General features: G+C 67.5%; 30 protein-coding genes and 8 pseudogenes. 14 read left to right on the plus strand and 24 right to left on the minus strand.

Annotation, left to right across the window (positions count from 1 at the left end; genetic code table 11):
• From FJV41_RS17290 to FJV41_RS17315, 6 genes are all read right to left on the minus strand, one after another.
• Positions 1 to 1,288, minus strand: a 1,288-nt coding sequence (locus FJV41_RS17290; RefSeq protein ID WP_141643602.1) for a caspase family protein, incomplete at its 3' end; no start/stop codon positions are given.
• 95 nt (positions 1,289 to 1,383) lie between these two features.
• On the minus strand, positions 1,384 to 2,307 hold the full coding sequence (locus FJV41_RS17295; protein ID WP_141643603.1) for a hypothetical protein: 924 nt from the start codon (positions 2,305 to 2,307) through the stop codon (positions 1,384 to 1,386).
• Complete coding sequence (locus tag FJV41_RS17300; RefSeq protein ID WP_141643604.1) at positions 2,307 to 5,033, minus strand: TonB-dependent receptor; 2,727 nt, start codon at positions 5,031 to 5,033, stop codon at positions 2,307 to 2,309. Before FJV41_RS17300 ends, FJV41_RS17295 begins: the two co-directional genes overlap by 1 nt.
• Before the next feature lie 164 nt (positions 5,034 to 5,197).
• On the minus strand, positions 5,198 to 5,986 hold the full coding sequence (locus FJV41_RS17305) for an energy transducer TonB (RefSeq protein ID WP_141643605.1): 789 nt from the start codon (positions 5,984 to 5,986) through the stop codon (positions 5,198 to 5,200).
• Positions 5,987 to 5,996: 10 nt separating this feature from the next.
• Positions 5,997 to 6,422, minus strand: a complete 426-nt coding sequence (locus tag FJV41_RS17310; RefSeq protein ID WP_141643606.1) for an ExbD/TolR family protein — start codon at positions 6,420 to 6,422, stop codon at positions 5,997 to 5,999.
• A 2-nt stretch (positions 6,423 to 6,424) separates the two neighbouring features.
• Positions 6,425 to 7,099: a MotA/TolQ/ExbB proton channel family protein gene (locus FJV41_RS17315; RefSeq protein ID WP_141643607.1), complete on the minus strand. Its 675-nt coding sequence runs from the start codon at positions 7,097 to 7,099 to the stop codon at positions 6,425 to 6,427.
• Positions 7,100 to 7,249: 150 nt separating this feature from the next.
• On the opposite strand from FJV41_RS17315, the gene FJV41_RS17320 reads away from it, so the two are divergent.
• The 3 genes from FJV41_RS17320 to FJV41_RS52285 all read left to right on the plus strand — a co-directional run bounded on the left by FJV41_RS17320 (position 7,250) and on the right by FJV41_RS52285 (position 9,570).
• A complete protein-coding gene (locus FJV41_RS17320; RefSeq protein ID WP_141643608.1) occupies positions 7,250 to 8,059 on the plus strand; it encodes an SDR family oxidoreductase in 810 nt (269 codons plus the stop codon).
• Between the two features lie 132 nt (positions 8,060 to 8,191).
• Positions 8,192 to 9,241 carry an esterase/lipase family protein gene (locus FJV41_RS17325; RefSeq protein ID WP_246137252.1) on the plus strand — a complete coding sequence of 350 codons (1,050 nt, stop codon included), beginning with the start codon at positions 8,192 to 8,194 and terminating at the stop codon, positions 9,239 to 9,241.
• Positions 9,238 to 9,570, plus strand: coding sequence for a hypothetical protein (locus FJV41_RS52285; RefSeq protein WP_174457333.1), 333 nt, complete (start codon positions 9,238 to 9,240; stop codon positions 9,568 to 9,570). Before FJV41_RS17325 ends, FJV41_RS52285 begins: the two co-directional genes overlap by 4 nt.
• A gap of 1,253 nt (positions 9,571 to 10,823) precedes the next feature.
• Here the strand turns inward: FJV41_RS52285 and FJV41_RS17340 are convergent.
• Positions 10,824 to 11,946, minus strand: a pseudogene (locus tag FJV41_RS17340) (IS256 family transposase).
• Positions 11,947 to 12,741: 795 nt separating this feature from the next.
• Here FJV41_RS17340 and FJV41_RS17345 point away from each other — a divergent pair.
• The 3 genes from FJV41_RS17345 to FJV41_RS56895 all read left to right on the plus strand — a co-directional run bounded on the left by FJV41_RS17345 (position 12,742) and on the right by FJV41_RS56895 (position 17,080).
• On the plus strand, positions 12,742 to 15,762 hold the full coding sequence (locus FJV41_RS17345) for an AAA family ATPase (protein ID WP_181790711.1): 3,021 nt from the start codon (positions 12,742 to 12,744) through the stop codon (positions 15,760 to 15,762).
• Positions 15,759 to 16,631: a hypothetical protein gene (locus FJV41_RS17350; RefSeq protein ID WP_141643611.1), complete on the plus strand. Its 873-nt coding sequence runs from the start codon at positions 15,759 to 15,761 to the stop codon at positions 16,629 to 16,631. Before FJV41_RS17345 ends, FJV41_RS17350 begins: the two co-directional genes overlap by 4 nt.
• A 299-nt stretch (positions 16,632 to 16,930) precedes the next feature.
• The gene (locus tag FJV41_RS56895; RefSeq protein WP_181790713.1) at positions 16,931 to 17,080 is read left to right on the plus strand and encodes a hypothetical protein; all 150 of its coding nucleotides are present in this window, start codon (positions 16,931 to 16,933) and stop codon (positions 17,078 to 17,080) included.
• A 6-nt stretch (positions 17,081 to 17,086) separates the two neighbouring features.
• Here FJV41_RS56895 and FJV41_RS17355 read toward each other — a convergent pair.
• Positions 17,087 to 17,479, minus strand: a pseudogene (locus FJV41_RS17355) (integrase core domain-containing protein); the annotation flags it as partial.
• Between the two features lie 169 nt (positions 17,480 to 17,648).
• Positions 17,649 to 17,795 (minus strand): annotated as a pseudogene (locus FJV41_RS54950) (transposase); the annotation flags it as partial.
• Positions 17,796 to 18,100: 305 nt separating this feature from the next.
• On the opposite strand from FJV41_RS54950, the gene FJV41_RS17365 reads away from it, so the two are divergent.
• Positions 18,101 to 24,460 carry a P-loop NTPase family protein gene (locus tag FJV41_RS17365; RefSeq protein WP_220137869.1) on the plus strand — a complete coding sequence of 2,120 codons (6,360 nt, stop codon included), beginning with the start codon at positions 18,101 to 18,103 and terminating at the stop codon, positions 24,458 to 24,460.
• A 655-nt stretch (positions 24,461 to 25,115) separates the two neighbouring features.
• Here the strand turns inward: FJV41_RS17365 and FJV41_RS17370 are convergent.
• The gene (locus tag FJV41_RS17370) at positions 25,116 to 26,291 is read right to left on the minus strand and encodes an IS256 family transposase (RefSeq protein ID WP_141643614.1); all 1,176 of its coding nucleotides are present in this window, start codon (positions 26,289 to 26,291) and stop codon (positions 25,116 to 25,118) included.
• Positions 26,292 to 26,700: 409 nt separating this feature from the next.
• On the opposite strand from FJV41_RS17370, the pseudogene FJV41_RS54850 reads away from it, so the two are divergent.
• From FJV41_RS54850 to istB, 4 pseudogenes are all read left to right on the plus strand, one after another.
• Positions 26,701 to 27,948 (plus strand): annotated as a pseudogene (locus tag FJV41_RS54850) (helix-turn-helix domain-containing protein); the annotation flags it as partial.
• 88 nt (positions 27,949 to 28,036) lie between these two features.
• Positions 28,037 to 28,528 (plus strand): annotated as a pseudogene (locus FJV41_RS53720) (IS630 family transposase); the annotation flags it as partial.
• 141 nt (positions 28,529 to 28,669) lie between these two features.
• Positions 28,670 to 29,503, plus strand: a pseudogene (locus FJV41_RS53725) (Mu transposase domain-containing protein); the annotation flags it as partial.
• A gap of 47 nt (positions 29,504 to 29,550) precedes the next feature.
• Positions 29,551 to 30,257 (plus strand): annotated as a pseudogene (gene istB, locus FJV41_RS17385) (IS21-like element helper ATPase IstB).
• Between the two features lie 320 nt (positions 30,258 to 30,577).
• Here istB and FJV41_RS54600 read toward each other — a convergent pair.
• The 6 genes from FJV41_RS54600 to FJV41_RS17415 all read right to left on the minus strand — a co-directional run bounded on the left by FJV41_RS54600 (position 30,578) and on the right by FJV41_RS17415 (position 41,624).
• Positions 30,578 to 30,712, minus strand: coding sequence for a hypothetical protein (locus FJV41_RS54600; RefSeq protein WP_256433547.1), 135 nt, complete (start codon positions 30,710 to 30,712; stop codon positions 30,578 to 30,580).
• Between the two features lie 288 nt (positions 30,713 to 31,000).
• Positions 31,001 to 32,095, minus strand: coding sequence for an alpha/beta hydrolase (locus FJV41_RS17395; RefSeq protein WP_246137253.1), 1,095 nt, complete (start codon positions 32,093 to 32,095; stop codon positions 31,001 to 31,003).
• A 142-nt stretch (positions 32,096 to 32,237) separates the two neighbouring features.
• A complete protein-coding gene (locus FJV41_RS17400; protein WP_141643618.1) occupies positions 32,238 to 34,841 on the minus strand; it encodes a coiled-coil domain-containing protein in 2,604 nt (867 codons plus the stop codon).
• Positions 34,842 to 34,885: 44 nt separating this feature from the next.
• Positions 34,886 to 35,920, minus strand: a complete 1,035-nt coding sequence (locus tag FJV41_RS17405) for a trypsin-like peptidase domain-containing protein (RefSeq protein ID WP_141643619.1) — start codon at positions 35,918 to 35,920, stop codon at positions 34,886 to 34,888.
• Between the two features lie 200 nt (positions 35,921 to 36,120).
• Positions 36,121 to 38,550, minus strand: a complete 2,430-nt coding sequence (locus FJV41_RS17410) for an alpha-2-macroglobulin family protein (protein ID WP_181790718.1) — start codon at positions 38,548 to 38,550, stop codon at positions 36,121 to 36,123.
• Positions 38,547 to 41,624 carry an MG2 domain-containing protein gene (locus FJV41_RS17415; protein WP_181790720.1) on the minus strand — a complete coding sequence of 1,026 codons (3,078 nt, stop codon included), beginning with the start codon at positions 41,622 to 41,624 and terminating at the stop codon, positions 38,547 to 38,549. Before FJV41_RS17415 ends, FJV41_RS17410 begins: the two co-directional genes overlap by 4 nt.
• A 99-nt stretch (positions 41,625 to 41,723) precedes the next feature.
• Here FJV41_RS17415 and FJV41_RS17420 point away from each other — a divergent pair, with 99 nt between their 5' ends.
• Entirely contained in the window at positions 41,724 to 42,923 is a 1,200-nt protein-coding gene (locus FJV41_RS17420; RefSeq protein ID WP_141643622.1) for a hypothetical protein, read from the plus strand.
• A gap of 10 nt (positions 42,924 to 42,933) precedes the next feature.
• Here FJV41_RS17420 and FJV41_RS17425 read toward each other — a convergent pair whose 3' ends face one another.
• Together FJV41_RS17425 and FJV41_RS17430 are read right to left on the minus strand one after the other, a co-directional pair.
• Positions 42,934 to 43,212 (minus strand): hypothetical protein, encoded by a 279-nt coding sequence (locus tag FJV41_RS17425; protein ID WP_141643623.1) that lies wholly within the window; start codon positions 43,210 to 43,212, stop codon positions 42,934 to 42,936.
• A gap of 100 nt (positions 43,213 to 43,312) precedes the next feature.
• Positions 43,313 to 43,507 (minus strand): hypothetical protein, encoded by a 195-nt coding sequence (locus FJV41_RS17430; protein ID WP_141643624.1) that lies wholly within the window; start codon positions 43,505 to 43,507, stop codon positions 43,313 to 43,315.
• A 242-nt stretch (positions 43,508 to 43,749) separates the two neighbouring features.
• Between FJV41_RS17430 and FJV41_RS17435 the strand changes: the two genes are divergently transcribed.
• Positions 43,750 to 43,959 carry a hypothetical protein gene (locus tag FJV41_RS17435; protein ID WP_141643625.1) on the plus strand — a complete coding sequence of 70 codons (210 nt, stop codon included), beginning with the start codon at positions 43,750 to 43,752 and terminating at the stop codon, positions 43,957 to 43,959.
• Positions 43,960 to 44,013: 54 nt separating this feature from the next.
• On the opposite strand, the gene FJV41_RS17440 is transcribed toward FJV41_RS17435, so the two are convergent.
• The 4 genes from FJV41_RS17440 to FJV41_RS17455 all read right to left on the minus strand — a co-directional run bounded on the left by FJV41_RS17440 (position 44,014) and on the right by FJV41_RS17455 (position 46,891).
• Positions 44,014 to 44,406, minus strand: a complete 393-nt coding sequence (locus FJV41_RS17440; protein WP_141643626.1) for a hypothetical protein — start codon at positions 44,404 to 44,406, stop codon at positions 44,014 to 44,016.
• A 181-nt stretch (positions 44,407 to 44,587) separates the two neighbouring features.
• A complete protein-coding gene (locus FJV41_RS17445; RefSeq protein ID WP_141643627.1) occupies positions 44,588 to 45,259 on the minus strand; it encodes a hypothetical protein in 672 nt (223 codons plus the stop codon).
• 100 nt (positions 45,260 to 45,359) lie between these two features.
• Entirely contained in the window at positions 45,360 to 46,160 is an 801-nt protein-coding gene (locus FJV41_RS17450) for a nucleotidyltransferase family protein (RefSeq protein ID WP_246137254.1), read from the minus strand.
• A gap of 140 nt (positions 46,161 to 46,300) precedes the next feature.
• A complete protein-coding gene (locus tag FJV41_RS17455; RefSeq protein WP_246137255.1) occupies positions 46,301 to 46,891 on the minus strand; it encodes a head protein in 591 nt (196 codons plus the stop codon).
• 461 nt (positions 46,892 to 47,352) lie between these two features.
• Here FJV41_RS17455 and FJV41_RS52300 point away from each other — a divergent pair, with 461 nt between their 5' ends.
• The gene (locus tag FJV41_RS52300; protein WP_181790722.1) at positions 47,353 to 47,493 is read left to right on the plus strand and encodes a hypothetical protein; all 141 of its coding nucleotides are present in this window, start codon (positions 47,353 to 47,355) and stop codon (positions 47,491 to 47,493) included.
• A gap of 41 nt (positions 47,494 to 47,534) precedes the next feature.
• Here FJV41_RS52300 and FJV41_RS17465 read toward each other — a convergent pair whose 3' ends face one another.
• Both FJV41_RS17465 and FJV41_RS52305 read right to left on the minus strand, forming a co-directional pair.
• A complete protein-coding gene (locus FJV41_RS17465; RefSeq protein ID WP_141643630.1) occupies positions 47,535 to 48,440 on the minus strand; it encodes an AEC family transporter in 906 nt (301 codons plus the stop codon).
• Positions 48,437 to 48,720: pseudogene (locus tag FJV41_RS52305) on the minus strand (hypothetical protein); the annotation flags it as partial. The pseudogene FJV41_RS52305 and the gene FJV41_RS17465, both read right to left, overlap by 4 nt.

Below are 48,720 nucleotides of genomic sequence, written 5' to 3' on the forward strand. Positions count from 1 at the left end.
CGCCCACCCCTCGGAGCTGGAACGAGCGAACCGCCAGCCCGCCCAGCGCCACGTTGTTGAGGCCACCACCGCCCCACAACGCACTCGTGGACAGCGGCGGCACCAGCGACAGGTTGATGGGAACAGAGGGCATGTCCTCCAGCGTCCCCTCGTGCGCGAGCGGCACGTCCGACGACACAGTGCCTCCGCGCGCCGCCGTGCGTGTCAGCGTCACCGGAACGAAGTCGCCGACGCGCAACTCCGCGTCACCCTTCGTCCCCACCAGCAACTCCGCCTCGAAGCGCTGCGAGGGGCGCTCCAACGTGACGTGGTAGCGCCCGGCCTCCAGGCCCAGCGAGAGCCGTCGCCCCGAGGGCTTCTGCAGCTCCGCCACCAGTTGGTTGCCCCAGTCGCGAACGAAGAGGCGGCCCTGCACGTCCTCCGCCACCCGCAGACGCGCATTGGAGCCCCGCAGGTCCGTCATCACCAGGTCGCCACTGCCCGCCAGTTGGATGTCATAGGCCGCGTGCTGCGGGCCACCCTGCGAGCGCTCCGTGCGAGCCAGCGTCTCGTGGAAGGCGAACTGATACGCCTCGTGCAGCGTGACTCGTCCATCTCCCGTGGTGTCCGCCGCGCCGCGAAGGCCCGTGACGAGGAAGTGCGTGAAGAAGGACGCGCCGATGGCATCCGACTCCTGCGCCACCTCATCCGCGGAGCTGGAAGCCAGATACGCATGGCCTCGCACCTGCGCGGACATGTCCGTGAGGAATGACGGACGCCGCAGTCCGCCTTTGAAGCGGGTGAGCGCACCGGAGCCGCACGAGTCGAGGATGGCGATGCGCACGTCCACCGGCACCAGGCCCATCAGCTTGCGCAGGTCGCCGTAGGTGACGCGCTCGCCGCGCGGCAACAGGCCATCCGCGTCCGAGTGGCCCGAGTAGTACACCACCAGCTCGCGCCGCACGCCGGGCACGGCCGCGCCCTCCACCAGCGTCTTGAGCCGCTCCAGCGCCGACAGGAGCGCGTCCCGGTCCGCCTCCAGCAACAGCACCCGGTCCGCGGTGGCCACGCCGCCCAGCTCTTCCAGGACGCGCGACATGGCCAGCGCGTCGGAGCCCGCATAGCGCAAGCGCTCGCGCCCGGGCCCGCCTTCACTGGAGCCGACGACGAGCGCGAAGCGGCGCAGCGCCGCGTCAGGCGCCTCCTCGAGAGGAGCGGCCCGAGAGCCCACGCCCCACGCCACCAGCACCCACGCGGCCAGCACGCTGGCCACGCGTCCCCACCCGCGCGCTGTGCTCCGTCTCATCATCCGCTTCCCACCCCGCTCCAGCCCCGGCCCGGCCTCGCGTGAGCACCGGGGGCATACCTCGGATGGCCGCCCCCTTGCGAGCCATCCTCACGACGCTAAGGCGACCAGCGGGCCTTGCGGATGAGCCAGGTGCTGCCTCCTCGCCCGTCCCGCGCCACGGCCCAGAAGGTGACCTCCTGAGCGACGCCGTCCTTCTCAGGAGGCTCCCACTCCACGCGGTGCCGCCCAGGCTCGCCGTTGAAGTCGGCGCCGCCCGTCTCCTCGTCCGGGATTTCTCCCAGCGACACATGCCAGCTGATGGACCAGGCCTCCTTGAGCGACACGGACTCCTGCCGGAACCCGGGCACCACATAGGCCTCCTCCAGGGCGGACACGTCCTCGGCCGTAATCACGAACGGCCCCTGTCCCGTCAACTCGGGCAGCGCCTCCTCCGCCCACGGCTGACCCTCCAGGCGAAGCCCTTGCAGCTCCGGCTGCTGGTTGGGCGCCATGCCGGGCACGAGCGGGCAGGAGAACACCATCAGCTTCTGCGCGTAGATGGCCTCGCTCCCCGCGCTGAGGTTCAGCACCAGCGGCATGCGCAGCCCACCGAAGCCCTCGTAGGGGTCCGCCTGCCGCACCTTGTCCAGCAGCAGCGTGCCGTCCGGCAGCGTGCTCGCACCGGGCCGGATGGGCACCACCAGTTCGCCCGCCGTCGTGGTGCCCTGCGCCAGTTGCACGCGCAGAGCGGTGTTCTCGCAGAGGAAGTCCTCCGGGTCCGCGCAGGCCCACAAGGTGTAGGAGAGGGCGCGCCCCTCGCCCGCGGGGTCCACCACCAGCGCGCGGTAGGACACCTCCTCGGTGAGGACCTCCAGGGCCTCCGCGGTGAGTTCGCACGTCGGAGCCATCAGCTCCGGGCGCTCCACGGCGATGCCCAGCACGCGCAGGTCATGTACGATGGACGGCCGGTCATCGGGGTCGACACAGGCGACGGCGCCGAGCGTGAGCAGCAGCGCCCCATACTTGAGCCAGGTATTCATCAGAAGCTTCCTTTCACGCCCAGCACGGGGAGGATGGGGATGCCCGGTATCTCCACCTCGTCGCGAAACCGGTAGTCATTGAAGACGAACTCGACGTTCTCCGCGTTGTAGAGGTTCTGCACGTCGAGGTAGAGCGCGAGCGTCCAGTTGTCGAAGCGCCAGCCCTTCTCCACCCGGACGTCGAGCTGATGGAACGTGGAGGTCCGCGCCGAGAGCGAGCGGCCATAGGTGGGCTCGTAGCTGTTCGAGTCCGAGTTGTAGACGTCATGCGGATGCACCAGCGGCGTCGTCGGTCGACCGGTGGTGAGGCGGAAGCGTCCACCCAGCTCCCAGCCATTGCCCAGCACGTAGTTGGCCACCAGCGTGAGGATGTGCGTCTGGTCCCAGATGCTCAGACCGTAGGTGACCTCGCTGATGCCCGGAGGACCGTCGTCGCCGAAGGCACCGTCGACCCGGGGCTTGGCGCCCGCGCGACCGTCCTCCGCGTGGCTGAGCGTATACGACAGCCAGCCGTACCACTTGTCCGTCGCGGCGGCGCGGTCCTTCTTCACCATCAACTCCACGCCATAGGCCTTGCCGATGCCCGCGTTGACGAAGCGGTCCTGCGTGAAGCTCCCCTCGTCGGTGGCGCGGACATCACCCGGCGCCACCACGTTCTCGAAGCGGCGGTTGAAGAAGCCGGTGACGTCCACGTTCCACACGTCCCCCAGCTTCTGCTCCACGCCGAGGCTCGACTGGAACGCGCGCTGGTAGCCCAGCAGCGGATTGCCGTAGGGGGAGAAGATGAACTGGAAGGTGTCCGCCGGCTGGCTGTAGAGGCCGAGCGAGCCCTTGAGCGAGGTCCGCTCGGTGGCCGCGTAGCGGACCCACAGCCGAGGGTCCAGGAGCAGGTTGCGCGTGCCACCCACCTTCTGGAGGTTGCCACGCACGCCCGGCGTCACGGTGAGCGGGCCCCACTTGAAGTCCGCCTCGGCGAAGAGCGCGCCGTCGAAGCCGTTGATGGTGAGCTTCTCGTGGATGAGCTCCGCGACGGGGTCATTGCCCGGGAAGGGCACGTACTCGGTGCCCTCCGGAGACGGGGCCTGCACGTCCACCTTCACGTGCTCGAAGTAGACATCCAGACCGGTGCGCAGGGTGAGCGTATCGGACAGCTCCAGCGACACCACCTCGCGCGCGCCCAGCGAGTAGATGGAGTCGTTTTCGATGTACTGGCCAAAGCTGATGTCGAAGAAGTCCAGGCCCACGTACGGCGTGAAGACGGTGGTGAGCGGACCCTTGCGGTACGTCCAGTCGCCCTTCACACGGTGGAAGACGGTGTGCGTGTCCAGGGAGATGTCACGGTTCTCCTCTTCACCACCGGACACCAGGCGCAGCTTGTCGTCGCTGCCGAAGGCCATGATGTAGCCGGTGCTGCGCGCGGCCCCAGGCTCCGGCGTGGAGCCGCGCGGCGCGCCGAAGTCCACGCGCAGTTGGTAGTCCCAGTACACAGGGACGATGGAGAGCGTACTGCCCTCGTCGTCCGGCAACACCGCGGGCAGCAGCGTGTCGATGTACGAGCGCCGCGCGGAGGCCGCCACGCTGATGCCCTCGGTGATGGGCGCCTCCACGAAGAAGCCCGCGTCGAGCAGGTCCACCTTCACGGAGCCATGCACCGTGTCCGCGGCGCCCTTGCGCGTGGCCACGTCCACGACACCACCCACCGCGCGGCCGTACTGGCTGCCGTAGCCGCCGGGGAAGAAGTCGAGCGAGTCGATGAACTCGGCGTTGACCACCGACGGTCCGCCGAGCAGGTGGAACAGGTTGGGGATGCGCACGCCGTCCATCAGCGTCGCCGTCTGGCCCGGGTTGGAGCCGCGCACCAGCAAGTCGCCCGAGATGAAGGGCGCGCGCGCCACGCCCGGCAGCGTCTGGAGGACGCGGATGGGGTCACCAAACGTCCCTGGCGTCTTCTGCGCCTCCTCGCGCGTCACGGTGCGGCGGACCACTTCCTTCTTCGGCCGCTCGGAGCGCACCACCGTCTCGAAGGCGCTGCCGGCCGGAGCCAGATAGAAGTTCACCTCCGTCGTCTCGTTCGCCTTCAGCGTCTCCTTCGTCTGGTAGAGCTGATGGCCGGAGGCGATGACGCGCACGGCGCACTCGCCCGGGGGGACCTCCAGGGTGAAGCGGCCGTCCGCGTCGGACACGGCCTCGGCGGCGTCCGCGTCGTCACCGCAGCGCACGGTGGCTCCAGCCACGCGCGAGCGGCTGCCTCGGGAGATGAGCTGACCGGTGAGCGTCGCCTTGGGCGCCTCGGGCTCGGCGGCGACCTGGCCCTCCGCCGGCGGGGGCGCGTTGAGGGTGAAGTGGTAGACGTACTCCACCTGCACCGGCGCGGGCACGCCGTCGACCTCGGCGGGCGAGAAGCGGAACTGGCGCACGGCGGCGATGGCCGCCTCGTCGAAGCCGTGGCCCGCGAGCTCCGCGGACTGCACGTCCGTCACCGCGCCATCCTCGGCGATGGTGATGATGAGGCGCACGGAGGCGGTGAGGCCCTGCGCGAGCGCCTCGGCGGGGTACTGGGCTTGGACCTGCTGCACCAACTCCGGGGGCTTGGTGATGGTGGGCTGCGCGGCCGGAGGTGACTCGGCGGCGGGGGCTCCAGGTTGAGGCGCCTGGGCGAGCGCCGGAGTCGCCACCCAGAGGGAGGCGGCGGCGAGCGCGACGCGGGCTTTCACGTTCGAGGACATGGGGCTTTCAGGGACAGGGGCGTGAAGAGAGTCGGGCTCCCGACGGCAGAGGGGCGGAGTGAAGGCGTGCAGGAGGAGCCGGCGGGCATGTACGGGCCGTGGATGTGGATGGGGCCCACCGGTGCACTCCCCCGCTCCGACCCTCTCCCGGCGGGAGCGGATGTTCAATCGAGCAGGAACGTATAGGCGTACTTCATCTCCGTGGACACTGCTTCGCCTCCCTTGAAGGCGGGACGGAAGCGGAAGCGGAGGATGGCGGTGCGCGCGGCTTCTTCCAGACCGTGCCCGGGCCCATTCAGCACGCGTGCATTCACCACGCGGCCTTCGGTGTCGATGGTGATGGACAGCGTCACCGTGCCCTCGATTCCCGCGCGGCGTGCCTCATCCGGGTAGGGAATCTTCACCTCGCTGGCGAGCTGCGGCTCGCGGTCCACCTGGTAGATGGGCGTGTACTTGGGCGCGCTGTACGCCTTCACCTCTTGCGGCGCCTTGGCCTTCTCGGCGTTGCGACCATAGAGGGTATTGCCCACCGGCGCCGCGAAACCTCCCGCGCTCGTGGTGGAGGACATGGAGATGCCGACCACCAGGGGCGCGGGCTTCGCGCTCGGCGGCGGGGTTTCATTGGGCGGGGGCGGCGCATCCACGGGAGGCGGAGGCAGCGGCCTGGGCGCCTCGGCGACCTTGATGGGCGGGGGCTTCACGCGGACCTTGGGCGGCGGCGGAGGCTCCGGCTTCGGCTCCTCCACCACGGGCGGCGGGGGCGGAGGCGGCTTCGTCACCTCCACCATGACCAACTCCACGGGACGCTGCGGCGCGGGACGCTCCGGCGGGCGGGTGTGCAACACCACCAGCCCCAGCCCGTGCAGCAGGAACGAGCCGGTGACGAAGCCCATGAACAATCCGCTGCCGCCTCGTCGGGGCAGGACACCACTTTCGAGCACGCTCGTACTCATGGCCTTCGCGTCAGCCCCGCGGCGCGGGCGCGACGTCCTTCTCGATGTTGAGCGCGAACTTGGCGATGCCGTGACCCTTCACGGTGTCGATGAGCCGCATCACCTGGCCGTACGCGATGCTCTGGTCGGCGCTGATGATGGCGCGGGTGTCCTTGTCCTTGGCGACAGCCTCGGACACCTTGGTGGACAGCTCCGCCTCGCTCACTGGAGCGCCGTCGAAGTAGAGCTTGCCCTCCTTGTCGAGCACCACGTTGACGAGCCCCTGCACCGTCTCGCCGCCGTTGGCCGCGCGGGGCAGGTCCACTTCCACCGTCTCGCGGACGATGAAGTTGGCCGTCACCATGAAGATGATGAGCAGCACCAACACGATGTCCACGAGCGGGGTGACGTTGATGCCAGTGATTTCCTCGTCGTCCTGCTGCGAGCCGCCGGCCATGACTAGCGGACCTCCGCGCGCAGGCTGCCGACCAGGGCGTGGCCCAGGGCGTTGGCGCGGCTGGTGAGCGTCTTGAGCTGGCGGTTGAAGATGTTGAAGGCGACGACGGCGGGAATCGCGACAGCCAGGCCCACCGCCGTGGCGACGAGCGCCTCCGAGATGCCGCCCATGACGGTCTGCTGAATCGCGGCGCCCTTCACTCCCGCGGAGCCCAAATCATGGAACGCCTTGATGATGCCGAGCACCGTGCCGAACAGGCCGATGAAGGGCGCGTTGTTGCCGAGCGTGCCGAGGAAGGAGAGGAAGCGCTCGTACTGGGGACGCTCGCGGGCCATGGTGGAGGCAATCACCTGCTCAACGGAATCGGCGCCTTGCTCGGCGGAGGCGAGGCCCTCGCGGATGATGGCGGCCTCCATGCCTCGGCGTCCCTGGATGGCCACTCGCACCGCTTCGAGCTCGCCGCGCGCCAGTCGCACCGCGAGCGACTCCGAGTCCGGGAGGCGGTTCCGGGCGAAGTACACCGTGCGCTCCAACATGATGGCGATGGAGAGCACGGAGAGGACGACCAGGATCCACAGCACCCACTCGGCGGACGTCAGTGTGACACCGAGCAGCTTGCTGCTGAGCCAGCCGAGATTCTCGGCTGGGACCTGGGCGATGACCGCGATGGACGACATGGTGTTCGTTCCCCTCTCGAAATGCGTTGGCGCGAACGGAACACCGCGGGTTCCGGAAAGTGTTACCGGGTTTATTTTTCGGAGCGGAACGCTGTGCGCGGGTGTAGGCCTGGGCCGACGTCCTCGACGCGCTGGGAGTGCGGGGCGACAATGCGGGCCATGCAAGGCAAGAGCGTGGTGGTCACCGGTGCCTCCATGGGCATCGGCGAGGAGCTGTCGGTGGCGCTCGCGGCGCGGGGCGCGAATCTGGTGCTGGCCGCGCGGAGTGAGGATGCCCTCCAGCGGGTGAAGCAGCGGTGTGAGGCGGCGGGCGGGAAGGCCATCGCGGTCGCCACGGACGTGGGGGACCCGGAGGCGTGTCGGCGGATGGTGGACCGCGCGGTGGAGGCGTACGGCGGCGTGGACGTGCTCGTCAACAACGCGGGCATCTCCATGGACGCGCGGTTCGAGGACGTCACGGACCTGACGCTCTTCGAGCGGCTGATGCGCATCAACTACCTGGGCTCGGTGTACTGCACGCACCATGCGCTGCCGCACCTGAAGGCACGGCGCGGGTTGCTGGTGGCGGTGTCGTCACTGACGGGGAAGACGGGCGTGCCCACGCGCTCGGGCTATGCGGCAAGCAAGCACGCGATGAACGGGTTCTTCGACTCGCTGCGCGTGGAGTTGATGGGGACGGGCGTGGACGTGACGGTGGTGTGCCCGGGCTTCGTGGCGACGAATGTGCGCGCCAACGCGCTAGGCAAGGACGGCAAGCCGCTGCAGGTGAGCGCGCACGACGAGACGGAAGGCAACATGGACGTGGGCACGTGCGTGTCCATCATCCTGAAGGCCATGGATCAGCGTGAGCGCGAGGTGGTGATGACCACCAAGGGCAAGGTGGGTCAGTACCTGAAGCTGTTCACCCCGGGCTTCCTGGACCGCATCGTGTTCAAGGCGATTCAGGAACGGCGGAAGTGAGCGGGGCTGGGGACTGAATGGGAGCGCTCGTCCAGTGGCAAGGACGGCCGCCCTGAGAGGGAGCTTCCCTGCGTCCAGGCCGCGATTCGACTTCCATGACGCGCCGTGTCACACTGCGCGTGGAGGTACTGAATGACGACTTCGGAAGGGCCTGAAACCCCAGACTCCGAGCCTGGGTTCCCGGTGGTCTCGTCCTCTCCCGCCGAAGCGGCGCTCCCCGCTCCGCTCAAGCCTCGCGTGGGCAAGGTGGACGTCGCGCTCGGCGTGCTCAACGGCGTGCTGGGCGACTACCTCCACCGCCAGAACAACACGCTCGCCACGCCCATCGGCCTCTACCACGAGGGCCGCCCCCTCCCCGTCGAGCGCGAGGCCCTGCGCGCCGCCCATCCCCAGTCGACAGGACGCGTGGCCCTCTGGGTCCACGGACTCGCCGTCACCGAGGCCGTCTGGGCCTTCCCCGCAGAGCCCACCACCGACTACGGCACCCTCCTGGAGCGCGACGCGGGCTTCACACCGCTCTATCTCCGCTACAACACCGGCCTGCACATCTCCGACAACGGCGAGGCCCTCGCGAACCTCCTGCAACGCCTCGTCGCCGAGTTCCCCGTCCCCATCACCGAGCTCGTCCTCGTCGGCTACAGCATGGGCGGCCTCGTCCTGCGCAGCGCCTGTCACATCGCCTCCGAGTCGTGCCTGTCCTGGCTCTCCCACGTGCGCCGCTCGTACTCCATCGGCGTGCCCCACTTCGGCAGCCCCCTCGAGCGCATGGGCACCGTCGTCGCCCAGGTGCTCCGCGCCGTGCCCAATCCCTACACGCGACTGGTCGCCGATGTCGTCGACCTGCGCAGCAGCGGCGTGAAGGACCTGGGCGTCGCTCGACTCCGCCGGCAGGACTGGGAAGACACCGCGTCTCCATGCAAGCCCTTGCTCCCTCCGCCGGGCATCGCCCACCATCTCATCGTCGGGGCGCTCGGCCAGCAGGGGCAGTGGCTATCCGCCATGTTCGGTGACGGCGTCGTCTCCCTGGCGAGCGCTTCCGGCCGCACCGGCCCGCGTGATACGAGCCCGCTATTCCCGCCGGAAAACGTCAAGGTGGTCGCAGGTATCGACCACGTCACCCTCGCCCACCACGCGGATGTCTACGCGCGGCTCCGCGAGTCGCTCGCAGTGGAGGCCTCATGACTCGCCTACGTGGTGTGAAGGACCTGGTACACGATGCCGTGGAGCAGGGCGCCATGGCGGTGGAGCGCATCCACCGCTCCAGCGCCGCGAAGCCTTTCGAGGTGCTGCGGTTGATTCCCACGCTCGACGCACCCGTGGGCGCCCTGCAATCCCTCCATGACGCCGCCCTCTCCGGCACGTATGGAATGGTCCGCTGGGTCAACCGCGCCGTCGACGGGACGCTGGACGTCGCCCTGGACCTCTTCGAGCAACGCCAACTCTCCCAGACGGAACTTCAGGGCCCGTCGAGCACCGACAACATCCTCGGTAGCACGTCGAAGAACGCGTAGTTCCAGCAGCTGAAGTTGTGGCCGCCGTCGCAGCCGAACGGCTTCTGGCCTGCTCCCTCTTCAGCCGCACATCCCTCCCTGAGCGCTTACCCTTCCGGGACCGGGTACGCGCCGGCCCGGCCAGGGTGAAGGCCACGGGCAGCACCAGGAGCGGTAAGGCCATCGGCAGGCCCCGGCGGGATGCGGATCTCGATGCCGTGTCCGCGCTGCGCGCCGAGGGCCGGAACTGGAGGGAGATCGCCCAGGCCAGGCATGTGCCCCGGCGGACGCTGGTCAGGACCTGGACGCTGGAGCACAACCTGGGCTGGATTCAGCGGCCTGCGCCACTCGGGGAGGCTGGGTGGGGCGGAAGGTGAAGGTTGTGCGCTCGGTCCACCGGACCCGCGCCTCCCTCAACCCGTGGACACGGACCGAACCAGAGGAGTCAGCTGAAACCAGCTGTCGGGATCGTCGTCCCCCTCGCACGTCCAGTACTCAAGCGACGCACGATGAAGGTCCCGGTCAGCACGGAGCAACTCCACGATCTGAGTCCACTCGGTCGGGACACCGATCCCAGAATCCAGCCTGCGATCCACGGAGGCAAGTATCAGCGCCATAAGCGCAACCTTGTCGTCTGGGCTCAGAGGAAGTGACCGATACGCGGTCAGAAACTCATCTACGCGCGAGGGATCCGCCAGTTCGATCTCCCAGTCCTGCTCTTGGCCATTGGCTGGAAGATCAAGTGCGGCAGTCAGCTTGTCGATGGACGCTTGCTTCAAGGCGATCATGATCAGGGGATGGGGTAGGCGGTTACAAAACCGTTGGGGCCAGGGACCATCGTCGCTCGTGTCGTGCCCACGACGGACCCGTCCGGCATGATGACCTGTCCGAGGCCTTCGGGGATGCGAATCGACGCCGGGCCCTCAAGCCCAGCCCTGTGGCTGTGCAACAACTCCGCAGCGGCCTCATTGTCCAGCCACTGTCCTTGGGGCTTCCCTGTGGCTCAAGCCGTATCTGTGAGGCTACGGGTGTTCTTCGCGCCCTCCCCATGTTTCTTGAACGTGTGCCGGAACGTCTTGACGCTCTTCCAGTTCAAGCTCGCCTTTGCGGCACTCTCTCCGGCTTTCCCATCCCCACCGCTCCCGGCGGTCAAGTTCCGAATTGTGTGTAGTTGGTCCGAAGGGGGTTCGGGGGAGGAAGGCTCCTTGGCGGGGTCATGCAGCGGTGTCTGAGTTTGACTTCAGCAGGGACATGTCGAGGTAGCGGCGGTCGTCTCAGACGCCGGTGACTTCAAGAGCGACAGCGGTGATGAGGCGCAGAGCGCTGGCGCGGTCCGGGAAGGCGCCGACACCTCGGATGCGACGCTTCACCTCGCCATGGAGGCGCTCCAAGCCGTTGGTGCTGCGCAGGCGTTTCCAGTGAGCCTTGAGGAAACTAAAGAAGGAGGTGGCGGCAACGAAGCCCTGGCGCAGGGGGCAGGCACTCCAGGGCCTCGGGTACCTGACGCCCCAGTCCTTCCTGGAGGGCCTCCAGTCGCTTCCTGGCGTCCTGGAGGGAGGGCGCCTCGAAGATGGCCGACGTCTGCTTGCCCAGCCGCCCCCGCAGCCGCCAGGGCGCCTTGGCGAGCACGTTCCGGGTGAGGTGCACCGTGCGGCGCTGCAACTGCGCCTCCGGGAGTGCCTGTCGGGCCGCGGCGGCCAGGCCCGCGTGCCCGTCGGCGATGACGAGCCGCACGCCCGTCAGGCCGCGCTCCAGCAACTGGCGAAGCAGCTCCAGCCAGGAGTCCATCGACTCGCTGCCGCCCAGGGTGATTGCCAACAGGTGCCGGTGCCCATCCTCCCCCACGCCGTAGGCCACCAGAGCGGAGACGTTCTGCACCGTGCGCGCCCACCGGGCGTCCAGGAAGGTGGCATCCAGGTACACGTACGGGAAGGCCTGGGTGAGAGGCTGGGTGCGCAGTGCCTCCACTTTCTCTTCCAGGGACTTCGTCACCCGGCTCACCGTCGAGCGCGAGACGTCCTCGCCCATCAATGCCCGTGTGACTCGGCCCATCTTCCTCGTGGAGACGCCCTGCACGTACGCGCTGGTAATCGCCTCGTCGAGTTCCTCGCTACGCCGCTTGTAGCGGCCCAGCACGGCTCCCGCCGCGCCGCTGGCCCTGGTTCGGGGAACAGCCACCTCCAGGTGCCCCATGGACGTCAGCAGGCCTCGCAGGTAGCTGCCGTTGCGTTGGTCCTTGCGCCCCTACGCTTGCTGCCAGCGCCCCGCTCTCACCAGGCCTCGAATCTCCTCCTCCAGCAGCATCTCCAGCGTCATGCGGATGGCTCCCTGGAAGAGGGCTCGCACGTCGGTGCGCACCTCCTCGTGCGAGGGCGCGGCAAAGTCTGTATCGTCCACGACGGGAACTCCTCGGCTCCCCTGCCAGGGGGAGACCGTCTCGGTTGGTTTCACCGAGGAGCTTCCCTCTTTCCCCTTCGTCCCTGCCCGCCAACTACACACTTATAGGGACACGACCCCGGTGCTCCCGCTCGGCCAGTCGGCTGAGTTGTCCAGGGAGGAGGCACCGAGGCGCACCAGCTTGGTGCTGCGCGCCGTTGCTGCGGCGCCCCCCGGGAGAGCCGGCTTTGCGCGGGGGTGGACGGCCCGCAGGAGCGCCACTCGCTGGAAGCAGCGGCGTTGGGAGGACCTGGGATGACTGCGGATGGTGCGGTCTCTGGAGCCCAAACAGCGGGGAGCGGCATCTGTGCAACTGGCACACAGCGGCGCCTTCGCTGTAGTGTACTGGACCTGACGCGGGTGTGGCTGAACCTGCGCGGCCCACACGGCTCCCCCTGCCCGAGGCGCGCAAGCGGACGCAACAGAGCGCAGGGCCAGCCTCCTGCGCGTCCTCACCACGCCGGAAGCACCTGCGGACCGGTCCCTGCACATTCAGACGGCTTCGTACGGGCGCCCCCTGTGTCAGGGAACTTGCCCCCCCGGCTTACGTGCCAAGCTGACCACGCCATGGGGCGATAACAGGCAGGATGCGGGGCCGCTTCATCCGCAACCTGCTGAACGGGTCCACGTCGTACGCGTAGGGTCATTGGCTAGGACATGAGATGATGCCACCGTGACGATGCGCAGCCCATCACAAAGCCGAAGCCATGCTCTACTCCTATAGAATAGGCTGGCGTTCCTATGCCTTTGGAGCCCATGAACCAGACTCTCGCCTCCGACGCCCGAACCGTGCTGACCAGGCTTCACGAGTTGGCGGATGCCTCCTCTACCCCGCCGCCGAACGTCGATACCGCTCGTGACTGGGCGAAGGCGATCAAGAAGTCCTTGGGCTTTCTTGAAGATCCCGCCCACTCAGTGGTCTTTATTGGCAACGTAGGCGTCGGCAAGTCATCCCTCATCAGCGTACTCGCCCACCTCCTCGTCGGTTCTGCCCCGGCGGATCGGCAGAGGCTGAAAGACCACTCGGTTCTAGCTATCGGCTCAGGCAGAACTACAGTCTGCGAGGTTCGCATTCGGGCCCGCCATGACGGAGACGCGGGCCAGATCGGACTGGTCGTCGAGCCCTTCTCCCTTGAGGATATGCGGAAGGAGATCGAATTCTACGCCCACGACGAGTGGACTCGACGGCAGACCGACGCGCGGCGCAGGGTCGAGGACGATACCGATCCCACCTCTCAAGAGGTGCACAGGGCAATCCGCGGCATGACGGATTACGCTGAGCGTCAAGAGACCTATTTGGATGGTGGACTCAAGCGACGCCGCAATGTGCGGCCGCTCGACGAGGTGATCCCCCAATTCAGTACGCCCGCACTGTTCGCGGACCACCTCCTTGGACGCGCTAAGCTGTCCACTCGGATAAAGACTTCCTGGTGGTGGGAAACCTCTACCCAGGAAGACTTGAAGAAGCTCAAGGCTCTCTTTGAGGCTGTAAACCAAGGCACCGAGCCATCCGCCATGCTGCCGGAAAGAATGACCGTCGTAGTTCCGGAGCCCCTTCCCGGGAGCATGTCCAATCTGGCTCTCACGCTCATTGACACACGGGGGTTAGACGGCAAGGTCGAGTCGCGCAGCGACCTCCAAGAACTTCTGCGGGATCCACGCTCGGTATCCGTCCTGTGCGCACCATTCAAGGACGCACCAGGAGAGAGCTTACGTGCCCTTGTGCGCTCCATGGCGGGTGACGCCGAGCTACGGCAAGCAGCGCCACGCGCACTGCTAATATTGATCGACCAGGGAGATGGTGAGCAGGTCAATGGCGCAAGAGGAGACCGGGAGTTCGGGCAGGAGTTAAAAATCGACGAGTGCCACATCGCCCTGGAAAGCACGGGCGCTCCACAAATGATTGAGAAGGTGCAGATCCTCGCCTTTGACGCACTAAAAGACGATCGCCAGCGACTATTGGATGCCATCAGCGACCGGTTGGTCCGGCTGAGACAGTCCCAAGAGGATGCTCTGCGCCAACAGATTGCCGACGCGCGGAATTTCCTGGTTAGCGACAAGAACCACCCCGTTCTCCGCGAGTCCGTGGATAAGCAGATTCAAGAAACGCTGGCGCAACACCTGCTCTCTGATGCGCCCATGCACGACCCCTTGGCGGGCGTGTACAACGCCATCATCGACTGCCGCTACGCTTCGGTTGTGTACGCAACCTGCAGGCGCAATGGAACTTACTCCCGCCTAGACGCGTATGCTGCGATACGAGCCGAAGCCAACAGAGCAGCGACCGTGTGGCTGGACGACCTAATCCGTGCCGTCACCTCCAAATTGGACACGCTCCTGCAGGATCCCAATCTGGCCACTCTGCAGGACCACATTCGCCTGCGGCAGAGGCAGTTCCAGGAAGGACAGATCCGGGTAATACGGGATTACGCGGAGCAGGTTGGGAAACAGGTCGAAGAACTGCTGAAACCGTCTCCCGTATGGAGTGCCTGCCGCGAGGAGTGGAGCCGTGGGCATGGTTTCAAGGCGAGGGTTCTCGCCCACCTGGAGGGATGGGCACGCCAACAACCAGGGCTGACGGCCCACGAGCGAACTAACGCCATGCAAGAAATTCCGCTGGTGGGAGAGATCGCTCGGCCCGTCCGCGCACCTCGATTCACCCTTCACGCGCGAAACCTGCGAGCATTGCGTCAGGCAAACTGGGCTCCAGAGCCGGTAAGCGCACTGATAGGCGCGAATGGTGCAGGCAAGACGACACTCTTGCAAACTCTCAGATTACTGCGGGTCGCCTACGAACTCGGCTTGCCTGAGGCAGTTAGAACGGTCCTGGGAGGTAGCAGCAACCTCAAATTCTGGGGAGCTCCTGATTCCGAGCCGGTCGAGATCGGACTCGATATTGAGGAGGCAAGCTGGCGGATTGCTCTCATCCCGCGCGAGGGCGCCGTGGACTACATGACCAATGAGCGATTCACGGAGGGGACGAGGGAGATCTTCTCTCGCGACACTTTGGGGAACTTTTCCTATGGCGGAGAGCGGCTGGATCCGAGCCCGCAGACAGGCCTGCGGGTGCTAATGGACAGGGGAGTGCATGAGCCCGCGCTCCGCAGGATGGCGTCGTTCCTCAAAGGCATCGCCGTCTATCACGACCCTGACCTCTGGACTCTGCGAATGCTAGGCTCGAGCACGACCGAGGATCGCTACCTACATTCCCGCAGCACCAACGCGCTCACTCTACTCCGGCGTTGGCATCAAGAGCGTGGCAGCCGTGACCGCTATCAATTCGTGATCGACGGCCTTAACTCCGCGTTCCCCCACACAGTCAGCGATCTGGACTTTGTAGAGGCCGGTAACACTCTTGTCGCACGTGTCTATCGGCCAGGAATGGAACTGCCCAGCCCCCTGGAAAACGAAGCTAATGGTGTGCTCCAACTCCTCGTGCTCTTTTGCAATGTAGCAGCTGCCAAGGATGGAAGCGTAGTCGCCATTGACGAGCCGGAGAACAGTCTGCACCCCTACGCGCTGCGCAGGTTCCTCAGCCGAACGAGCAGGTGGGCGAAACAACATAACTTGACGGTGCTATTGGCAACCCATTCGACCGTGCTTCTCGATGAACTCAGCTCGCATCCGGAGCAAGTGTATGTTCTGAAGGCCCTGAGTGAGGGAGAGCCTGTGCCGACGCGCCTCGACCAGCTTTGCGATCGTGACTGGCTGGCTGGTTTCAAATTGGGTGACTTGTACGAGCAGGGAGAGATCGGAAGCAACGAGGACGAGGCATGAACTCGCTCCGAATCAAGCTCATTGTGACTGGCGACCTTGAGAGGCTGGCGCTTCACGAGTCTCTGCGGCAACTCTTTCCATCCAAGCGGGGCACCGCAGAGGTTGTCTGGGAGCAGCCTCGAAAGCTCCACTGCGCCACGAGTCACCAACTCTCGCCGGGCAAAGCCCCATCCGAACCAATGTTAGCCTTGGCCCAAGCCATGCTGACTGAAGTGGGAATCGGCAAGAACGGAGAGCCTGCGGACCTCGTCGTTGTCATCGACGACGTAGAGCTTGGAAATCGGGGACAGGAGGCGACAGTGGTGCAACACTTTCGAGCCGCCGTAAACAAGAAGCTCAATAACCATAGCGGAAGCGCCCAAGCACGCTACCGCTCCCTTCTTCGCGAAAAGTGCTCCTTTCACCTGCTCTGCCCGATGGTAGAGTCCTATTTGTTCGGCGATGAGAAGGCGCTCAGTGCTGCTGGAGTACCCATCGGGCAAAGCCCCCAACTCGTTTCGTCCGATGTAGAGCAGTTTCAGACTGATGACCCGGCGTGGCTACCAATCTGCCATAAGGAGAATGGAAACCGGAAGAGGGCAGCACCTTGGTGGGCTCACGAGCGTCATCCCAAGCATTACCTAGAACATTTAACCGAACGTGCCGGTGTGTTTTACGAAGAGACAGACCACGGAAAACGCGCGCTCACAGACCTCCGCTGGCTCCAAGTCCCCAAAGCCTCCGTGGACGCCCCTGTCATTCGTTCGCTACTTGAGGATATCTCTGACTGGTTCGGTGACCCTAACCCGCTGGGCAACGGAGCCCTCCATCCAGACCTTTATCCGCCCAAGTCCGTCAACCGAGGAAACTTGCTACTTCGGAACCTATGACTGAAGACGCTCCCCAAGAAGTGAGGGTCAAGTCCCGAATCGTGTGTAGTTGGTCCGGAGGGGGTACGGAGGAGGAAGGCTCCTTGGCGGCGTCACTCAGCGGTGTCTGGGTTTGAAGTCAACAGGGCCATGTCGAGGTAGCGGCGGTCATCCCGGTAAGCGTCAAGGTTGTTGTCGCGGGAGAGGGTTCAGCCGATGCGCTTCATCTCCTGCACTGCCGGGGTGGGGTTGGGAGAGGGGCCGAGACGGACAGGGCCCATCGGCGTCCAGTTGCGCGTGTCGCGACTCCAGCGCTCGGGGTGCCGGTCGCGAGCGCGTTGGTACACCTCGCGGCGTTGGGCCAGCAGCCCGTGCTCGCGACCGAAGTGCCTGTCAGCGGGTGTGACGAAGCGGATGGCGGAGTGGCGGTGCTCGGTGTTGCGGTGAGCGTCAAGGTAGATGTCGCGTGAGAGGGTTCAGCCGATGAGCCTCATCTCCTGCACGGCCGGGGAGAGGTTCGGAGAGGGACCGAGACGGACGGGGCCAACTGGCGTCCAGTTGCGCGTGACGCGGCTCCAGCGCTCGGGGTGACGGGTTCGGGCGCGCTGGTACACCTGGTGGCGTCGAGTCAGCAGCATGGCCTCGCGACCGAAGTGCCTGTCGTCAGGCGTGACGAAGCGGATGGCGGAGTGTCGGTGCTCGGTGTTGTACCAAGCCACGAAGCGCGTCACCCAGTCGTGCGCAACCTCGACGGAGGCAAAGAGCCGCCGGGGGAAGCTGGGGCGGTACTTCAGCGTGCGGAAGAGGGCCTCGGAGAAGGCATTGTCGTCCGAGACGCGGGGCCGGCTGAAGGACGGGGTGACGCCCAGCCATTTCTCGCAGCTGCGCTTCATGCAGCCCCTCTCCACGCAGCAATGCCCCCAACTCCTCCCCTTTGAGTTCCTGGGCAGCCGCCAGCACTCGCAGCTTCTCCTCGGGCGTCCACTTCTTCGGCACGGGGGAGGGCGCGGGCTTCTTCTCTTCGGACGGGGGCGTCATGGCCGCTACCCTATTCGCCGCTCGCAACCACTGCGACAACGTTGGTTCGGACACTCCCACCTGCCGGGCCAGTGTCGAGGCATTCACCGCGCTCGGGCCCATCATCCGCTTCACCATCTGTGCCTTGAATGCGTCGGTGTACGGCACTTCAACCGCCTGTGCTCGCCCCCATCGGGTGGTCAGCTCGGCAGGTCAGCCGAGGCGACATCTTCCCTGACACAGGGGGTGTCCCTCCTATGCTCCACATCCATGCGTCGCGATAATGCGGCTATAGTCGAAGGACCTGTACGCTTGGTGTTGACAGTGGAGTTCGATGCGCTCACGACTTCCATGCTGAAAGCTTCATAAAAGGGACAAAAATGGCAAAATCTCCAGTTCGCGTTGACAGCGTTCGCGCATCCAGGGACGGCCATGAGTTCCACGAAGCGTGGGTAGCCCGCAAGAGCTTGGGATTGCTGTTTCCGCAGGATGGCTTTGTCGGGGTCGCGATCGAGGGCTTCTCCCCCAGCGACCGGGTATCCCAAGAGGCGACCGAGATCGCCGATGCGGTGCTGTACTACGGACCCGCGGCGACCTTCCGGGATGCGGAACGGGTCATCGTGGTCCAGGTCAAGTACTCCAAGGCATCCGAGCTCAAGCCGTTTCGCGCGGCCGATGCCAAGCACACGGTTGAAAAATTCGCGCGCACGTATCGCGCTCTAAAGCGCGAGCACGGTGTCGGCCCGACTCGAAGTCGCCTTGGCTTCGAGCTCATCACCAATCGCCCGATCCTTCCCGAGCTCGAACAAGCGGTCGCGGCCCTGCGAGACGGAATGAGCCTCAAGGGTGTCGCCAAGACGCAGGCCAAGCAACTCACCGACGCCATCAACCTGCAGGGTAAGGATCTGGTAGAGTTCGCCGCACGGCTACATCTGACAGGAATTTCCGGGGACCTGCGCCAGAGCAAGCACGAACTGGCCATCTCCTTAGCGGACTGGTCGGTCGCGCGAGATCCGCAGTCCAGAATCCGACTCAGCAACCTTCGAGAGCTGGCACGCACCAAGGCTGGCCTCCTGGCCCAGCATCGAAACATCATCCTGCGCGCTGACGTCCTCTCAGCACTGGACCTGCAGCACGAAGACGAGCTCCTTCCTGTTCGAGAGAGCTTCCCGGACGTCGGTTCGGTAGTGGAACGCGAGCAACTGGCGTCAGTGGCTGCCCAAATTCCAGCCCTTACTCGGCCTTTACTAATCCACGCTGACGGCGGCGTCGGCAAGACGGTGTTTATCCAGTCGCTCGCGGCGAAGCTGGCCAAAGACCACGACGTGGTGCTATTCGATTGCTTTGGCATGGGTCAGTACCGCGCCACCTCCGACGCGCGCCACTTGCCGCAGCGGGGCTTGATCCACATTGCCAACCTGTTGGCCTGCCGCGGCCTGTGCGATCCCATGCTTCCCGGCAACGCCAGCGACGGCGACCTGATCCGGACGTTTCGCTCAAGACTCATCCAAGCGACTGAGACGCTCCGGACGGCAGCACCGGATCGACAGCTCGTCCTGCTGCTCGATGCGATCGACAATGCTGGCGAGCATGCTGCTTTGCGTGACGAAACGGCTTTTCCACGTTTGTTCCTGGAAGAACTGACCATCACTGGTCCTATCCCCGGCGTGCGGGTCGTCGTCAGTGCACGCGGCTATCGCCTGACCAATGCCATCGGAAGTGCCTCCTGCGATCGGCTTCAGCTCCTACCATTTACGCTGGACGAATCCCGCGCATACTTGCAAGACCACCTGGAGGGACTGACGGACGGGATGCTGCAAGTAGCCCAATCGCGCTCACGTGGAAACGCTCGCATCCTCGAACATCTGGTCGACGAAGGCTCTGAGCTTCTGGCGCCGTCGGAATTCAACAAGGTCATCCAACTGGACGAACTGCTTCGGTTGAAGATTGCCAACGCATTGGCCGACGCACGACGGCAGGGTTATCAGGAAAACGAGATCGCATCGTTTCTTGCTGGGCTTGCGACTCTGCCACCGCCCGTGCCCGTGCGCGAGTTCGCCGAGGCAAATGGCTTGTCGGAAGGGGCAGTCAATAGTTTCGCCGCCGATCTATCGCCGCTGCTGGAGCAAACCAAGTACGGTTTGATGATTCGCGACGAGCCGACTGAACACCTGATCCGCGAAACCTATGCCGCTGATGAAGCGACGCTACGTCGCTTGGCCAAAAATCTTTTTGCGATGCAGGATCGCTCCCTGTATTCAGCAACGACGTTGCCGGAACTGCTGCAGCAGTTGGGGAACGGTGACCAACTGTTCGAGCTCGCATTCGATGAGCGCCTTCCGGCAGCCATCACCACTGCGGCCGGCAAGCAGGCTATTCGGCAGGCGCGCATTCGAGCGGCTGTCGCCTTTGCGGCGAACCAAGAGGACAACCGACGGCTAGTCCAACTGCTGGTCGAACTTTCGACCTTGGCCGCGATGAATCAGCGAGGCACCCAGTATCTGCTCGACCACCCCGACCTGACCGTGACGATCGCGGATGCCGACTCGCTGCGGCGCCTGTTTGAAGCGCGCACGGAGTGGCCTGGCGCCAAGCATGCGCGACTGACCATCGCGCACGTCTTGGCCGGCGAATTGCCTGACGCCACTCGCCACGCCCACCGCGTTTCCGAGTGGCGTCATCACTATTACGACCAGGTCCGAGAATTTAGTCGCGGCGACGAAGGGCCGACCGCACTGGATATGGCGTCTATCCCGCTGTTCCAGCTGGCGCGAGGCAACGGCGAGGCCGCCGCACGGGACTTGGCTCGATGGCGGGACTGGTTCGGCTTCCAAGTGGCGGAACGCCTGTTTTCGCTCGTACGGGTAGGTGCGCCGGCGCTGCGTGTGCTCGATAAGGCGCTCAGAGAGATGCTCGCATCGGCTGTCGCTAGTTCCGGTGTCTTGACGGCAGCCATTACGTATGCCGACGGCGATGAGTCCTGGCAGCGCGAACTGGTAAGCCGGCTGGCTGCGGTCTGCGCCCAAGTCGACTTGGGCGAGCAGGATTACCAATCCAAGGAGAACTCCATTGTGCGCGGCATTTTGCGGGCAGCCGCCGTGGCCGTGGCATTGAGGATGGCCACCGAGGCGAACGCCATCCTCGATGCGGCTGCGATTCCGACGCCCAGTTTGTACATTTTTCTGGAAGAGTACTGGACGCGTGATGCGTACCCGTTCATCGCCGCGCGGACGCTTCGCGCGCTCGCGAAGGGAGTCCCGCTCGAAGAACGAATGCTGCTCCCGAGAGAGCTTTCCGAGGCCGCTGTTGGCGTCGCGCCAGAACTTCAAGGCAAGGAGTTCCGGACGGCCTTGAAGAATGCGATGCGCGAGGCCGTCAGGGTGCCATCTCAGGCGGACGACTCCTCCCGCCGGCTGCGTCAAGACGACATGCACCGAGCCGAGCGCTTTCTCGATTCGCGTTTAAGCACGTGGCTCTCTGTGGCGCAGGCTTTCTCGCAGGCGATGAGCCGGACCCGCAGTGGCGACATCGGGCGGCTGCAACCGCTGATGGCGGAGTGGAATCGCTTACGGGTGAGCAACGACTACTACTTGGGCGGCCTGTCCGCACAGCGACAATTCAACACGGTCGGCGAGCGACTGCTCACCTTGGCCGTGTCCGCGGACGCTGGCCACGATACGCAGGAGGTTCGCGAGTACACCGAAGCGGTCAGCGCGGCGGGCGTAACCCCCGTGTCACATGTCATCGAACTGGTCAGCATCTTGGCCCGACGGATTCCCTGTCAGATGGCGGCAGGGAAGGCTGCCGTGCGGGCCCGAGAAGCGATCGAACGGCTTGATGACGTCAATGAGCGAGCTGCCTCATTTGCGCAGCTCGCACGGGCAATCGTTCCGGCCAGTCCGGACGATGCCTCCGAGTACTTCCATCGTGGGCTGGAACAGGTCGATGCCTTAGGCTCGGGCGACCGGCAACTCGTCAGCGAACTAATGCATGTCGCGTCGACCCTGAACGGCGGTCGGTTGGAAGATGCCGACAGCCACACCTTGTCGAACATCTGCGACTTGAACCTGGGCGAGGAACACAAGTTTGACTGGGCCGGCTACGGACAGGCGTTGGCGCACGCCGCAGGTCCCAAGGGTTTGGCCCGGCTGGCGCGCTGGGAGGATCGCGAACGCATCTCCCTCAACTACACCTTGCTCCCGTACCTCAAGGCGCTGGTCGACAACGGTGACCTTGAGCCAACGTTGACTCTGACCATGTTGCGGGTGAGCTCTCCTGTGGAGTTGCGTGTTTGTGGCACCGGCGAGTTCGTCGAGGCGCTGCTGCAATGCCCATCGGGGGTCACGGCGACGCTGGTTGAGGAGCTGATTCAGCACTATCAACAGAACAATCCCGGCTGGCACGGGTCGGACGACGTCTTGGCACTGTCGCGTCTGGCCGAGCGGGCGTTTGGCCACTCCTCAATCGAGCGGTCACGGTTGCTTCATGCGGCACAGGCGATCTCAGAGGCGACGCAGGAGCGCAACACGCTCAACAACTGGCGATCGCCCAACCCCGTACCAGCTCGGTCCGAGTGGGAGGCCAAGCAAGCGAAGCAGATTGCGGAGGCCAAAGCCCGCGCGGCGTCGCTCAACCCGTTGGACGAGGCCGGGATTGCGGAATCTCTTGCGGCTCTGGATGGGGCGCTTCAGGGGCGACGCCTGGAGCAAGATTTTCTCGAGGTCCTGCGCGCCAAGGTCCCGCTTTCCGGAATGACCAAGTACATCAAGATGATTGCTCGGCAAGAGCAACTCGACCTGTACGACAAGCTTCACGAGTTGGAGCTGTGCAAAACCGGGTGGTCGGCGTCGTCTGACGCCGTCGATCGCATCTGGCCGCAATGCGCTGCGTGGATCATCCACGCCAACCCGGCGGAGTTCGTAACCTTCGAACAGCTGTCCCTGTTCCAGCTCAACCGTCTGTCCGCGCTGACGGGCGTTGACCGCCACACGCTGGTCGTGGGGTTGCTCAAGGAGTTTTCCCGGCCGGAGGTTGAGGTGCCCGCCGCTGTCTGGCTCAGCGTGGCGGCGAGCTTCAACACCAAAGCGGAGCCTGGCGCAGGTCAGGCCGCCTTGGCACGACTGCTTCGGGGCGGCGCAGCCAAGTTGGCCCCGCTGGTTGTCGATGGCGAGTGGCGCCCCGGCCTGTACCCCGAGGACGATCCCGCCGATATTACCGCAGGACTGGTTTGGTTTGGGCTGGGCTCGCCACGTGCTGAACGACGCTGGATGTCCTCACACGCCCTGCGATCTGCAGTGCGCCTGGGGCGGAGCGACGTTCTGGACCGCGTGGTCACCCGCTTCGGCGACAAGACCGCCGGCGCATTCGGCGCCCCGGAGTTGCCCTTTTTCTACCTACATGCCCAGCTGTGGCTGCTGATTGCCATGGCTCGCGTGGCGATGGAGGCACCGGCCGCCATTGCGGCGCATCGTCAATTCCTTGAGTACATCGCACTCGAACACTCCGACCCGCATATTCTGCGACAGCACTTTGCGAGGGAAGCGCTGTGGGCATGTCACCGTGGTGGCGCGCTGACGCTGTCGGAGACGACGCAAGCGCAACTGCATCGGGTAAATCAGTCTCCGTATCCGCCTGTCAAATCCCAAGGCAGGGGTTCGTCTTTCTACGACTCCCGACCCGCTGATAATCCTAAGCCCCTGTGGGACGTCGGCCTGAAGTACGAATTCGACAAGAACGAAGTGTCAGGTCTCGCTAGGCTTTTTAACCTTGATCGTTGGGTGACGCGAGATGCCCTGAGCGCGTGGGTTCACCAGCACGCACCTGGCCTCACCAGCATGTATGACCTCGGCGGCCGCTCAGATTCGCGTCGCAGCCACGATGAAATATCGGAAGCGCAGCATCGCTACGGCGAACACCTGTGCTGGCACGGGCTATACGCCGTGGCCGGGCGTTTGCTGCGAGATCATCCGGTGGCCGTTCCGACGTACGGTCAGACTGAGCCTTGGCATGAGTGGCTACGTGGCCAAGTATTGACGCGGGACGATGGTCAGTGGCTGGCGGATGGCACCGATTGTCGCCAGGCCACCACCCGCGTCAACTTGCGCGAAGTGACCGAAGATGGCGTCGCGCTCACTGCAGACACGGCCAAGCTCTCGGCGCTGCTGGGTATCAGGGAAGGGGTCCGAGAGTGGCTGGTGGTGAATGGGGACTGGACCTCGATGGACGGTGTCCAAGTCCACGTGAGTTCGTCAATGGTACCCTCTGCAGAAGGCGACCGTGTCGCCAAGGGCGTAGCCGCCCAGGATCCGTTCCACATCAATGCTCCGAAAGTCGAGGAGCACGAAGAAGGCGACCCTCAATGGCTGGAGTTCAATACCCCGTTTCACCCGTGGCTGGTCGACACACATGCCCGGGCCGGCCTGGATGAGACCGATGTGTTCGGGGTCATTGGCGCCGCTGCGCGGACGCGATTGACTACCGAAGCGATCAGCTTCGGAGGCCTAGTGATGAAGGATCCATTCGGTCGCGAGTGGACTGATCGCTTGGGCGCCACCGTCTTGCACGTTGAGGCATGGTGCCAATACACAGAACGCGACGAAGGTCAGCGCTCAACCGGAAATCAAGCAACCTGCCGATCCAGCTTCGTTCGTGACTTCCTGAGCGCGCAAGCTTGCGACTTGATCTGCATAGTTCGCTTGCGGCGCAGCGAATCGGGCCGCGGCGATCGCACGTCCCAGCATTGGCACACAACCTTGGCTGTGCGCATCACGCCTTCTCTTGAAATATACCTTCACCCTGGGCGGGCCAATGAACTGTACGAGAGCAAGTATTGATGACGCGCAATCGGTCGCATGGACCCGCACTGTTCCCGCACTTTAATGACAGTTCCTTCGAACTCCCTCCAGCAGGGGCTCCTTCGCCCCAGGATTTCTTGAGACACCTCTCCGGGGGAATACCCCCCTCGTGAGGTGGATGTGAAGAAGCAGCGGAAGCCGGACAGGACTGCGGAGCTCGAGCAGTTCGGCCTCCGCTTCTGCCTTGCCGCAGACCCCTCGCCCCCCAAGCCATCGCCCCAGGTCCGTCGCCAGTTCCCTCGCTACGGGGTAGCAGTCATCGGGCGACCGTTGAAGAAGCTTGAGCAACGTCAGGCCCAGCCCCTGCGGCAGGGGTGCCGTCAACGACTCCAGGTCAGTCTGCGTGTAGGTCGCCGCGCGCCAGATGGCGTCCGCCACCAGGGGATGACAGTCGGCGAGATGAGCCCGCTTGATGGCACGCCGGACGAGGACCCGCTGACGCCTCGACAGGAAGACCTTCCTCCCCCGAACCCCCCCCCCGCACCAGCTACACAAGATTCGGGACTTGACCCGGCCAATCGTGCGCACAGACAACGATGCGGCATGCACCACGCCCAACACCGCGTGGGTCAAGTCCCGAATCGTGTGTAGTTGGTTCGGAGGGGGAACGGGGGAGGAAGGCTCCTTGGCGGATTCATTCAGCGGTGTCTGGGTTTGAAGTCAGCAGGGCCATGTCGAGGTAGCGGCGGTCAGCCCAGATGCCAGAGACTTCGAGGGCGACGGCGGTGATGAGGCGCAGTGCGCTGGCGCGGTCCGGGAAGGCGCCCACGGAGCGGATGCGGCGCTTGACTTCGCCATGGAGTCGCTCCAGGCCGTTGGTGCTGCGAAGCCGCTTCCAGTGGGCCTTGGGGAAAGAGAAGAAGCAGGTGGCCGGGGCAAAGCCCTCGCGCAAGCACTCCATGGCCTCGGGGACCTGGCGGCCCAGGCCGGCCTGGAGCGCCTCCAGACGCTTCCTGGCGTCCTGGAGAGTCGGTGCCTCGAAGACGGCTGAGGTCTCCTTGCCGAGGCGGCCTCGCAGTCGCCAGGGGGCCTTGGCGAGGACGTTCCGGGTGAGGTGCACCGTGCAACGCTGGAGTCGGGCCTCGGGCCGCGACTGCCGGGCCGCGGCGGCCAGCCCCGCGTGTCCGTCGGCGATGACAAGCCGCACACCCCTCAGGCCTCGCTCGAGCAACTGGCGAAGCAGTTCCAGCCACGAGTCCATCGACTCGCTGCCACCCAGAGTCACGGCCAGCAGATGCCGGTGCCCATCCTCTCCCACGCCGTAGGCCACCAGGGCCGAGACGTTCTGCACCGTGCGCGCCCACCTCGCGTCCAGGAAGGTGGCATCCAGGTAGAGGTAGGGGAAGGCCTGGGTGAGGGGTTGGGTGCGCAGGCCCTCCACTTTCTGTTCCAGGGACTTCGTCACCCGGCTCACCGTCGAGCGCGAAACCTCCTCGCCCATGAGCGCTCGCGTCACCCGGCCCATCTTCCTCGTGGAGACGCCCTGCACGTACGCGCTGGTAATCGCCTCGTCGAGCTCTTCGCTGCGCCGCTTGTAACGGCCCAGCACGGCCTCCGCCGAGCCGCTGGCCCTCGTCCGAGGCACGGCCACCTCCAGGTGCCCCATGGACGTCAAGAGGCCTCGCAGGTAGCTGCCATTGCGCTGGTCCTTGCGCCCAGCCACCTGCTGCCAGCGCCCGGCCCCCACCAGGCCCCGAATCTCCTCCTCCAGCAGCATCTCCAACGTCATGCGGATGGCTCCCAGGAAGAGTGCGCGCACGTCGGTGCGCACCTCCTCGTGCGAGGGCGCGGCAAACTCGGTATCGTCCACGGCGGGAACTCCTCGGCTCCCCTGCCAGGGGGAGACCGTCTCGGTTGGTTTCACCGAGGAGCTTCCCTCTTTCACGCTCATCCCTGCTCGCCGACTACACACTTATAGGGACACGACCCACCGCTGCGACAGCGACAACACCCTCTTGGCGTGCAGACCTCCTCGAACAAATTCGAAAGGAACGTCCGCACCTGCTCCTCGTTTATGGCCGCCTTGCGTACCAGCCTGACCTCTCCTCTGGCACCGCACCACTCCACCTCGCACGGAGCCGTCTGGCAGGCGACTGGCGATCTGCTCGCTCAAACCTCAGTGGTCACCGAAAACCGGCCAATGAAGTTCCCCTGAAAAGCGGCCAATGGGGAGGGCCGAGACGTTGACGCCCGGGTAGGACGTGGAGTCCGCCCGGGGAATGGGCAACGTCTTGAGCGACGAGAAGCAGCAGCAGGTCATCGCCCTGGGGCGGTTGGGTTGGAGTCTGAGGCGCATCGAGGACGCGACGGGGGTTCGCCGTGAGACGGCCAGCGGCTACCTGAGGGCCGCGGGCGTGGGCATCCGGCCACCGCGCCGATGGCGTAAGTCAAAACCGGCCAATGAGGGGACCGCCGAGGCGAGCGAGCCGGAGGCCGAGGGTGCCGGAGCAAAACCGGCCAATGAGGGGACCACCGACTCCATGCCGCGCGGCCGGGCCGGAGTCCGGCACATGTCGGCGAGCATCGTCGCGCCCTACGTCGAGTTGGTGCGGCAGCGGCTGGAGGTGGGCCGCAACGGGCGCGCCATCTACGAGGAGCTCGTCGACACGCAGGGCTACACGGGCAGCTACATCAGCGTGCGCCGCTTCGTGCGTGCGTTGAGGGACAGCCAGGGCCCTGAAGCCAAGGCAGTCATCCACACGGCGCCGGGAGAGGAAGCCCAGGTGGACTATGGCGAGGGGCCCATGGTGCGCCACCCGGAGACGGGGAAGTACAGGCGCACGCGCATGTTTGTCATGACGTTGGGCTACAGCCGCAAGTCGGTGCGACTGTTGTGCTGGAAGTCCTCGAGTTGCGCGTGGGCGCAGTTGCACGAGGAGTCCTTCCGTCGGCTGGGCGGCGTGGCGCGCGCGGTGGTGTTGGACAACCTGCGCGAGGGAGTGCTGGCGGCCGACGTGTATGAGCCGGCCCTCAATCCACTCTTTCGGGACGTCCTGGCCCACTACTCCTCTGACCGGGAGGAGATTAACGCGCGGCCTGCCGCGTGTTCTCCAGGCATGAGGTCACACGCGCGGAGCCGGGGACTGAAGCTGAAGCAGGCGGACAGGGCAGCGCTGGAGGCGCTGACCCACCGCGGGCGCGAGTCGGTGCGGGTGTTGAAGCGAGGGCGGGTGCTGCAACTGCTTGCCGAAGGCTGGACGGTGGTGAGAGCGGCCGAGGCAGTAGGCGTCACGCAGACCACGGTGCGCACCGTGCGTCGCCGCTACCTGGAGGAAGGGCTGGGGGCCGCGCTGAATGAAAAGCCCCGGCCCGGAGCGGCGCGGCTTCTGACGGAGAAGCAGGCTAGCGAGATGGTGGCGATGGTGTGCGCGTCACCGCCGGAGGGCCGCGCTCGCTGGACGGTGCGACTCATTGCCCAGGAGGCGATGCGCAGGGGTTTGGTGCCGAAAGTGGGGCGAGAGACCGTGCGCGAGTTGCTCCTGCGACATGATTTGAAGCCGTGGCGGGAAAAAAATGTGGTGCGTGCCCAAGCTAGACGCTCAGTACATCGAGCGCATGGAGGACGTGCTGGAGTTGTATGCGCGTCCCCTGCGTTCGGCTGAACCTGTCGTATGCTTTGACGAGAGGCCCGTGCAACTGCTGGAGTGGGTGCGTCCTGCATCACCTGTCCGCCCTGGACGGGAAGCACGCCAGGATTACGCCTACTTTCGTTGTGGCACCGCCAATCTCTTCTGCGCAGTGGAACCCAAGGCAGGCTGGCACCTTGTGAAGGCCACGCCCAACAGAAAGAGTGAGGCATTCGCAGAAGCGCTGCAGGACGTGGCCAAGCACTACCCGGGCGCAGAAACCATCCACCTGGTGCTCGACAACCTCAGCACCCACAGCTGCCGCGCCCTGGAGGTACGGTACGGAGTGCGAGCAGGTCGTCGACTCTGGCGCCGCTTCAGCTTGCACTACACGCCTGTGCACGGCAGCTGGCTTAATCAGGCGGAGGTAGAGATTTCCCTGGTCTCCCGTCAGTGCCTCGGCAATCGGCGCATCCCCACCCTCGACAAACTCGACCAGGAAACAGACGCCTGGGAGAAGTGGGCCAACCGCCAGCGGCTCAGAATCCGCTGGCGATTCACCGTGCCGAAGGCTCGGGCGAGGTTCGGCTATGACCCACCAAGCTTCTCCCGGTCAGAGGACTACGGGGCCACGGCCCTGCCAGCCCGAGTCCGCCATCCGGACAGGAAGGGCAAGGTGGAGTCGGCGGTGGGCCACGCGCAGCGCACGCCGCTGAAGGGCCTGCGCTTCGAGTCGCTGGAGGCCGCGCAGGCCTACCTCGACGCGTGGGAGGCGAAGTGGGCGGACACCCGAATCCACGGCACCACCAAGCGCCAGGTGGCGGCCATGTTCTCCGAGGAGCGCCCGAGGCTGCTGTCCCTGCCGGTAGAGCCTTTCCGGTACTACGCCTACGGCGAGCGAGTGGTGCACCTGGACGGCCATGTTGAGGTCGACGGCGCGTACTACTCGGTGCCCCCGGGCCACATCGGCCGCAAGCTGCACGTGCAGTGGGACAGCCTCCACGTCCGTCTGCTGCTGCCCGCTTCGGGGCAACTGCTGCGGGAGCACACCCGGGCCCCTCGCGGCCACCACCGCACACGCGAGGAGGACAGGCCTTCCCACGCGCCGCGCACCACCGTGCAACTGCTTGAGCGCGCCGCCCGGGCCGGACGCGGCGTCGCCGCCCTCTGCGCCGAGGTGCACCGCCGAGAAGGTGAGACGGGCACCCGCCGCATCCTGGGCGTGCTGTCCCTGGCGAAGAAGCACGGCGCCGCCGCCCTCGACGACGCCTGCGAGGTGGCTCTCGAGGTGGGTGTCCCCTCCTACCGCTTCGTGCGCCGCTACCTCGAAAGACGCACTCCCACTCCCGTCACCCTGCGCCAGGTGGACCCGCTCATCCGCGAGCTCACCCACTACCGCGACGTCATCGCCCGTCTGACTCAGCCCACCCCTCACCCAGGAGACACCGAGACATGAATCTCGTCGAAATCACCCGCGCCCTCACCACCCTACGCCTGTCTGGCATGGCCCAGGCTGTCGAGGCACGCATCGTCCAAGCACAGGCCGAGAAGCTCACCCCTCTCGACTTCCTCTCCGCCCTCGTCAACGACGAGCTGACGCGCAGAAGCGACAGCTTCATCCAGCGCCGCCTCAAGCAGGGCTCCTTCCGCGACGCGGGCAAGACGCTCGACGGCTTCGACTTCGACTTCAACAAGAAGATGAATCGCCGCCTCGTCTTCGAGCTGGCCACCGGCGGCTTCGTGGAGCGGCGCGAGGACGCGCTCTTCCTCGGTCCTCCGGGCACCGGCAAGAGTCACATCGCCCAAGCCATAGGCCGCTCCGTCATCCAGTCTCAGGGCCACCGCGTCCTCTACCGCGAGGCACACCACCTGCTCGAGGAACTCGCCGAATCCAGTCTCGAAGGCACCCGACGCCAGAAGCTCGATGCGCTCACCAGCGCTCCACTGCTCATCATCGATGACCTTGGCATGCGCAAGCTGCCAGCCACCGCCGCGGAGGACCTGCTTGAGCTCGCCGTTACGAGAAGTCCTCCACCCTCATTACCTCCAACCGGCCAGTAGAGGACTGGAGGAAGCTGTTGGGCGACAACGCGGCCGTGGCCGCCATGCTTGACCGTCTGCTGCACCACGCCCACGTCGTCCAATTTGGTCCCCGCAGCTGGCGCACCAAGGGGGCTATGGAGTTGCGGACCGCCGAGTCCGCAGGGTAGGAGTCCCCACCTGTCTCGGTCCTCTCCCTTTGGCCGGTTTTGAAGGGACCTCCATTGGCCGGTTTTCACCTGACCATTGAGGATCACGACCGAGGAGAGGCATCAACTCATGCACGGTGCTTTCGTTGCGCGCACCTGCGACGGAGGCGACATGCTGGCCTGCCCTGATCAGGCGTCGAACGAGCAGTGTCGGAAGCCCAGACATGGCGTCTGGGACGCAGCATTGCTTCGACCTGCGTGGGTGGTGGCATCACTCAACGTCAGGGTGAAATGGACTGAGGCACTGCGTAACGGCGCACACCCGAAGGAGCGCGCACGGGCTACGCCAGAGGACCGCCGGCTCGGCACACCTTCGTGTTCGACGAGAGGTCGGTGCCGCTGGGCAGCAGGGTGCAGCGCGGTCGCATGCCCAGCACCACCAGGCTCGTGCGGTCGACGTCGTCGGAGAACAGCAACTCCGCTCATACTGCCGGCCTCTGTGCTCATGGAGCGCCGCATCGACCAACGCTGCGTCACAGGCACGCTCCGGCACCACCCGGGCCAAGACGGGTAGTGGGCTCTGGGCAAGCAAGCGCTCCACGATGGCTTCGAACATGACAGTAGAACCCCCACGCCCAAAGTGGCCAGGGGCTACCGTCAGCACAGGGGCAAGGGCACGCATACGGAGCAGCCGCTTGCCAAGTACACCTGCTCGCCCGCCAGCAGCCATTCCTCGTGGAGCGCGATGTTTAAAGGCGTAGCCCTCAGGGCCCGTCGAGCACCGACAACATCCTCGGTAGCACGTCGAAGAACGCGTAGTTCCAGCAGCTGAAGTTGTGGCCGCCGTCGCAGCCGAACGGCTTCTGGCCCGGCAGGGGGCGGCCATACATCTCATAGTGGTGCGGCACCCCCGCGCCGTTGAGCGCGTGGTGGAAGCGGTCCGTCGATGCCCCCGGAACACGCTCCAGCACATCTCCATCCCACGTGCCCGAGCCCGCGTAGAGCGCCACCGCCACGCCCCGCAGCCCCGCCGCGCGCCCCAGCGGGTTGTTCATGTTCCACGCCTGGTCGAACGGCCAGAACGGCGAGCCAAACGGACCATCCGAGTTCTGGAGCCACCGCGTGGCCTCCTCGGTGATGAGCGCGCGGATGCCCGAGTCCCCCAGGTCCAGCGCCCCGGAGAAGCTGGCCACATAGGCGAACAGGTCCGGCCGCCGCGCCGCATAGCTGATGGCCCCAAAGCCTCCCATCGACAGGCCCGCAATCGCCCGCCCCTTCTTGTACGCGAGCGTGCGCAGGTTCTGGTCCACCCACGGAATCAACTGGTTCAGGTGGAACTCCTCCCACGCCTGATTCACCCCGCGAGGAAAGACCCAGTTCGTGTACCAGCCCACCTTGCCACCATCCGGCATGATGGTGATGACCGGCATGTTCTCCGTAATCGCATACGCCGCGCCGAACTCCACCCACTGCGCGGAGTTCGCTCCAGCGCCTCCATGCAGCAGGTACACGACGGGATAGCGCAAGCCCGGGTTCTGCTCGTAGCCCGTGGGCAACAACACACGGACATGGTGACGCGGGTCATAGACGGCGTTGAGCGAGACGAGCGCCGTGGAAATCTCCACGTCGATGAGCCGGTCCGTGATGGGCCGCACCGCATGCACGGTGATGCCATGGCCCGAGCCGAAGAACGGAGCCAGACTCGCCTCCAGCGTGGAGACCGCCGCGTCTTCCTCCGCATGAGCCACCTGGGGCGCGCCGCCCACCCAGACGGCGACCAGGGCAAGCGCGCTCACCACCGTGGAACGCCAGGACACCGCCGAGCAACGGACAGGGGGGACTGCCTTGTCTTTGGACATACGCCCACCACTAGGGATTCAACTCAAATCGCGCAAGTCCCCAGGAATGACAAATCAACCCGAGCCATGACAGCCATTGCGGCGCCGTCATAAATTGCCGCCCAGGCCCGGCCTCTCGAGCCGCCGGGCATGACGCGGGCGCTCAGGAACCGCCGCCCCCGTCACTCGCGCCGCCCCGCCGCTCCACGCGCGTCAACAGGCCGGTGAGGCCCTCGAAGCTGGCATTGCCCACCTGGTGCAGTCCGAAGCCCCAGAGGAACGCCGTCATGCCCGCGCCGAAGCCTCCCCACGTCGGAGAGAAGACGTTGAGGAGCTGGAGTCCCAACACCACCGCCACGCCCGTCAGCAGCGCCAGCAGCGCCAGCTCCACCACCCACAGATGACGCGGCGAAGGCAGCGGCATGCCCTCCAGCGCGCCGAGCCCGCCCGCGGAATCCGCGTCGTCATCACCCGGAGCCTCCGGCAGCGACGGCAGGCTGCCTCCCGTGGGCGCGCTCGCCGAGGGCACCTCTGGCGCGGAGGCCGCATTGGCCAACAGCGACTCCCTCCCCGCCGGAATCCCCATCCTGCCGCTCATGCTGGCGCTCTGTGGACTCGGGTAGCTCTGGAGCGCCAGCCGCGCCTTGTCCGCCTTGTAGTCCGCGTCCTGCAGCGTCTCCGGCGTCAGCGCCAGTTGCGCCTCGTTCAGCAGCGAGTCGATGTGCCCCAGCTCATGCAGCTCGGAATCCGCGGTGGCCTCGCTTCGCTTGCGCGCCACCTCCTCGCGCAGCCCGTCGATGCGCTTGCGCACCTGGCCCGTCTGCGCGTGATGAAGGATGTCGCGTGCCTCGCGGTACTTCGCGGCAGCCTCGTGTGGAGACTCCGCCGCCAGCGCCAGCATCGCCTCGCGCAGCTTCGCCTCCGCGTTATCCAGCTCCGCCTTCTGCGCATCGCTGGCCGCGCTCCGCGCCTCCTCCAGTGCTCCACGAAGCTCCAGCAGGAGCCGCCGCACGTAGTGCGCATACGCGCCCTGGTACAGCCGGAAGCCATCGTCCACACTGACATCCGCGCGGGCCCGCGCCTGCTTCAGCCGCTCCTTCACGTCCGTGGTGAGCTCGCGCCACTCCTCCAGCGAGAAGCCCCGGGGATTGCGCGGCGAGGCCACCGCCAGCGACAGCTCCGCGCAGAGGACGTCGAAATAGGAGCGACGGGCCATCTCGAACTGCTGCCGCGCCGTCGCCAGGTCTCCCTGGTCCAGCCGCGCGCGCACGTCCTGGAGCAGCGGCAACAGCTCGTACATCAGCCGGAAGCCCAGGCTGTCATCCCCCAGCTTCTGCGCCAGCGCGCGCGCCTGCGTCTCCAGCTCCGCCAGCTTCGCCTTCAGCCCCGCCCGCGCCAGCTCCTCCACGTTCTGCCCGCGCAGCGCCTTGAGCTGTTCCTCCAGTCGCTCCGTCGGCACCTTCCCGATGCGAAGCGACGTCTCCGCCTCGTCCAGCAGCGTGCTCGCCTGCGCAGGCCGCAACTCGCGGGGCAGCGCCTGGAGCTCGCGCGTCCCGGTGCACCACGCCTCATACAGCCGCAGCTCCGGCTCCACTCGGGCCAGCTCCGCCTCCGCCACCCGGCCTCCTCGCAACGGCCCACGAATCCGGGAGACGAGCGAGTCGATGCGCGCGCGAACCTCCAGCCCCACCCGCCGGGTCTCCTCGTCCTGACCATTGAGCAGCACCGCCGCGCGCCTCCGCAGCGCCTGCGCCCGCTGGAGCTGCTGCGCCCGGGGACGGATGTTCTGCGTGTACAGGCGCACGCCGTACGACGACACCGCGCCCGCCGCGATGAGCAACGCTCCCCACAGCCACGGCGTCCTCACCCAGACGGTGAAGGGCTGCTCCACCGCCACGCCCTGCGGCACCGCCATGCGCACCGTGCCCGTGTACTCGCCCGGCCCGTCCAACCCGCGCAGATGCAACAACAGCGTGCCGCTGCCATTCGCCGGCACCAGCACCGAGTCGACCGTGGCCGACAGCTCCAGGTCCTTGCCGTCCTTCCCGCCGCCCTCCAGCGAGAAGCTGGCGCCGTCGAAGCGCGGCTGCACCAGCGTCGCCCCCAGGTCCGGGGCCTTGTGCTGAAGCTGGAGCAACCGGGGCGCGGCCACCTTCCCCGTCACGCCCGCCGTCTCCTTGAAGGGCAGCCGCACCGTCGCATCCACCGTGCCCAGGCCCCAGCCCGACGAGGCCACCGCGGGCGACGTCGCCACGAACTGCACCACTGGCACCGCCTGCGTCCGCGTGACGATGAGCGCCGTCGTCTCGCGCCCACCCGCATGCACCAGCACCAACTGCCCCGTGTAGTCCCCCGCCGTCGGCAGCTTCCCGCTCACCTCCAGGTGCAGCGGGGCTCTCGCGGAGATGGACGGCGAGCTGGACACCGTCGTGCCCGCATCCTCGGTGCCTGCCTCGCGCACGACGGCCGTCAGCGTCACCTGGGAGCCGTCACTCGCCTGCAGCGGGTCCACCAGCACCGTCACGCCGCCGGGGAGCGCCTCCTCCACGCCCGCGTCACCCGGAGGCGGCGACAGCAGGTCCACGCGCAGCACCGTCCGGAAGTCCTCCGACGTCGTGCGCAGCTTCACCTCGTTGCTGGCCGTGGCGCCGGCCACGCGCAGCCGCGTCTGCGCCAGCGCGACGCTCGACGCGGTGAGCACCACGAGCAACACCAGGCGCGGGAGGCCCTGACCACGGCGGCGGCAACGGGCATCGAGGACGAACATCCACCGACGATAACAGGCGCGTCCCCCGCCTCCAGTTCACACCCTCACTCCCAGCCCAGGAGCGCCTTCACCTCCGGGGACAGGCCGCGGCGGATGGTGTCCGTGGGAATGCCCTCGTTGTGTCCCGTGGCGGACGGCATGCGCGGCCCACCGCTGTGATGCAACGCGGCCAGCCGCAAGTCCTGGGTGAAACACGGCGCGCCCGAGGACCCCGGGCTCGTGGAGGTCCGATAGGACACACGCGTGCGTGACGCGTTGACGGACAGGAACTCGTCCAGCACCACGCTCATCGGCTGTCCCTCCGGGTGCTGGACGATGAGCGCCAGGCTGCCCACGACGAAGGGCACCTCCTCCTCGGGCAGCTCCAGCCAGCCCCGGGGCTCGCCCTCCACCCGCTCCTCGCCCGGCGCGCCCTCCACCTGGAGGAAGGCGTAGTCCAATTCATCCACCGTCGCCTCGCGAGGCCGGGGGTGCATCAGGTCCGCGGGACTGTACGAGCTGCGCGCGATGCACCGCTTCACCACGTAGCGCGTCCCCGACTGGAGCAACGTCCGGTCCGGCAACACCTTGTGGTCGAAGCGCACGCGCAGCGACTCCAGGAGCCGGTTCTCGATGACGTGGAAGTTGGTGAGCACCACGTCGCGCGACACCAGGAACCCCGTGCCCAGGGACGCGCCCAACACCGGCTCCACCCGGCACACGCGCCGCTCTATCGCGGCCAGTCTCCGGCGCCACCCGTCCGCGCCTCCGGCCTCGCTCCAGGCACCGACGATGCGCTCCAGGCTGCGCCGCGGAATGCTCCGCTGCACCGAGGCGAGATAGCCCTGCATGAAGCGATGCAGCCGCGGATGGCGCGGATGGGCACCGTGCATGCCCGTCACCAGCTCTCGCGTCCAGCCTTCCGACTCCGCGCGATGGATGAGTCCCGACGCCCGCTCCCTCGGGCCGCCCGTGGGAACGAGCGCTTCCAAATCCCGGTGGCACACCGAGGCCACCACCCGGCGAAGGTCCTCCACCGAGGGAAACGCCCCCAGCATCGCCAACAGCAACTCGTCTCTCTCCGCGCCGTCGAGCTCCATGGTGTCACCCGTGAAGAACCACTGACGAAGCCTTCCCCGGCCTGCCGACGCTGCGATGAATCTTCTGTATTCGCCGAGCGGATTCCCAGTGGCAGCCGCCCTTCTGCCCTGACGTGCCGGGTCCAGAAGCCCGCGAGCGGACACTCGTTACCGGGCCCTCCGCAACGAGGCCCGGGTCCGAAGTCGTCGAGGACCCCGCCTCAGCGCACCGCCCACGTAGCGGGAGGTACGTAGGAAACGAGGTCCGGCCGCGCCACCACCCGCAGCGAGGAGGCGCCCGCCTGGAGCGTCCCCGCCAGCGTGGGGATGACGCGGAAGCGCACCTGGAAGGGCTCTCCCTGTCCCCGGGGCCGCAGCTTCAGCGTCACCGCGCCATCCTCCGAGGTCCACGACGCGACACTCCCCACCGCCACCAGCGCGTCCAGGCTCGCGGCGTCCACCTGCACACCCGCGGGCAACCCGTGCCGCAGCTCCAACTCGAGGCCCGAGGGCGTGGAGGCCTGCATCGTCACCTCCACGGGCTGCCCCACCTTCGCCTCCCGGGGCGAGTCCACGGCCAGCTCCAGTCCCCCTTGCGCCTCCTGCTTCCACGGCACGGCGGCGGACAACGCCAGCGCGAAGCCCAGGCCCGGCACCGCGGGCTCCGCTCGCACCGTCCAGACATGCGCGCCTGCCGAGCCCGCCGCCGGGGCCTCCAGCGACAGCACCTCGCGCAGCGCCTTGGCGTCATAGGTGCCCTCGGCCACGGGCTTCCCGTCGCGCTCCAGCACCACGCGCACCCGAGCGGGCAGCGGCTCCTTGAAGAGCGACACCACGGCCTTGAGCGCCAGCCGGTTCGCCCGGCCTCCGCCCCAGCCCCGCGCCGGCCCATAGCCCGCGAGCAGCGAGGCACCCAGGTCCGCCAGCGGCGCCTTCGCGTCACCCTCCAGACCCAGCACCGCCAGCGCGGTGGCCTCCGCCCCCGAGGGCGCTTCCCCATTGGCCGCCACGACGCCCGACTCCACCGGCAGGTACGCGGCGCCGTCCTCGCGCTTCTTCAGCGCGTCACGCACCTGGGCCCGCAGCGAGTCCCGCAGCGCGCCCGTCACGATGCCGCTCGCCAACAGGGACGCCGCCGTGTAGCCGTCCTTCACGTGCGCCCGGTTGCGCTCCAACGCGCCTGACGCCAGCGTGGAGAAGCGCGCCGCGCGCCGCTGCCCCCCAGGCGTCCCGGACGCCGCCGCCACCGCTCGCGCGCAATCCGCCGTCGCCACCAGCAGTCGCTGGAGCGTCCAACCTTCGCCCCCCTGGCACGTGCCGTCCGGACGCTGCGCCGCGGCCACCCAGCCCGCGAGCCGCTCGCCCAGCCGCGCCAGCACCGGGTTGTCCGGATGGAGCAGCGCGCCCTCCACCAGCAGCGTCGCGGACACCACGTCCGGCGTGCGCCCCAACCGCAGCGCGCGCTGCGTCGCTTGCGCCACGAGGACCCGCACGCCTTCCGCGTCCACAAGCCCTCCCGCCGCCTCCGGCGGTGATGCCACGCGCGCGCCCTTCGGGGAGAGGGCCGCCTTCAGGACCTCGGCCGCCTGGGGCTCGCCCAGCGCCGTCAGCAGCTCCGGCGCGCGCCCGGCCAGGAGCAGCGCATCGGCCACGTCCTCCGAGCCCCCGCGAGCCCCCGCCGACGTCAGCTCCGAGCGCAGCACGCCCAGCCCTCCCGGATACACCTGGAGCCGCACGCGCTCACTGCCCGCCTGCGCATCCGAGGCGCCCGTGAGCGACAGCGTACGCGGCGCCGCCAGCGTGCCGCTCCACGTCTGGACCACGGGCCGACCGGTGGGCCACACGTCCAGGGGCTTCTCCACGCTGTCCGCGTCTCCCAGCGCCGCGCGCACCGCGATGGGCCCCGGGCCCGACACGCGCACCGTCACGTACTCCACCACGCTGCCTCGCGCCGGCACGCGCACCGTGCGCGTGGCGCCCTCCACCGCCGCGCCCGTGGCCTCCACCTTCAGCGACGTCTCCACGGCCGCATCCGTCGTGTTCACCACCTGCACCGGCAGGCGCACGGAGTCGCCCGCGCGCAGGAAGGCCGGCAGCACCGGGTCCACGTACGTGGGCAGCGTCCCCGCGAAGCTCGTCACCGCGCCCGCCTGGGCCCCGGTGCGCGAGTGCGCCAGCGCCAGCACGCGCCAGCGGGTGAGCCGGTCCGGCACGCGCACCGGCAGCGTCGCGGTACCGGACTCATCCGTCACCACCAGCGGCTCGAAGAGGAACGTCTCCGGGAACCACGCGCGGCTCGGCGCCCCTGGGGCCGCGGGCTTCTCCTCCAGCAACCCACCACCGCCCGGTGAGCGCTCTCCCCCCTTCCCCCTCGCGAGGCGCTTGTCGGAGCCGCCCTCTCTCTCCTCCTCCGGCGCCGCGCCCCCTCCCATGGGGGCCTGCATGGGCGCGGCGGCGACCGCGATGGCGTCCGACTCCTTGAGGGCGAAGTCCGCCGACACTCCCATCGTCTGGGCATTGGGTTCCCAGTCGCCTCCCAGCGCGGACGCGGACGCTCCGAAGAGGCCCCGGAGGTTGTCCCCGAACAGGGTCAGCGTGAGCCCGGCCCCGACGACGAGGCACACCGCCCCGACGATGATATTGCGCATCATGGCGCCTCCCGGGCGACCCACGCGTTCCAGTTCTCCACGTCCTCTGGCAGTCGCGTCCCACGCGACACCACCGCACGCGGGTCCGTCAGCTCCAGCAACTCCCTGGGCAACCGCGACAGCCTCAGCCGCTGGCCGAAGGCATCCTTCACCTTCTCGCCCCGCTGCTCGCAGGACGCCAGCGCCTGGGTCCACAGCTTCGCGAGCCCCGCCGGGTTCAGCGTCTCACCTTCCGGCGCCTTCTCCTCCCACTCACGCACCTGCGCGTGCAGCTCCGCGAGCACCGCGTAGAAGGGCTCCGTCAGCTCGGACTCCGGGTCGAACTCACTCCGCGCCCGCGCGCTCACGCGCGTCTCCGCATCCTCCGGCGTCGGCACCGCGCTCACCCGCAGCAGCGCCGCGGCGGCCGCGTTGGAGCCCCGGATGCGCCCCTGCGCCAGCGCCACGCCATCCAGCACCCCGAAGGCGGGCTGCGACACCGTCGGCGCGGGCCTCACGCTCGCCATCGCATCCGTGCCCGGCAGCGGCACCAACTGGCTCAAGGTCTCATCCACGCCGATGAGCCCCACCGCCGCGGGCCCATCCTTCCCATCCACGCGCGTGCGCACCTGGAGCCGCGCCAGGTCACCAGGGGCATAGGCCGGCTTCTCCGACGACACCTCCACGGAGAGCTGCGCGCGCGGCGCCACGTACACCCGCGCCCGAGCCCCCGCCCACGACGTCTCCGCCCAGCCCTCGAAGTCCGCGGGCAGTTGGAAGCGCGCCGTGGTGGAGCCCTTCTCCAGCTTCGCCACCAGTTCCTGCTTGCCCACCGTGAGGTGCAGCTCCTTGGGCAGCGTCCCCTCGAACGCGGGGCCCCGCATCAGGTCGATGCGCACCTCTTCGCCCGCGCGCGCCAGCACCGGTGTCGCGCGCAGCCGGAAGGGCGGCAGCGTCGCCGGGCGCGACATCCACTTCGTGTCCCCCACCGGCTTGCCATCCACCTTCGCCACCACCTTCAGCTCGTAGCCCAGGAACGTGGTGGCCTGTGCCTGCCCCTCCGTCTCCGAGTCATCGTCACCGGAATGAACCGTGAACCCCACGACCCCCATCGACTCCTCTTCCTCGATGTCACCCGTGAGCCTCACGCGCGCGAGGCGCTCCTGGACACACGCCACCACCGAGGGACTCAGCGTGCTCTTCACCCACGGCAGCGCGGACCAGGACGTCGTCAACTCCCGCTTCGCGCCCAGCCGCCAGCTCAGCGCCACCGGCAGGCGATCTCCCGACTCCAGCTTCGACGGCAGGCACGCCCGCGCGTCGCTGACGAGGGGCGCCATCGCGTCCGTCAACGACGTGCCCGTACCAAAGGCCGGCTCCGCCACCAGCTCCATCCAAGGCAAGCCCGCATCCCGCACCTCGAACGTCAGCGCGAGGACGCGCTCTCGACCCGCGGGCAGCGTGCGCGCGCGAACCCCCTGGGCCAGACACGCCGTGAGCGCGTCCAATTCGCCCCCCACCTCCGTCACCGCGCCCCCCGCGCCCACGCGCACGCCCAGCCTCACCATCCGCTCTTCCTCATCCGGCGGGATGAAGCGCGCGCACGGGAAGAGTGACGTCAGCCAGCCCTCCACCACGAGCCGCTCCTTCAGCGACGCCTGGCTGTCCTCCTCCAACAGGTTCGTCAGCGTCACCAGCCGCACCGGAGGTGGCCGTGGCGCGCGGCGCACGGGCAACGGCGGCACCACCACGTTGACGGGCGGTCCCGGGTCCAGTTGGAAGGCCGCCACGCCGTCCTCGTCCGTCACGCCGCGCACGCCCTCGTCCCGAGCATCCCACGCGCGCGTCACCGTCAGCTCCGCCCCCGGCAGCACCCGGCCGTCCGGCGTGGTGGCGCGCAGGTAGACGCGGTTGCTGAAGCCATCCACCAGCCCGTCCTCCAGCTCCGTCACCGAGGAGATGGCGAGCGCGTCCTCCGAGAGCAGGAGCGCCACCGCGCCTCCCACCCGGTCCCCCGCGGCATCTCGCGCGGACACACTCGCGAAAAGCGTCACCTGGCCGCGCAGGTCCTCCGGCACGCGAGGCAACGTCACGCGGAAGCGCCCCGCCGCGTCCGAGCGCGCCCGAAGCGGCAGTCCCCCCGTGCTCCATTCCGGAGGCGGCGGCCACGCCCCGGAGACAGTCCACCGCAGGTCCACCTCCGCGTCCGTCACGGGAGCACCCGACGCGTACACCACCTGGCCTTCCACCTCGGGCGTGTCACCCGCGCGCCAGGAGGGCCGGGGACTGGACACCTCCACGCGGAAGCGCGGCAGCGTGAAGGGCTTCACCTGGAACGTCGCGCTGGCCTGCGTGTCACCGCTGCTCCACAGCAGCGTCCACACTCCGACGGGCGCGCCCCGGTCCAACGGGAAGCTGCCGGCCACGACGCCCCACGGCCCCGCGGGCGCTCGTTCCTCCAGCACCGTCTCTCCCGTCGCGTCCTTCAGGAACCACGTCCCGGGCCGCCCATCCAACGGAGACAAATCCCGGGTGCGCAGCACCACCGCGCGGAAGCTCACCTCGTTGCCCGGCTCGTAGAGCGGCCGGTCCGTCAGCACATGGGCCACCGCGGGCGCGTAGAGCGGCAGCGTCGCGTCCACCGTGTCCGTGCCCAGAGGCGTGGTGACGCGGGCGCGCAGCTTGTAGTCGCCGTCCGGCACCTCGGGCAGCTTCACCTCGGCCACCAGCGTGTCGTCGGAGTCGCGCGTCCACGGGGACTTCTTCTCGGGCTCCAGGGGCGTCTGCTTCCCGTCGGCATCCACCAGGAACAGCTCCGCGGAGCCCCGCCGCACCCGCGCGGTCATCAGGCTGCCCCGAGCGTCCGGCGCGTGCGCGTCCGCCCAGATGATGACGCGTCCGGAGAGCCCTCGCGCCACCGAGCGGACATCCAGGCCCACCGTCTGGCGGAACTGTCCGTCCGGGCACTGGGGCACCTTCACCCCACGCAGCACCCAGGCGCTCAAACACACGTCCCACGCCGCGAAGGCCCAGACCCCCACCAGCAGCAGGGCCGCCAGCCCCCCCTTCTTCGCCCGACGGCGGAAACGCTCTGTCATGCATCCTCCCCGAGGCCGCACTCTATGCCGGGAGTCCCCCTGGCTGCCGAGCCCCCTTCTTCGCGCACCCGGCGCCGGTGCGGTAGCGTCCCGCGTCTCATGCTCCCGTCGCCCAAGCCCCGTGCCGCCCGAGCTCCCCCGGATGCCCTGCCCTCGCGACTGGAGACGCTGCTGGAGTCGCTCACGGACCGGCACCTGGCGGACAGGTTGGAGCGCGTCCATCGCGCGGCGGCGGTGGCCATCGACCAGTTGGGACACCTGAGCATCGCCCGGTACGAGCCCACCTCCCTGGAGTCGGACGGCGGCGCGGACCTGTCCCTCTGGGAGACCATGGCCCCCGCCATCGGCGACACCCTCGTGGGCGTCAACCAGCTCGTCAGCGCCATCCACCAGCAGTTCCCCCCGCCCGCGCGCGCCGCGAGCACCGGGGACACCGGTTGGGCCCCTCCCCCCGCCAGCTCCGATGAGCGGCTGGCGCAGGAGGTGGAGGCGGTGCTCCACGCCACCGCGGAGCGGCTGTCCAAGCGGGTGTCGGAGCTGGGCCAGCAGATGCGAAAGCCGGAGGTCGTCAGCGACCGCTGGACGCTGATGGCCAAGCTCCAGGCGTTCCGCGCCGACTTCCGCGTGCGCATCGGCGACCTCGTCTACCTGACGGCGGCGGCCTTCGAGGACGTGCGCCGCGAGGACGTGGTGCCCGGTTACGTGCACCAGGTGGGCGCGCGCTCGGCGCTGCGCGGGGCGGCGGCGGACCTGCGCCGCTCGCTGCAAGGACGGTTGGAGCGCGCGACGAAGGCGGAGGCCCCGTCACGACCCCCGCTGGCCCGACAGATGGCGGAGAGCGTGTCGGCCTTCATCACCCTGTCCGCCTCGGTGGCGCTGCGCACGCCGCAGAAGCACCACGTGCTCACCTTCCGCGCGCGCCTCCAGGACGCGGGAGGACAGTCGGAGCTGGCGGCGGACGTGCTGCCCTCGCTCGTCGAGCCCTTCCTCGCCTTCCTGGAGGAGGCCATGGACGAGGTGACGCGCACGTGGCTCGTCGTGCATGACCGCGAGCTGTGGGCGGCGTGTGGCGCGAAGCTGGAGCAGGCGGAGATGCACCTGACGCTCGGCTCGCCAGGCGCGGCGCGCGTGCTGGCGGACGCGGTGGACACGGCGGCGGCGCTGTACGGCCGCTCGGCGCCGTTCGACGGCTTCCTGCGCAAGGCGCGACAGGAGGCCGCCGAGGGACTGGCCGAGACGGGCTCATACGGCCTGCTCGAGCGCTTCCGGGAGCGCCTCGCGGCCCTGCCCTTCAGCTAGGCGGCCGCGACTACTTCTTCGTGTCGGCGGGAAGCGCGGGAGCCTCCGCCTTCGACGGCAGCACGCGCAGCTCGTTGAAGCGCTCGGCCAGCGTGCCCGGCGTCATCTCTTCCTGCCACTGCTTGGGGTTGGTGTTCCAGCCGAAGTCCGCCGGCACCTTGCCGCCACCCTGGTTCTTGTAGCCAATCATGTCCGGGAACAGCGTGGACCAGCGGCCCGCGGGGTCCGGCTCCTTGGTGATGTACTGCCGGTTGGCGGGGATGAGGAAGGGCTTGCTCGCGTCGCTCATGACGCAAAGCCTCCCCGAAACCCGCCCGCAAGGGTAGTGGGAAGCCATGGTGACGGCGCCTGGAGGCCTGGTCCCCGGACATCCCCCCGGAATGAGGCCCTCAAGCGGCCTTCCGGGCCTTCCCCCGGCGCACGGGGGGCAGCACCCGGGGCCCCAGCGCGAAGACGGCCGCGAAGTAGCGCGCCTGGGCCTCGCTCCGGTACCGGTAGCGCCGCACCTCGCCCTCCGACGTGACGACCTCCACCCCCCAGCCCTTCCTGTCCTCGCTCACGTCCACGCGCTCCACGCCGCCCATGCCGTCCCCCTCTCCCGTTTCCTGGCGTCTTGGAGATCAATCACCGTGCCAGTCAGTCCACGCGGATGCCCGGGGTTGCGGTGTCCACGGGACGTCAGTCGGCCGCGAGGCGGTAAGGAATGCAGCCACGCTCGCCTGCCTGCCTGCTCGTGAGGTGGAAGGGTGCGATGCCCTCCAGGGCGCGTACCCAGGGCCCGGAGCGGTCTGCTTGTGCCGCGCGATTCCTGCGTTAACTCAGAGGCATGACTGAATTCGAGAGCAACATCGGCGAGCGGTTCGCCGAATTCGTCCTTCCCGACGGCTGCGTGCTCTGCGGTGGGGCGGTGAACGTGCGCGCCAGCCCCTCCGGGGCGCACAGCTACTGCGCCCACTGCCACTGGCTGTCCAAACCTCGCATGCGCGTGAAGGACAACGGCGTGGAGCTGTCCTTCGGCGCGGCGGCCACGGCTTGATGTCCCGCGCGTCGAGCATCCACGAGGCTCGACGCGCTCACCCCACGGGCAGGCTCAATTCGCGGAGCAGGCCCAGACCCCCTGGATGGTGCAGAAGCAGTTTCCGACGCGCCGGTTGATGCAGCACGAGCGCGTGCCGCTGCCCGCCGGGGAGCACGCCTTGCCCGCGAGGCTCAAGCAGGAGCTGTTGGGCTGCAGGCAGATGGAGGGCAGCGAAATGGGGCAGATTTTGTGCAGCCCATCGCACTCGACGGACTCGCCCGGGTAGGTGTTGCACGTGGTGCCCGTGCAGGACACCGTCGACCCATTCGAACAGGTCGTCGTACACGTTTCGAGCGCGCTCTCCTCCTGGGCGAGAGGCTCCAGCGCCTCGACGGCCTCGGTTCCACCACAGGCCAGCAGACCGGACACGACCAGCGCCGACAGCACCGTCAGGGACAGCTTCATGGGTGGGCTCTCTTTCAGCGAAGGATGGGCGATGGCCCATCACGCACGCGCGTGCGCGCTGGAGAGGGATTGAAGCATGACCCGTGGGTGCCCCGTCAGGCACGGGCCCATGATTCACCGTGGCATCTGCACTTCGATTTCACTATTTCGAGCAGAGCGGACACGGTGGGGTGCAGGGGCCTCACCTGCGCGGGCCTTCGTCGAGGCCGGGGCCTTCCAGGGTGCGCCCGGAGTCGGAGGCCTCACGAGGCGGTGCGGGCGGCAGGCCCTGCGCGGAGAGCAAGAGCGACAGCAGCGCGGCCTGCTCCTTCTCCCCGAGGACCTCCATCGTCTTCGGCAGGCTGAGGGAGACGGAGGTCGGTTCGCCGTCCACGTCGGGCTGACAGGTGCGCCAACCGGTGTAGTGGCCCCCCGCCACCGTCAGGGTGTAGCTGCAGCCGCCCACGTCGCCGGAGATGCCCACGGGGGAGATGACGAGCGAGGTGGGCCAGTGGGCGAGTTCGCCATCCACGCGCAGGCCCTGCTCGGAGGCCATGCGGGACAGTTCGAGCCGGCTGTCCTCCACGCCCACGCGTCCGACGATGGGCCCCTGGGGCCAGCGCAGGTCCACGTCACCGCCGCGCAGGCGGCCCTTGAGCGAGGAGCCGGTGCGGCGCAGGTCGAAGCCTCCGCCGCGCACGACGTCGCGACTCAGGGACACCGTGAGGGACTCTTCGCCCACCTGGAAGCGGATGGGACCGCCGCGTTCGGAGACGGCGAGCTGCGCGCTCGCGGGCGCGGCGAGTCCGAGCGACAGCAGCACCGCGCTCAGCCTGCCGAGCGCTCCTCGGGGTCCGGATTCGGGGCGTGACACGGGGCACCTGCCTTTCCTCTGGGCACTGGAGGGAAGGTAGGGTCGCGAGCCCGGGGCGGGCATGGCCGTGCACCCCGTGGGCTCGCATGGAGGGACGGGCTCAGTGGGGCCCGTGAGCGCCTGGAGCGCCGCCTGCCGCGAGGGACGGGTCATCGCGCTTGCGCTCGCGTTTGTCCCAGGAGTCGCCGTCCTCGTAGCCCCACTCGTCGACGTCGACGCGGTAGCTGGTGGGTGAGAGCAGTCGTCCCCGGCAGATGCGCTCCTGCCAGTTCCCGTGGTCCACGGAGCTGTCCGCGCGGGAGAGCAATTCGCGCATCAGCCAGTCGGGGACGATGGCGCGGTCGGATGGATAGGCGAAGCGGAAGAAGAGCAGATGGGAGAGGAGGACTTCCCAGTAGCGGTCGAAGCGGCGCAGCAGGCGTTCCCAGTCGAACGTCGCGCCGGTCTTCAGGAGCAGGTGGGTGAGCTCGTGGCCATCGAAGCGCTCTCGCTCGAGGACGAACGCCTTGCTCCAGAAGATTTCCTCGGCGGGAGGGACGCGGCACGGGCAGCCCAGCACCTGCGCGGGGACGGCGTGCTCGAACCAGGCTTCGTCGATGGCGGTGATGCCGTTGCCGGAGCCGTAGATGAGGTCGACGAGGAAGTCGGCCCAGAAGGCCTTGTGGAGCCAGCCGTGGACCTCGCTCTCGGTGCGCCACTCGTTGCGCGCGAGGAGTTCGAGGGCGCGGTCTCCATCCTTGCGGTGGAGGAAGAGGTCTAGGTCCTTGGTATCGCGATAGATGCCCGTGTAGTGAGCGAAGGCGTAGGCGCCGCCCACGAGGAAGGGGATGCCAGCGTCGGAAAGCAGTTGGATGGCGTAGGTGCGCGCGCCCAGCTCCGCCACGGAGCGCCGCACTTCCATCCGCCTCGGGTCTCCTCCGGGTGCCCCGGAGGCCTTCGGTGGTTGCTCGGCCATGAGGGAAGATAGGGGAGCAGGGCCGGCACGTCAGCGAGTCGTCCGCGCACCCGCCCGAAGGGCAGGCGAGCGGGCGTGAGTTCTTCTCAGTCGGCTGGCTCGTCCGCGGGGGCAGGTGCGGCCTTCGCGGCCAGGGACATCGGGTAGATGGCGCGGACGTTGACGCGGTAGTGGTACGCCACGAGGTGGGGCGCACCGTTGATGAGGATGAGCACCTGACGCGGGGGCTCAGGCTGACTGTCGACCCAGGCCTGCGCCTGCTCGACTGTGTCGAACGTGGCGACAGGTGGAGGGAGTCCCTCTTCTTCAATGTCCTGAAGATAGAACTCAAGCACGGGACTCGGGGGGAGGCGGCGGAAGTTCCCGTCCCGGAAGTGGACCACGTTGAAGTACTCGTCCCCAACCAGTACCTTGGCGCCGTTGAGTGGAGCCGGATGCGCATGGAGCCAGGCCATCGCTTCCTCACGCGTGTCGAAGCGCGCGGAGACGAGTGGAGGGGCCCGAGCCTCCAGACTTTGGCGGTAGTCGTCGACGGCTTCAGCCTGCCCGGTCTCGAAGATGAACTCGAACACCTCCATCGCGGTGTTCAGCTTCTCCTTCTCCTCGGGCGAGTGGCTCTCGTGGCGAAGACGTCCCAGTACTTCCTGGACCTCCAGCAACTTCATTCCGGGCGTCATGGAGAAGCCTCCGTCATCAGGGAATCCGCTTGCACTGGGGTCTCGACCATCAAGATAGCTGGGGCGAGAACGAGAAGACCTGCCCCCATGGAAACCACGACGAAGGCCACCCCTGCGATGACGACCAGGCTCCCCATGAGGACACTCGTCCGATTGCGCTTCAGCCAGTCCACTGCGTCGTCCGTCGCCGCGAACTCCCGGGGTTGCAACCGCTCCAGTTCCTGGCAGTCCCGAAGGGGTTGGTCGCAGCGCTCTTGGCAGAACTCCAGCTTGCCTCCCTTCTTCCTCCCTCCATTGGTGATGTGACCGTAGCCCCGTGCCAAAGGACGAGACATGCACTCACGAACGCAGTCGCGATTCTCCTCGTCGCAATCACGCGGCCGACTCACGACTGGCGTCGCGCGCAAGCGTGAGCGGCCTCCCTGGCGCGGCAGGTCGAACCCCTCGGCAGGCTCCCACGCATGAGTCACGACGCCATCCCCCTGCTCCCGGATGACCAGCACGAGCCGCTGGAGCTCAGTGGCGTTCTCGGGGGCCGCCTGCCGGGACGAACTACAAGCCACGAGCGTCACGCCCACGAACACGGCAACGAGTTGCTCTGAAAATCGGTAGTTCGTCACACACCCTCGCCAGACACAGTCCATCACCGCACCAGCCACAACATCAGGGGCGCGGTGACGAAGGACAGCGGAATCCCCACGCCCACCATCAGCACGGCCAGCTCCGGGTCCAACCGATGCTCGGCCGCGAGAATCGCCGCGCTCACCATGGGCGCCATCGCCGCCTGGAGCACCGTCGCCTGCACCACCACCGGCGACAACCCCGGCAACGCCAACAACCCCAGCGTCACCACCCCCGGCACCAGCACCAGCTTGTAGAAGAGCCCCAGCGACAGCGCCGGCAACCGCGCCCTCATGCCCGACAGCCGCAACTGCAACCCCACCGAGAACAACGCCAGCGGCGTCAACAACGCCCCCAGCCGCTCCAGCACCGACTCCACCCAGACCGGATACCCCACCGGTCGCAACAGCAGCGACACCACCAACGCCACGAACGGCGGAAACGTCGCCACCTTCCTCGCCAGCGCGCTCAGCGGCAGCTCCACCTCCGCGCTCGCTCGCGCCGCCGCCAGCGTCGCCAACGTGGACAGCACCAGGAACGAGCCGAGCTGGTCCGCAACCACCGCCACCGCCAGCCCCTCCGAACCCAGCAACGCCTCCGCCATCGGCAAGCCGACGAACGCCGTGTTGCCCAACCCTCCCGTCAACACCAGCGCCGCCACCGACTCCTTCCCCAACCCCAGCCGAGGCCCCAGCCACCGGAAGAACGGCCCCGCCGCCAGGTAGTACAGCCACGGCACCACCGCGGCCACCAGCAGCGACGGCACGAACTCCAGCCGATGCATCACCCGCAACACCAACGCCGGCAGCGCCACGTACAGCACGAACGTGTTGAACGGCCCCGCCGAGCCCTCGGGGAACTTCCCACTGCGCCGGGCCAGCACCCCCAGCACCAGACACGTCCCCAACAACCCGATGACCTGACTCATGACGCCCGCGCCTTCCCGCGTCGACGCTGTCCCGCGCGCGGCGACCGTGACTCCTGTTTCCCAACGCCCACCACCCCGCCTCCCGACAACAACGCGCGCTCGCGCTGGATGAGCTCCGCCAGGAAGTCCATCACCGCCCGCACCCTCGCGTTCTGCTGCAGGTCCGCGTGAACCACCAGCCAGATGTCACGCCGCAGCGCCACCACCGGAGGCAACAACCGCCGCAAACCCGGCGTGAGGTCTCCCTGGAGACACGGCATCAACCCCAACCCCAATCCCC

The organism is Myxococcus llanfairpwllgwyngyllgogerychwyrndrobwllllantysiliogogogochensis (assembly GCF_006636215.1).
GTDB lineage: Bacteria > Myxococcota > Myxococcia > Myxococcales > Myxococcaceae > Myxococcus > Myxococcus llanfairpwllgwyngyllgogerychwyrndrobwllllantysiliogogogochensis.

Excerpts from the sequence above, each read along its gene's own strand:
- FJV41_RS17295 (WP_141643603.1), bottom strand. The coding sequence starts at position 2,307 with ATGAATACCTGGCTCAAGTATGGGGCGCTGCTGCTCACGCTCGGCGCC.
- FJV41_RS17300 (WP_141643604.1), bottom strand. The coding sequence starts at position 5,033 with ATGTCCTCGAACGTGAAAGCCCGCGTCGCGCTCGCCGCCGCCTCCCTC.
- FJV41_RS17305 (WP_141643605.1), bottom strand. The coding sequence starts at position 5,986 with ATGAGTACGAGCGTGCTCGAAAGTGGTGTCCTGCCCCGACGAGGCGGC.
- FJV41_RS17310 (WP_141643606.1), bottom strand. The coding sequence starts at position 6,422 with ATGGCCGGCGGCTCGCAGCAGGACGACGAGGAAATCACTGGCATCAAC.
- FJV41_RS17315 (WP_141643607.1), bottom strand. The coding sequence starts at position 7,099 with ATGTCGTCCATCGCGGTCATCGCCCAGGTCCCAGCCGAGAATCTCGGC.
- FJV41_RS17320 (WP_141643608.1), top strand. The coding sequence starts at position 7,250 with ATGCGGGCCATGCAAGGCAAGAGCGTGGTGGTCACCGGTGCCTCCATG.
- FJV41_RS17325 (WP_246137252.1), top strand. The coding sequence starts at position 8,192 with ATGACGACTTCGGAAGGGCCTGAAACCCCAGACTCCGAGCCTGGGTTC.
- FJV41_RS52285 (WP_174457333.1), top strand. The coding sequence starts at position 9,238 with ATGACTCGCCTACGTGGTGTGAAGGACCTGGTACACGATGCCGTGGAG.
- FJV41_RS17345 (WP_181790711.1), top strand. The coding sequence starts at position 12,742 with ATGAACCAGACTCTCGCCTCCGACGCCCGAACCGTGCTGACCAGGCTT.
- FJV41_RS17350 (WP_141643611.1), top strand. The coding sequence starts at position 15,759 with ATGAACTCGCTCCGAATCAAGCTCATTGTGACTGGCGACCTTGAGAGG.
- FJV41_RS17395 (WP_246137253.1), bottom strand. The coding sequence starts at position 32,095 with ATGTCCAAAGACAAGGCAGTCCCCCCTGTCCGTTGCTCGGCGGTGTCC.
- FJV41_RS17400 (WP_141643618.1), bottom strand. The coding sequence starts at position 34,841 with ATGTTCGTCCTCGATGCCCGTTGCCGCCGCCGTGGTCAGGGCCTCCCG.
- FJV41_RS17405 (WP_141643619.1), bottom strand. The coding sequence starts at position 35,920 with ATGGAGCTCGACGGCGCGGAGAGAGACGAGTTGCTGTTGGCGATGCTG.
- FJV41_RS17410 (WP_181790718.1), bottom strand. The coding sequence starts at position 38,550 with ATGATGCGCAATATCATCGTCGGGGCGGTGTGCCTCGTCGTCGGGGCC.
- FJV41_RS17415 (WP_181790720.1), bottom strand. The coding sequence starts at position 41,624 with ATGACAGAGCGTTTCCGCCGTCGGGCGAAGAAGGGGGGGCTGGCGGCC.
- FJV41_RS17420 (WP_141643622.1), top strand. The coding sequence starts at position 41,724 with ATGCTCCCGTCGCCCAAGCCCCGTGCCGCCCGAGCTCCCCCGGATGCC.
- FJV41_RS17425 (WP_141643623.1), bottom strand. The coding sequence starts at position 43,212 with ATGAGCGACGCGAGCAAGCCCTTCCTCATCCCCGCCAACCGGCAGTAC.
- FJV41_RS17430 (WP_141643624.1), bottom strand. The coding sequence starts at position 43,507 with ATGGGCGGCGTGGAGCGCGTGGACGTGAGCGAGGACAGGAAGGGCTGG.
- FJV41_RS17435 (WP_141643625.1), top strand. The coding sequence starts at position 43,750 with ATGACTGAATTCGAGAGCAACATCGGCGAGCGGTTCGCCGAATTCGTC.
- FJV41_RS17440 (WP_141643626.1), bottom strand. The coding sequence starts at position 44,406 with ATGAAGCTGTCCCTGACGGTGCTGTCGGCGCTGGTCGTGTCCGGTCTG.
- FJV41_RS17450 (WP_246137254.1), bottom strand. The coding sequence starts at position 46,160 with ATGGAAGTGCGGCGCTCCGTGGCGGAGCTGGGCGCGCGCACCTACGCC.
- FJV41_RS17455 (WP_246137255.1), bottom strand. The coding sequence starts at position 46,891 with ATGACGCCCGGAATGAAGTTGCTGGAGGTCCAGGAAGTACTGGGACGT.
- FJV41_RS52300 (WP_181790722.1), top strand. The coding sequence starts at position 47,353 with ATGAGTCACGACGCCATCCCCCTGCTCCCGGATGACCAGCACGAGCCG.
- FJV41_RS17465 (WP_141643630.1), bottom strand. The coding sequence starts at position 48,440 with ATGAGTCAGGTCATCGGGTTGTTGGGGACGTGTCTGGTGCTGGGGGTG.